Origin of the sequence: Lujinxingia vulgaris (assembly GCF_007997015.1) — a bacterium.
GTDB classification, from domain to species: Bacteria; Myxococcota_A; Bradymonadia; order Bradymonadales; family Bradymonadaceae; genus Lujinxingia; species Lujinxingia vulgaris.
On record NZ_VOSM01000001.1, the window covers coordinates 114806 to 172476 of the forward strand.

General features: G+C 65.5%; 40 protein-coding genes and 1 tRNA gene (2 of these 41 running past the window's edge). 21 read left to right on the forward strand and 20 right to left on the reverse strand.

Annotated elements, in window-relative coordinates:
* Together FRC98_RS00480 and FRC98_RS00485 are read right to left on the reverse strand one after the other, a co-directional pair.
* Window positions 1-214, reverse strand: the 5' portion of a protein-coding gene (locus FRC98_RS00480; RefSeq protein ID WP_146979350.1) for a response regulator. It extends 491 nt beyond the left edge of the window; only the first 214 of its 705 coding nucleotides appear in the window; the start codon lies at window positions 212-214; its stop codon lies beyond the left edge, outside the window.
* A gap of 66 nt (window positions 215-280) precedes the next feature.
* Complete coding sequence (locus FRC98_RS00485) at window positions 281-1711, reverse strand: nicotinate phosphoribosyltransferase (RefSeq protein WP_146979351.1); 1431 nt, start codon at window positions 1709-1711, stop codon at window positions 281-283.
* A 492-nt stretch (window positions 1712-2203) separates the two neighbouring features.
* On the opposite strand from FRC98_RS00485, the gene FRC98_RS00490 reads away from it, so the two are divergent.
* The 11 genes from FRC98_RS00490 (at window position 2204) to FRC98_RS00540 (ending at window position 16557) form a co-directional block, all read left to right on the forward strand.
* Window positions 2204-2818, forward strand: coding sequence for a hypothetical protein (locus FRC98_RS00490; RefSeq protein ID WP_146979352.1), 615 nt, complete (start codon window positions 2204-2206; stop codon window positions 2816-2818).
* Window positions 2819-2987: 169 nt separating this feature from the next.
* Window positions 2988-3452 (forward strand): deoxycytidylate deaminase, encoded by a 465-nt coding sequence (locus tag FRC98_RS00495; protein ID WP_146979353.1) that lies wholly within the window; start codon window positions 2988-2990, stop codon window positions 3450-3452.
* A 78-nt stretch (window positions 3453-3530) separates the two neighbouring features.
* A tRNA-Phe gene (locus FRC98_RS00500) sits at window positions 3531-3603 on the forward strand.
* Between the two features lie 260 nt (window positions 3604-3863).
* The gene (locus FRC98_RS00505) at window positions 3864-5486 is read left to right on the forward strand and encodes a hypothetical protein (protein ID WP_146979354.1); all 1623 of its coding nucleotides are present in this window, start codon (window positions 3864-3866) and stop codon (window positions 5484-5486) included.
* A 56-nt stretch (window positions 5487-5542) separates the two neighbouring features.
* Window positions 5543-6298 (forward strand): outer membrane beta-barrel domain-containing protein, encoded by a 756-nt coding sequence (locus FRC98_RS00510; RefSeq protein ID WP_230467128.1) that lies wholly within the window; start codon window positions 5543-5545, stop codon window positions 6296-6298.
* 74 nt (window positions 6299-6372) lie between these two features.
* Window positions 6373-7119, forward strand: a complete 747-nt coding sequence (locus FRC98_RS00515) for an outer membrane beta-barrel domain-containing protein (protein ID WP_230467129.1) — start codon at window positions 6373-6375, stop codon at window positions 7117-7119.
* Window positions 7120-7190: 71 nt separating this feature from the next.
* Window positions 7191-9173 (forward strand): hypothetical protein, encoded by a 1983-nt coding sequence (locus tag FRC98_RS00520; RefSeq protein WP_146979357.1) that lies wholly within the window; start codon window positions 7191-7193, stop codon window positions 9171-9173.
* A complete protein-coding gene (locus tag FRC98_RS00525; protein ID WP_146979358.1) occupies window positions 9170-12628 on the forward strand; it encodes a tetratricopeptide repeat protein in 3459 nt (1152 codons plus the stop codon). Before FRC98_RS00520 ends, FRC98_RS00525 begins: the two co-directional genes overlap by 4 nt.
* A gap of 55 nt (window positions 12629-12683) precedes the next feature.
* Window positions 12684-13946, forward strand: a complete 1263-nt coding sequence (locus tag FRC98_RS00530; protein ID WP_146979359.1) for a tetratricopeptide repeat protein — start codon at window positions 12684-12686, stop codon at window positions 13944-13946.
* Window positions 13947-14045: 99 nt separating this feature from the next.
* A complete protein-coding gene (locus FRC98_RS00535; RefSeq protein ID WP_115603441.1) occupies window positions 14046-14309 on the forward strand; it encodes a hypothetical protein in 264 nt (87 codons plus the stop codon).
* A gap of 499 nt (window positions 14310-14808) precedes the next feature.
* Window positions 14809-16557: a GYF domain-containing protein gene (locus tag FRC98_RS00540; RefSeq protein ID WP_146979360.1), complete on the forward strand. Its 1749-nt coding sequence runs from the start codon at window positions 14809-14811 to the stop codon at window positions 16555-16557.
* Window positions 16558-16661: 104 nt separating this feature from the next.
* Here the strand turns inward: FRC98_RS00540 and FRC98_RS00545 are convergent, their stop codons facing one another.
* Entirely contained in the window at window positions 16662-18182 is a 1521-nt protein-coding gene (locus FRC98_RS00545) for an Rqc2 family fibronectin-binding protein (protein ID WP_146979361.1), read from the reverse strand.
* Between the two features lie 144 nt (window positions 18183-18326).
* Between FRC98_RS00545 and FRC98_RS00550 the strand changes: the two genes are divergently transcribed.
* Window positions 18327-19073 (forward strand): tetratricopeptide repeat protein, encoded by a 747-nt coding sequence (locus FRC98_RS00550; RefSeq protein WP_230467130.1) that lies wholly within the window; start codon window positions 18327-18329, stop codon window positions 19071-19073.
* 15 nt (window positions 19074-19088) lie between these two features.
* Here the strand turns inward: FRC98_RS00550 and FRC98_RS00555 are convergent, their stop codons facing one another.
* From FRC98_RS00555 to FRC98_RS00565, 3 genes are all read right to left on the reverse strand, one after another.
* Window positions 19089-20114 carry an aldo/keto reductase gene (locus tag FRC98_RS00555; protein ID WP_146979363.1) on the reverse strand — a complete coding sequence of 342 codons (1026 nt, stop codon included), beginning with the start codon at window positions 20112-20114 and terminating at the stop codon, window positions 19089-19091.
* Window positions 20115-20156: 42 nt separating this feature from the next.
* Complete coding sequence (locus tag FRC98_RS00560) at window positions 20157-21905, reverse strand: SDR family oxidoreductase (protein ID WP_146979364.1); 1749 nt, start codon at window positions 21903-21905, stop codon at window positions 20157-20159.
* A gap of 73 nt (window positions 21906-21978) precedes the next feature.
* The gene (locus FRC98_RS00565; protein ID WP_146979365.1) at window positions 21979-22893 is read right to left on the reverse strand and encodes a bile acid:sodium symporter family protein; all 915 of its coding nucleotides are present in this window, start codon (window positions 22891-22893) and stop codon (window positions 21979-21981) included.
* Between the two features lie 261 nt (window positions 22894-23154).
* Here FRC98_RS00565 and FRC98_RS00570 point away from each other — a divergent pair, with 261 nt between their 5' ends.
* Entirely contained in the window at window positions 23155-24573 is a 1419-nt protein-coding gene (locus FRC98_RS00570; RefSeq protein ID WP_146979366.1) for a flavin-containing monooxygenase, read from the forward strand.
* A gap of 15 nt (window positions 24574-24588) precedes the next feature.
* Here the strand turns inward: FRC98_RS00570 and FRC98_RS00575 are convergent, their stop codons facing one another.
* The 4 genes from FRC98_RS00575 to FRC98_RS21180 all read right to left on the reverse strand — a co-directional run bounded on the left by FRC98_RS00575 (window position 24589) and on the right by FRC98_RS21180 (window position 29468).
* Window positions 24589-25197, reverse strand: coding sequence for a TetR/AcrR family transcriptional regulator (locus FRC98_RS00575; protein WP_146979367.1), 609 nt, complete (start codon window positions 25195-25197; stop codon window positions 24589-24591).
* A gap of 36 nt (window positions 25198-25233) precedes the next feature.
* Entirely contained in the window at window positions 25234-25818 is a 585-nt protein-coding gene (locus FRC98_RS00580; RefSeq protein WP_146979368.1) for a YceI family protein, read from the reverse strand.
* Between the two features lie 164 nt (window positions 25819-25982).
* Entirely contained in the window at window positions 25983-27830 is a 1848-nt protein-coding gene (locus tag FRC98_RS00585) for an acetate/propionate family kinase (protein WP_146979369.1), read from the reverse strand.
* 630 nt (window positions 27831-28460) lie between these two features.
* Entirely contained in the window at window positions 28461-29468 is a 1008-nt protein-coding gene (locus FRC98_RS21180) for a hypothetical protein (RefSeq protein WP_230467131.1), read from the reverse strand.
* A gap of 273 nt (window positions 29469-29741) precedes the next feature.
* On the opposite strand from FRC98_RS21180, the gene FRC98_RS00595 reads away from it, so the two are divergent.
* The 4 genes from FRC98_RS00595 (at window position 29742) to FRC98_RS00610 (ending at window position 36497) form a co-directional block, all read left to right on the forward strand.
* Entirely contained in the window at window positions 29742-33005 is a 3264-nt protein-coding gene (locus tag FRC98_RS00595; RefSeq protein WP_146979370.1) for a CehA/McbA family metallohydrolase, read from the forward strand.
* 154 nt (window positions 33006-33159) lie between these two features.
* Complete coding sequence (locus FRC98_RS00600) at window positions 33160-33762, forward strand: LemA family protein (RefSeq protein WP_146979371.1); 603 nt, start codon at window positions 33160-33162, stop codon at window positions 33760-33762.
* Window positions 33763-33829: 67 nt separating this feature from the next.
* Entirely contained in the window at window positions 33830-35959 is a 2130-nt protein-coding gene (locus FRC98_RS00605; RefSeq protein WP_146979372.1) for a M48 family metallopeptidase, read from the forward strand.
* Window positions 35960-36056: 97 nt separating this feature from the next.
* Window positions 36057-36497, forward strand: coding sequence for a ferritin-like domain-containing protein (locus FRC98_RS00610; RefSeq protein ID WP_146979373.1), 441 nt, complete (start codon window positions 36057-36059; stop codon window positions 36495-36497).
* A 124-nt stretch (window positions 36498-36621) separates the two neighbouring features.
* Here the strand turns inward: FRC98_RS00610 and FRC98_RS21185 are convergent, their stop codons facing one another.
* From FRC98_RS21185 to FRC98_RS00645, 5 genes are all read right to left on the reverse strand, one after another.
* On the reverse strand, window positions 36622-38688 hold the full coding sequence (locus tag FRC98_RS21185) for a hypothetical protein (RefSeq protein ID WP_230467132.1): 2067 nt from the start codon (window positions 38686-38688) through the stop codon (window positions 36622-36624).
* Between the two features lie 105 nt (window positions 38689-38793).
* Window positions 38794-39879 (reverse strand): myxosortase MrtP, encoded by a 1086-nt coding sequence (gene mrtP / locus FRC98_RS00630; protein ID WP_146979376.1) that lies wholly within the window; start codon window positions 39877-39879, stop codon window positions 38794-38796.
* Window positions 39872-41137 carry a PLuB system PQQ-binding repeat protein gene (gene plbQ, locus FRC98_RS00635; RefSeq protein ID WP_146979377.1) on the reverse strand — a complete coding sequence of 422 codons (1266 nt, stop codon included), beginning with the start codon at window positions 41135-41137 and terminating at the stop codon, window positions 39872-39874. Before plbQ ends, mrtP begins: the two co-directional genes overlap by 8 nt.
* Entirely contained in the window at window positions 41134-44811 is a 3678-nt protein-coding gene (gene plbH, locus FRC98_RS00640; protein ID WP_230467133.1) for a PLuB system helicase-like protein, read from the reverse strand. Before plbH ends, plbQ begins: the two co-directional genes overlap by 4 nt.
* 108 nt (window positions 44812-44919) lie before the next feature.
* Window positions 44920-45825: a universal stress protein gene (locus FRC98_RS00645; RefSeq protein ID WP_146979379.1), complete on the reverse strand. Its 906-nt coding sequence runs from the start codon at window positions 45823-45825 to the stop codon at window positions 44920-44922.
* A gap of 187 nt (window positions 45826-46012) precedes the next feature.
* On the opposite strand from FRC98_RS00645, the gene FRC98_RS00650 reads away from it, so the two are divergent.
* Entirely contained in the window at window positions 46013-47299 is a 1287-nt protein-coding gene (locus FRC98_RS00650) for a glycosyltransferase family 4 protein (protein WP_146979380.1), read from the forward strand.
* Window positions 47300-47314: 15 nt separating this feature from the next.
* Here FRC98_RS00650 and FRC98_RS00655 read toward each other — a convergent pair whose 3' ends face one another.
* On the reverse strand, window positions 47315-49144 hold the full coding sequence (locus FRC98_RS00655) for a serine/threonine protein kinase (protein ID WP_146979381.1): 1830 nt from the start codon (window positions 49142-49144) through the stop codon (window positions 47315-47317).
* Window positions 49145-49278: 134 nt separating this feature from the next.
* On the opposite strand from FRC98_RS00655, the gene FRC98_RS21975 reads away from it, so the two are divergent.
* A complete protein-coding gene (locus FRC98_RS21975; protein ID WP_146979382.1) occupies window positions 49279-50754 on the forward strand; it encodes a class I SAM-dependent RNA methyltransferase in 1476 nt (491 codons plus the stop codon).
* 91 nt (window positions 50755-50845) lie between these two features.
* Here FRC98_RS21975 and FRC98_RS00665 read toward each other — a convergent pair whose 3' ends face one another.
* The gene (locus tag FRC98_RS00665; protein WP_115603418.1) at window positions 50846-51277 is read right to left on the reverse strand and encodes a hypothetical protein; all 432 of its coding nucleotides are present in this window, start codon (window positions 51275-51277) and stop codon (window positions 50846-50848) included.
* A gap of 374 nt (window positions 51278-51651) precedes the next feature.
* Between FRC98_RS00665 and FRC98_RS00670 the strand changes: the two genes are divergently transcribed.
* Complete coding sequence (locus tag FRC98_RS00670) at window positions 51652-52608, forward strand: DUF4388 domain-containing protein (RefSeq protein ID WP_146979383.1); 957 nt, start codon at window positions 51652-51654, stop codon at window positions 52606-52608.
* On the forward strand, window positions 52571-53488 hold the full coding sequence (locus FRC98_RS00675) for an NAD(P)H-binding protein (RefSeq protein WP_230467134.1): 918 nt from the start codon (window positions 52571-52573) through the stop codon (window positions 53486-53488). The genes FRC98_RS00670 and FRC98_RS00675 overlap by 38 nt, the downstream gene beginning before the upstream one ends.
* A 15-nt stretch (window positions 53489-53503) precedes the next feature.
* Here the strand turns inward: FRC98_RS00675 and FRC98_RS00680 are convergent, their stop codons facing one another.
* From FRC98_RS00680 to FRC98_RS00690, 3 genes are all read right to left on the reverse strand, one after another.
* Complete coding sequence (locus tag FRC98_RS00680; protein WP_230467135.1) at window positions 53504-55507, reverse strand: diguanylate cyclase; 2004 nt, start codon at window positions 55505-55507, stop codon at window positions 53504-53506.
* Window positions 55508-55625: 118 nt separating this feature from the next.
* Window positions 55626-57230, reverse strand: a complete 1605-nt coding sequence (gene phnE, locus FRC98_RS00685; protein WP_146979386.1) for a phosphonate ABC transporter, permease protein PhnE — start codon at window positions 57228-57230, stop codon at window positions 55626-55628.
* Between the two features lie 35 nt (window positions 57231-57265).
* Window positions 57266-57671 carry the 3' portion of a phosphate/phosphite/phosphonate ABC transporter substrate-binding protein gene (locus tag FRC98_RS00690; protein ID WP_230467136.1) on the reverse strand. It continues 545 nt past the right edge of the window, so the window shows 406 of its 951 coding nt (coding positions 546-951); its start codon lies beyond the right edge, outside the window; its stop codon occupies window positions 57266-57268.

Consider the following 57671-nt stretch of genomic DNA (forward strand, 5'->3'; position numbering starts at 1 on the left):
CGGCGCGCACTCGCCGGCAAACTTCAAAGCCGGAGAGGTCGGGGAGCATCAGATCGAGCACGATCAGGTCGGGGAGCGGGCGCTCTTTCAGGCGCGCCAGCGCCTGCTGGCCGCTGAGCGCGGCGTCGGCCTCAAAGCCCTCGCGGCGGAGGTTGTATTCGAGGTTTTCGACCAGATCGGGTTCGTCTTCGACGATGAGAATAAGCTTCGACATCACGTCCACGTCTTTACCAGAGATTGAGCCGACTCGATGTGACAAGCAGGCAACAACGCGGCGGCTCTATTTCTTCGCGCGGATGCGTTCTCGGGCCTGATCCACGGCCTGATCGCGGCGGTCGCGAAGCGCGGTGCTCAGGCCAACTTTGTAGATATGCGGGTTCTCAAAACGACGGTGCTCGGGGGGAAGGGCGGCGAGCTGTTCGCGGGCGTAGGCGCGGGCCTCAAAGGCCGAGGGGAGCTCGGCGATGCGCCGGCCCTTTTGCATCACCGGTTTGAGCAGAGGGGTCTGGTCGAGATGGCCGACCTCCGTCTCTTTATGAGGCTCGTGCGGGTGGTGGATGCGGTCGATGTGGGTCTGCCCCTCGATTGCCACGGCGTCGGCGTAGAGCTGGCCGTGTGTGTCGCGGATGCGGAAGACCTGCTTATTGCCCGGGAAGCTCATCTTGCGCAGGCTGTCGGAGAGCTTGATGCGGGGCTTTTCGTCGAGGGTGGCGAGTTTGTAGACGCCGCCAAGCGCCGGGTCGTCGTAGGCGGTCACAAGCTGGGTGCCCACGCCGAAGATGTCGATGGGGGCATTCTGGTCGGAGAGCAGGCTGCGGATAACATGCTCGTCGAGGTTGTTGGAGGCGGCGATCTTGACCTCGGGAAAGCCAGCCTCATCGAGCATCGCGCGGGCATGGCGCGCGAGGTAGGCCAGGTCGCCGCTGTCCAGGCGGATGGCGCGCAGCGACTGGCCGCGGTCGCGCAGCTCTCGGGCGATGGTGATGGCGTTGGGCACGCCGCTCTTGAGGGTGTCGTAGGTGTCGACGAGCAGGACGCTGGCGTCGCCGTACTGCTCGGCAAAGGCGCGGAAGGCGTCGATCTCGTGCTCAAAGCTCTGGATCCAGGCGTGGGCCTGGGTGCCGGAGAGGGGGATGTCGTAGTGCATCCCGGCCAGCACGTTGGAGGTGGCGTCGAAGCCCCCGACGACCGCCGCGCGGGAGGCGTGCAGACCGCCGAAGCCGTGGGCGCGCCGAAGGCCGAAGTCCACCAGGGCGCGATCGCCGGCGACCTGGCGCATACGCGCGGCCTTGGTGGCGATGAGCGACTGGAAGTTGAGCAGGTTTAAGAGGAGCGTCTCGACGAGCTGCGCTTCAAGCAGCGTGCCGCGCACCTGCAGCGCTGGCGCATACGGAAAGATCAGCTCGCCCTCAGCCGGGGCGCGGACTTCGGCCTCGAAGCGAAAGTTTTTGAGGCGCTCCAGGAAGTCATCTTCAAAGCCCTGGGCGCGCAGAAACTCCAGCGAGTCGTTGTCAAAACGCAGCTCTTCGAGGATCTCCACCAGGGTGGCCAGGCCGCAGAAGACGACGTAGCCTCCGCCGAAGGGTGGCGAGCGGTAGAAATAATCAAAGGTGGCGCGCTGCTCGGACTTGCCCTCCTTGAAGTAGCCCTGAGCCATGGTCAGCTCGTAGAGATCGGTGTAGAGCGCGATGGGTTCGAGCCAGGTCGTCATGAGGCACCTCGTATAAAAGCCGTACAGGAGCGCGCCGGGTGCGCGTCGAAGAGTCCTGATGTTGGCCGGAGGTTAAGCGCGCTCATGCAGGGGGGCAAGAGGGCGGGGGGGGGCGGTTGGTGTTGCGATGTGTACGCCTTCTGGGCGAGGCGTTAATAGGCGGCCGAAGGGCGACCCGGGGGCAAAATGGCGCCGGAGATCGAAGGTTGTGCTTTGAACGCCGGAGATCGAACCTCGACGATCGAGCGCCGACAAATGGATGTGGAAGCTCGAACGCCGAAGATTGCATGAGGCGTTGAATGTCGTAGCGGTGCGATCGAACCTGGAAGCGCAGTCATGGACGATGGAAGGAGGCGTTGGAGGTCGTAGCGGTGCGATCGAACGTGGACGTTCGAACTTCGGAGCCCGGCAGAGGCGTTGGTGCTCAGCAAGGGAATCTGGCGAGGCGATGGATGCCTTGCTGCTAAGTCATTGAGAACACGCGGGATAACGATGGGTGATGACGTGAGCGGGTTGAGAATGATCTGGGCGCTGGAGCGTGAACCGCTGAGTGACGCCGAAGGCGTGCGCGAGCTCTGGGGTGGGGCGTTGCAGGCGTGTGGGGATGAGGCGCTCGACTATGATCTGAATCAGCGGGGGCAGTGGCGTGGGTTTGATGCCGATCGTCTCATTGTCGATACGCTCACCCAGCGCACCCAGCTGGTGATGGTGCGGTTGGGGCGCGGCGGGGTGCTCGCGCTCTCGACGGGAAAACACGGGGAGCGGCCGCGTCTTGTTGCGGAGCTTAAGAAGGCTGCGGGCGAAGCCGCCGGGCGCGTCGAAGCGCTGGTGGAGGTCAGTCGGGAGCTGATGCGCGCACAGCTTGTGTTTGCGCGGGTCGATCGAAGCGATGGGGGCCAGCCGGGCGCGATGACCTGCACGTTTATCGCGACCTCCGGCGACACTCCGCAGCGCCTCACTTCGCTGCACGCCGCGATCCCGACCCTCCAGCTGACATCGACACCCGCAGGATGGCAGGCTAGGGTGAGCGCCGAGGCCCTGGATGAGCCCACACGCTCCGATTGGCAATCCTTCTGCGACGCGATCACCGCCGACGTACTGACCTGAGCTTCTGCGGTACCCCGCGTCGGCTCACAGACTCGGCCGTGGGATTCGCCCGGAAGTCGGCCGTGGTCGCCTTAATGTACGTACCGCAGGCAGCACACCGGGGCTCCCCGCATCGATGTGTGACCGCTCTCTTTTGATCCGAGTTCCCCCGACCTCTGGAGGTTTTTCGATGGATGATCGCGCCAGCTGGGACGACTACTTCATGGCGATCGCCCGACAGGTCGCCACCCGCGCCACCTGCGATCGCAAACATGTGGGCGCGGTCATCGTGCGCGAGCGCACGATCCTCTCCACCGGATATAACGGCAGCGTGCGCGGGCTGGAGCACTGCGATGAGGTCGGCCATATGATGGAGGCCGGCCACTGCGTGCGCACCATCCACGCCGAGGCCAACGCCATCATTCAGGCCGCGCGCAACGGCGTGGCCATCGGCGGGGCCGACATCTACATCACCGCCTCTCCCTGCTGGCAGTGCTTTAAGATGATCGCCAACGCCGGCATCCAGCGCATCATCTTCGGGGAGTTTTATCGCGACGCGCGTATCTACGAGGTCGCAAAGACCCTGGGGATCGAGCTTCTGCAGCTGAAAACCGGCGAAGAACCGTCGATTGAAGAAAAGTTGCCCGCGGAGTGATAAAAGCTCTTGACGCCCGAAAAGGGCAGCCCTATAAGACACATCCTGCCGCTGAGGAACACTCCAAAGCGACACGGCGCGAAGGTAGCTCAGCAGGTAGAGCACGGCCCTGAAAAGGCCGGTGTCGGCGGTTCGAGCCCGCCCCTTCGCACTCAAGATGAGCGACCTTTCAAAAGCCCGCCCTCGACCCGTCGAGGACGGGCTTTTGGCGTTTATTCTGGCGCGATCGCCGCCGGGTCGGCCCGCTTGCAAGCATGCCCCCCTTCGGGTAGAACGGTCCGCCGGAATCATGCGCGCGCCACTTCTACGCCTGCGCTGCGCCCGGCCTTAACCGGCCTTATGACCCGATAATGAGTGCCGGCGACATCGATGGAACAACCCGCAGTAAGGATTGATGCAATGACATACGGCTTGAGTTCGAAGCGCGGCCGGTCCCGGCGCACCAGGCGTCTGAGCTGGGCGACCCTGGTTGGGCTGGCAGGTGTGACGCTTCTGGGTGCGACGGGCTGCGATACCGTCGCCAGAATCAGCTTCTCCGAGCGTCGCTTTAATAACGTGCAGCCGGTGAGCTTTGGCGCCGCCGGCGGCCAATGCGAGGGGTTGACCCAGGGCGGCGAGATTGGCTTCGTGCTCATGGCCAACGATAACACGCCGATCAAGCCCGAAGAGGCCATCTCTCAGGGCATCGTGAACCTGGATCGCAACAGCGTCACCTTCAATGACGGCGCGGTCTACTCGACCCCCGATCGCGTGTGTGGTAGCGCCGATGAATGCCCCGACGGCTTCCTCTGCGGAGTGGGGCAAGAGGGCGCTCAGGATTTCGGCAACCGCTGCTACATCACCTCGACCGTCTCGGCCGCCTCCGATCCGGAATTTGTCGGCCAGGACCAGGCCAGCCACGCCTTTGGTGTGCTGGTCTCGCGCGCGGGCTCCTGGCGCGGATTCCTCCCCTCGGAGGTCGCCGACCTTTATCGCGTCGCCAATGAGATGACCGGTGGCGAGTACCCGGTGATCGCCACGTCCGATACGCCCCCGAGGGGCGGGCGTGCGACGGACGGCAACAACCGCCGCTACAGCGCGCTCAGTGGCCTTGTCTCGAACTGGGGAGACATCTCTACCCTGGTGCGTGAGAGTGGCCGTGAGTCGGTCTTCGGGCTTTGGACCTACGGCGGCTCCAGCGGCACGATCTTCTCGCATGTCAACGCGACCACCGGCGGTGACCTGTGGACCGGCAGCATCCCCGGGGTCGACTCGGCGATGCGCGATATGACCTCGGAGACCATCAGCGAGGGCAATCGTAACTTCCTCTACGGCGCGATCCTCACTGTGCTCGACCAGGGCTTCACCGACACGCGCGTGGCCGACTTTGAGTCGCGCACCCTTGTCGTGCTCACCGACAGCCCGGACGCTTTCCAGTCGACGAGCAACAGCGCTCAGAGCGTGATCACGCGCGCCAATGAGCTCGGCGTCGCGATCATGCTCGTGCATGTCGACCCGGCGCTCGATAACAACCTGCTGCGCGACGACTTCATCTACTACCAGGGTAAGCCCACCTGTGCCTCGGATGATGAGTGTCGCAACTACGAGACCTGCCGCCAGCCGCAGTTCTTCCGCACGCCCAACTCGCCGGCGGACTCGGTGCAGTACCCGTCCGACACCGAGGCGACCTATTGTATGCCGACGCGTGATGAGAACGGGCGCATCGGGCCGGTGGCCGAGTTCCAGGAGATCGCCTGCTCCACGGGCGGCACCTACAGCTATGTGCCTGCCGCAGAGATTCCGCTGATGCGCAACGCACTGGAGCATCTGCCCGCCTATGTCGAGGCCGGCTGGACGGTCGACGTCTCGCTGGGTGCGACCGACACCGACGTGCTCTTCCCCGGGGAGGCTTTCCGCCTTCAGTCGACGATGAGCGTGGATGTCGGCTCGACCAACGACACGTTTAACTTCGCTCCGAAGGGCAGCGTCAGCGGGGCCTCCGGGATCGACCCGTCCGCCGCCGATACGCGCGCGACCTTCTTTACGGCGGAGTGATCGCGCCGCGACCTTGATGCTTTGATCGAATGAACTACGCAGTAGGAGATAGATCGGTGAATGCCAAGCGAATTCAAGTCCCACTGTGGGCTCTGGTGGTAGCGCTGACCCTGGCACTTCTGGCCACCCCGGCCCTGGCGCAGGAGGCTGCCGCCCCCGCCGCTGAGGGTGCCGAGGTCGCCGAGGATGACGGGCTGCCCGAGCTCGACGAAGATGATCCGATGTACTGGGCCGAGATGCGCGAGGTCTACGTGATGCAGCAGCGCGCCTTCCTCAAAGAAGGCCGGTTTGCGCTGACGCTTTACGGCGGGATCATCCCCAACAACATCTTCGAGCAGTACCTCCCGCTGGGGGTTCGCGCGAACTACTTCCTGCTGGAGAACATCGGCCTGGAGCTCGCCGGCTCCTATGCGTTCCGTCGTGACACGCAGCTGCGCGACACCCTGCGCGATGAGTCCGGCGCCGATGCTCAGGAAGTGCTCATCGGTGATGGTCAGGCCTCTCACGTCAACTTCGGTGTGATGTGGAGCCCGGTCTACGGCAAGCTCGCCTACTACAATGACCGCATCATCTACCTGGATATGAACATCTTCGGTGGGGCGGGCATGGTGGTCGCGCAGACTCAGAGCGACTTCAACTCGGGACGCTCCACCACCGCCAAGCCTGAGGGTGTGCTCGGTGCCGGTATCGCGCTCTACCTGGGTGAGCACGCCTCGGTGCGCGCCGACTACCGCCAGTTCATCTTTGCCAAGGTCAACGGCGGAGTGGCCAAGCCCTCTGAGGTCTCGCTGGGCTTTAGCTGGTTCTTCTGAGGGTGCGCGCTGTGCACCGGGAGCTGCCCGCCAGGCGGGCGACGATGATTGACAGGTCTACAGAAGGTTCTTTCATGACGACCGTGAAGTTTAAATGGAGCGCCATCGCGGTGCTTGTTGCAGCCGCCACCGCGCTCAGCGCCTCGCCGGCCGCTGCACAGCAGGCCCTCGATGAGGAGCTTGAGCAGTACTGGACCAGTGAGCGCGATCTTCGGGTGCTGCGCGACCGCCTCTTTAGCCGCGAAGGCCGTATTGGCGCCGGCATCTACACCGGGCTTCTGAGCAGCGAGCCCTTCTATTATTACATCCCCGTCGGTGGCCGGGTGAGCTACCACTTCAGCGACCAGCTGGGCGTGGAGGTAGGTGGCGCGTTTATGGACGCCCAGGGCGTGCTGACCCGCAACACCCAGCTGATGGACTTTCTGGTCAGCGACCGCGGAGAAGGCTTTGATGCGGCCACCGACACCGAAGATCGCTTCCTGTGGCGCGCCAACGCCGTGGTCACCTGGAGCCCCTTCTACGGCAAGCTGGCGCTCTTGCAGCGCAAGCTCTCGCACTTCGACCTTAACGTCGCTGCCGGTCTGGGCGCGTTGAGCGTCGAGCGCCCCGATATCAGCCGGGAAAATGCCTCGACCAAGCTCACCGTCGAGGGTGTGCTCGGTGTGGGCGCGCACTTCTTTGTGACCCCGGATTTGACCGTGCGTCTGGACGGCCGCGGCTACATCTACCGCGGCGCGGAGTTTGACCATAACGAGGGCTCCTTCTTCGGTCAGCTGCGCCTCCCGGTGGAGTTTCTGGTCGGTGCCTCGTACCACTTCTAATGGATGACACCGGAGCTGGGCGCCTGACGCCACCGGTCAATTCGATAAACGCGCAAGCAGGAAGACAGTCTATGCAGGGACTCAATCTCAAGACGCATACACGCCCCGGGGCAGGACGAGGGGCTCGGCAGAGCCGGTGGGTTCAACGCCTGATCGGCGCCCTGATCTGTGTGACGCTGGTGGCCGGGACGGCCTCCACGGCGTTCGCACTCGATAAGAATCAGATCGTGCAGATGACCAAGCTGGGCCTTGATGATCGCGCGATCATGGGCGCGATCGACTCGGCCGGCGACGACATCTCGCTGACCGCCGAGGACGTTGAAGAGCTGCGCGAGCAGGGCGTCAGCGACCAGGTCATCGACCACCTTCGCCGCCGCGGCATGATCGCCGGCGAGACGGCTCCGACCGAAGAGGCCCCGGCCGACGAAGAGCTCGATCCGCTGGCTCCGGCCCCCGCACCGGCTCCGGCCGAGGGCGAGTCGGAGTATGAGCGTGAGGAGCGCGAGCGCCTGGAGGCCGAGCGTCAGGCCGAGATCGAGCGCCGCGCCAATGAGCTCAACGCCCAGCGCGACGCTGAAGCGGAGCGTCAGCGCCAGCTTGAGCGCGCCGCCGCTCAACTTCCCCGCGCCGCGCAGATCGTGCGCGACGGCAACAACATGGAAGGCGCCCGCATGTACCTGGAGTTCCTCTCCTATGAGCCGGAGCAGGGCTCGGAGAACTGGTATGAGGCGACCTTCGGCCTGGCCAAGGCGCTCTACCAGGAGGGCATCCTCTCCGGGGCGTCGACGCCGCTGCTTGAGGTGCTGATGGCCGGCGCCGACAAGCCGCACTTTGTCGAAGCCTTCCGCATGCTCGAAGAGCTCAGCTCGCGCATCGGCTACAACCCGCCCATCCTCGAGGAGCTGACCCGCTTCTACGTGGGCGACAAGAACGAGGCCTTCCAGGCGGAGTTCAACTACTACATGGGCAAATTCTTCTACGATTATAATCGTATGGACCTGGCTCTTGAGTACCTCGACCAGGTGCCGGAGAGTGCCCCCGATTACCCCGAGTCGCGCTACCTGGCCGGTGTCGCTCGCCTGGATCCGGCGGTCAACGACATCCCCGGCGCCCTGCGTAACTTCGAGGCGGCGATTCTCGCGGCGGAAGCCGAGCCCGGTGGTAACGAAGACATCCTGCAGCTGGGCTACCTGGCGCTCGCACGCGTCTTCTTTGAGGTGGGCTTCTTTGACGTCGCGCTCTTCTACTACCAGAAGATCCCCTCGGAGAGCTCCCGTCACGCCGACGCGGTGTTTGAATCGGCGTGGAGCTACTTCATGAAGAACGACTTCAAGCGCGCGCTGGGGACTTTCCACACCCTGCAGAGCCCTTACTACTCGCAGCGCTACTACCCGGATCTCTACATCCTGGAGTCGACCGTCTATCTCAACCAGTGCATGTTCCCCAAGAGCCAGCGCGCGCTTGCCGAGTTCAAGAGCCGCTACCTCGATCAGCGCCCGCTTCTGCAGTCTTATCTGGAGAACACGTTTGAGCCGGAAGCCTACTGGCAGATGATGGAAGACGCGTACAAGCCCGGTGAGAGCGCGCCGATCCCGCGTCTCTTCACCAACGCGGTGCTTGAGAGCCTTCCCTTCTACAATGTGCACCGCGTGGTGCGTGCGCTGCAGGCTGAGCGCGCCGCCCTTAACGCCAACATCTCGGCGCTTGGTGACTTCGGTCAGCAGGTGCTCGAGCGGGTCGAAGAGCAGCTTGAGCTCAAGGTCCAGGAAGGGGGCATTATCGTCCAGCAGCGGCTCACCGCTGTGGACCAGGAGTTGGAGAACTGGGAATTGCGCTCGCTGCAGATCGAGTTTGATATCGATAGCGAGGAGCGCCAGCAGCTCCAGCAGCGTCTTCAGAACCCGAACTACGAGGCTCCTGAAGCCGCCGAAGCCGGTACTACGCTGATGGTCGTCGCCGACGACTGGCAGCCCTGGCCCTTTGAGGGCGAGTACTGGCTCGATGAGGTCGCGAGTTACCGCAGTCAGATGCGCACGGAGTGCATTGAACAATGAAAAACCGTCATACAACCCGCACGATCTTCGGAGCGCTGATGGTGGCGCTTCTCGCCAGCCCCACCGCTGAGGTCTGGGCGCAGGATATCAGCGCTCAGGAACGCGAGCGCGCCACCACCGACGACATCCTCGACTCGGCTTCGCGGCGCCTCGATGAGCAGGCAGCCGCTGAGTCCGAGCGCGAGGTCGAGTCCGACCTTGAGGCCGAGACCAACGTCACCCTCGACCAGGTCGAGGATGAGCAGCGCACCATGTCGGTCGAAGAGATCGAGGCGCTTAAGCGTCGCCTCGAAGCTCAGAACCGTCGCATGATCACGCAGCTCGACGAGATCATCGCGCGCTCTCCCTACGCGGCCCAGAAGCCCGACTGGATGTTCCAGAAGGCCGAGCTTCTCTGGGAGCTGCGCAACATGGAGTACGTGCGGGCGCGTACCGAGTACAACGCCTGTCTGGACGCGGTTTATGAGGGCACCCTCGATGAGAGCGAGTGCCCCGAGCCGATGCCCGACTACAGCGAGGCGCAGGCGATCTACGAAGATATCCTGCGGGAGTACCCGGACTACAACCGCCTCGACGAGGTCATCTTCCGTCTGGGGAGCGGGCTGATCGAGGCCAACCAGGGTGCGCAGGCTGTGGGTTACCTGCAGCGTCTGGTGACCAACTACCCGAACTCGCGTTACCTGCCCGACGCCTACCTGGCGCTGGGTGAGTTCTTCTTCGACCAGCAGCAGGCCGGCGTGGCGAAGATGAACTACGAGAAGGTGCTCGGCTACGAGGAGTACCGCAACTACGACTACGCCCTCTACAAGCTGGCCTGGTCGCACTTCAACAACGGTGAGCACCGCGAGAGCGCCGATACCTTCAAGCGTGTTATCGCGCGAGCAGACTCGGCGGCCTGGAACTTCCTTCAGACCCAGGCCAGCAATGACCTGATGCTGGCGCTGGCCGAGATCGACAACGGCTGGATTGAGGCGCGGGACTACTTCACCGAGATCCGCGACATCGAGTACACCTACGAGCAGATCGACCGCATGGCCGGTTATCTTGAGCTCCAGGGTAAAGATGCCGACGCGCTGGCCGCCTACGAGTGGTTCCTCGAAGAGCGCCCCAACGATCCCTCGGTGCCGGACTGGATGGACGCCATCGTGCGCTCGTTGCGCCGCACCAACTTCGAGGCTTACGAAGAGCGCGTGCAGCGTTACGTGGCCTACCTCAACCCGGAGGGCACCTGGTTCCGCAACAACACCGAAGAGGAGCGGGCGATCAGCAACGCCAACCTCCTGGTGGAGGGCAACCTGGCGCGCCTGGCCAACCACTACCACCGTCAGGCTCAGCGCGGCGGCACGCGTGAAGATTATGTGACCGCGGCTGACTACTACCAGCAGTTCATCGACCGATTCCCGGAGCATCCGGCCTCGTTCGATATGACCTTCTTCCTGGGTGAGATTTACCTCTACAACCTGGAAGACTACGAGCGCGCCGCTCAGCAGTACCAGCTGGTGGTCGACCTTTATAAGAACGACAACGTTCCGGAAGAGGCCAAGCCCGAGGAAGTTGAGGCGCTGGTGCGCGACGCGGCCTACGCCGTGGTCAGCTCGTACAACGAGCTTGTGAAGCAGCATCACCCCGACTCCATTCTCGTGGAGATGGCCGCACGCGCCGGGGAGAACCCCGAGCCGACCTCGCAGCGGATGGACTCGGCGGCCAACGCCGGTGAGACCCCGCCGATCCCGCGTACCGATCTTCTGAAGTATGAAGAGGGCTTTGTGCAGGCCAGCGACCAGTTCTCGGAGATGTACCCCACCGAGGATGTGACCCCCACGGTCGACTACGTGGCCGCCGAGGTCTACAAGAGCCGCGGGCAGTACGATAAGTGCGTGCCTCGTTATGAGAGCATCATTGAGAACGCCCCGCGTCACACCTACGCCAGCTATGCCGGTAACAGCCTTCTGGAGGCGAACTACCGTCTGCAGCGCTGGGATGAGGTGGAGAAGTGGGCCCGCCACCTGCTCGAGAACGAGATCTTTGACGTCACCCCGCGTGATAGCCTCACTCAGGCCATCGCCTACGCCATCAACGAGAAGGCCATCGACCTTAAGGAAGAAGACAAGGTTGATGAGGCCGCCACTGAGATGTTGCGTCTGGCCGGCGAGTTCCCCGACTCGGAGTTTGCGCCGGGTGCGGTGTTCAACGCCGCGGCGATCTACGAGGGGGGCAATGAGGTCAACCGCGCTGTTGAGCTTTACCAGCGCGTGATCGACACCTACCCGGAGTCGGAGCAGGCCCCCAACGCGCTTTACGTGCTCGGGCTTATCTTCGAATCCCGCGCCGACCTCTCGCAGGCCGCGACCTACTTCGCTCGCCTGGGCGAAGAGAACTACCGCAGCTACGAGAAGGCCGGTGACGCGGTTTACAACGCCGCGGTGCTGCGCACGGCGATGGAGCAGTGGGACGAGGCGATCTCGACCTACGAATCCTACCTGGAGTACTTCGGCGAAGAGATCGACGACGAGGAGGAGAACACCATCGAGCTTGAGATGGCCTTCCTCGAGAAGAACCGCGAGAACTGGGAAGCCGCCCGTACCCGCTTTGAGGAGTTCCTCAAGAAGGACACCATCAAGGGCGCCGAACGCGTTGAGGTGAACCTGGAGCTCGGTCTGCTCGCTGAGCGTATGCAGCCCCGAAACTGGGAGGAAGTTGCCGACGGGTACTTCACCGATGCGGTCAGCACCTGGAAGGAGCTCGACGAAGAGGGCCAGAACGCCAGCCGGCAGTTCGCCGCTCAGGCGCGCTTCCACCAGGGTGAGGCCATCTTCCGTAAGTTCAAGGCAGTTGAGCTCTCCTTCCCGGTGCGGACCCTGACGCGTACCGCGCAGGAAAAGGGTCAGTACCAGCTCGACGCTGAAGAGATCTTTGCGGAGGTCATCCAGATGAAGAGCCCGCGCTGGGTGGCCGCAGCCGCCTACCGCATCGGTCAGGCTTATAAGGACTTCGCCGAGGGCCTCTTCAACCTGCCGCTTCCCGAAGGTCTGACGCCCGACCAGGAGTTCGAGTACCAGCTCTCGGTTGAAGATCTGGCCTTCCCCCTTCAGGAACGTGCGCTCACGGCGTTTAACCGCGCCCTGGAGCTTGCGCTGGAGTACGAGGCCTACAACGAGTGGAGCCGCCTCTCCGCCCAGGAGATCAGCCAGCTCGAGCGTGGTGCCTACCCGATCACCGGGCAGGAAGGCGTGACGGTGGAACATAACCGAACCGAGTTCTTCGCGCCGGATCCGGTGACGGATTGGTCGGTGGTGGCTGAGCGTGGTGCGGCGCGCTTTGAGCGTCGTCCCAAGCCGGAGCCCGCCCCCGCGCTCGACGAGAACGGTCAGCCCATGGAGGCTGCGCCCGAAGGTGCGACGCCGGCCGAGGGTGAGGGTACGCCGTCGGCTGAGAGTGAAACCCCGGCCTCCTGAGTTAGGACGATCATCGACGACACACACGCTTTATGCGTGGTGCGAGGATAGCATTATGAAGAACACACTCACGAACCTGACTCGCCGCCCCCTGATGGGGGTAATGGCTGGTGCGCTCGCGGTGACGCTGAGCGCGGGTTGCTCCAGCGCCCCGAAGACCGTCGATGAGGCGCCGGTGGTAGTCCCGGAGAAGTCGGAGCAGGAGAAGATCTCCGAATCGACCGGGATCCCGCTCGAAGCGCTTGAGGCGTTTGAAGAGGCGATGGTGGCCATTGAAGCCGGTGCCACTGAGCGTCAGACGGCCATTGAGGCTCTGGAGCGCGCCATCGAGATTGAGCCCACCTTTGCGGAGGCCCATTATAACCTGGGGCTTCTCTACGGTGAGATCGATCGCAACGATGATGCGGTCGAGCGCATTCAGACCGCGCGTGAGCTCGATCCGGATGTCTTCGATTACACCGTGGCGCTGGCCAAAGCTTACGCCGAGAACGAGCAGTACGACGACGCGCAGACCCTCTTCTCGGAGGTTGTGGCGCGTGATCCGAACAACCTGGTCGCCAAGAATAACATGGCCGTCATCGCGCTTCGTCGCGGTGAAGAAGACCAGGCGTTGCGCTATGTTGAAGAGATTCTGCGCGAAGACAACGTCAACGTCGGGGCGCTCAACACCCTGGGGTTGGTCTACATGGAGCGCGAGAACTACTCGCTGGCGAAGTACTCGCTGCGTAAGGCGCTCAAGCAAGATGAAGATAACGTCGACGTGCTCAACAACCTGGGGCTTGTTTACATCCAGGAAGATAACGTGCCGCTGGCGGTCGACTCCTTCTCCAAGGCGATTGAGGCCGATGAGGACTACCTGGAGAGCCGCCTGAACCTGGCGTCGATCCTGCTTGAGTACCTCGATTACGAGCGTGCTGACGCCCACTTCACCCATGCTGTGCGCATCGCGCCGCATCACTGCGTGGCGAACCTGGGTAAGGGCGCCTCGGCCTTCGCGGTCGGTGAGCATGAAGAGGCCGATGAGCGCTACCGCTACTACATCGACGAGTGCGACAGCGATCATCTCTCCAGCCTGGAGCGCCTGGCGCAGCTCAACGAGACGCACCTGCAGCGCCCGGAAGAGGCGATCGCCTACTACGAGCGCCTGGTGGAGCTTGAAGACGACGTCAACAAGGTGGCCAACTATGAGGCCTCGATTAACTTCATGCGCTCGCAGCTTGAGCAGCAGGAGCAGCAGCCCGAGCCCGAAGCGGCGCCGGAGGTTGAAGAGGCTCCCGAAGCTGAAGAAAGCGCTGAGGGCGGCGAAGCTGCGGAGTGATCGCGGGAGCCCCCGGGCGTCTTTGACGTCAGGGTGTTCGGGCGTTACACTTGGAGAGCATGACGCGCGATCAGGCGCGAAGAATTGAGGAGAAAGACGATGAAGAAAGCAATCTTTTGTCTGGTGCTTGCGGCGACGACGGTATTCGGTGCTCAGGCCTTCGCGCAGGACGCCGAAGAGGGCGAGACCCGCTCGCGCTTCTACGACTTCGAAAATATGCTCGTCGAAGGTGAGTTTCGCTCGCCGGACCTCATGAATATGGAAGGTCGCGGTCAGGCGCAGTTCCAGCGTCTGCTGGATCTGAAGACGAGCTTCCTGCCCAAGATTCAGGAGAGCACCGAAGAGGCCGCGCTGCAGCAGTGAGCGTCTCTTGAGTGAGTTTCCAGGCAAACGCCCCGCCATCGTTCAGGATGGCGGGGCGTTTGCGTTGGAGGCGGGCTCGCGGGGTGTGATGAGCGGGGAGAGGGCGCCCTAACGTAAAAGGTTGTGTCGGTGGGCGGGGGATCGGGCCATCGGGGCGCTATCAGCGGGGCTCTGGAGAGGATCACAGCGGTGGGGTGGGGGTGACAACTGATTGACGCTTCATTAAACGCTTTGCTACGTTGGACGCCGCTGACCGGCACGCTTCCTCATTGATGTACGCCCGGGAGAGAGCACCCTCACTCTGGGAGGGCAACGTCTCTTCTCGGGGCTCGCCAGACGAGCAGGGACGAGGCGTTGGACGCCGGTTGGAAAGAATGCGCAGCGAGAGGTTGCGAAAGAGAGGTGACGGTCGAGGGTGATCGTCACAGAGCAGGTCGAATCCACGCCGGCCGCCCGAAGAGGCGGCGCTTTAGAGGCAACGCGAAGGAGCGGTTCCCCGATGAAGATCGTTTGCGACAACTGCGGCGCGAAATATTCCATCGCGGACGACAAGGTCCAGGGCAAGGTCTTTAAGATCCGGTGTAAAAAGTGCAGCGAGGTCATCGTGGTCAAAGGGACCGCAGAAGGCAGTGAAGAAGGGGGCGGGGAGTTCGGCTCGGCCTACGGCAACACCGGCGGCGCGTCGGAGTGGTACGTGGTGATCGATGGCGATCGCGTCGGCCCGATCACGCCGGAAGAGGTGGAGGCGTACTTCACCGCCGGTCAGGTGCACCCGGATACCTTCGCCTGGCGCGACGGGCTGGATGACTGGGTGATGGTGAGCACGCTCAGCGAGTTTGCGCATCTGATGCAGGATGCCGCCGGCCCCAATGACGCGACGATGATCGCCTCGGCGCATAATCCTCAGCCGGACGCCGACCTCGACGAGACCGCGGCGATGAGCTCCGGGGGCTTTGATAGCCTGGAGGGCTACAGCGATAACAGCGCCTCGGTGGAGAGCGGAAGCTATGATCAGCAGCCCTCGATCGAGAGCTACGCCGACAGCGGTTACGGCGGCGGTGGCTACGATGATGGCTATGATGCCGGTGGGTATGACGACGGCTTTGGCGGGGCGGAAGGCGGCATGTTTGCCGCGTTTGATTCGACGCCTCCCGAAGATGATTACGTCGGTGGTTACGGGGCCGATGAGCCCGAGCCGGCCGCGACGCCGTCGGGTAGCGATATGGTGGGGGCGCGCAACGAGAACAGCGTGCTCTTCAGCCTGAGCAGCGTCGACCAGGTCAAGGCGGTGAGCAAGCCGGCCGAGGGCGCCGCGCAGGGCAACGATAAGTCGGGTCTGATCGATATTCAGGCGCTTGCCAGCACGCATGCGTCGATGAAGGGCGATTCCAGCTCGGACGATGATTTTGCCCCGGGCACCATGAGCATGCCGGCGCTGATGCCGATGGGCAGCCACCGCAAGCAGAACAAGGGGTTGATGATCGGCGTTATCGCCGGTGTGGCGATCCTGGTGCTGGCGCTTGTTGCGGTCGTGGTGGTGGTGCTCGGCAAGGATAATGGCGAGCAGCCGGCGCAGCCGGCTGTGGCCGCCGCGCCTGCGGCTGCCCCGGCAGCTGCGGAGGCGGCGCCGACTGCCGAAGAGCAGAAAGAAGCCGAGGAGGCCAAAGCGGCCGCCGAGGCTGCGATGGCCGCCGCCAACGACGAAGGCTCGGAGGAGGCTGAAGAAGAGGCCGCCGCCGAGGAAGAAGAAGAGAAAGAAGAGGCTCGCGCCGAGGCGCCGGCCAAAAAGCGGGAGAGCTCGCGTACGCGCACCCGTCGCAGTGAGCCTGAGCCCGAGCCGACGCGGACTGCGTCGCGCAACACCGGATCTTCGGGCAGCGGCGTGGACTCGATCATCGGTCAGCTGGATCGCTCCGGAAGCTCGTCGAGTGGCTCGGGTGGGAGCGCGCCGGCGCCGGCGAAAAATGTGCCGGATAGCCTGTCGCGCTCTCAGGTGGCGGGCACGATTCGCAAGTACAACTCGCAGATCGCGGGTTGTGCGCGGGACTCGAACTCCGGTGGTCTCAGCGGGACGGCGCGGGTGCGCTTTGCGGTGCAGCCGGCCGGTAACGTGACCGGTGCCAGCGTACAGGGCGGGCCGATGGCCGGCACTGACCTTGGCGGGTGTATTGAGCGTGTCGTGAACTCGATGCGTTTCCCCGAGTCGAAGAGCGAGCTTCCGATCACCTACCCCTTCGTGATTCGCTGAGGGGAGATGTTCGGCTGCTAAGGCATCATTAAAAAGCCCGCGAGCGAGCGCTCGCGGGCTTTTTTGTGTGTCGGTCAGGGGCCGGCTGAAGGTTGTGCGCAGCGTCAGTCGGCGTCTTCGTCGACTTCGCTGGCGAGCAGGCGCTTAAGGCGTTCTTCGTCGATGGTGACGGCGATGGTGGAGCCGGCGGCGATGGTGACCAGGCCGGGTGCGGCGCCGCGAGGTTTTCGCACGTGGCGCGCGTCGGTGTAGGTGACGTCGATCAGCGAGTCTTCGCGACCTCGGGAGAAGTAGGCGGCGAGGGTGGCGGCGTCGAGGAGGGTCTCGCTATCGGTGTCTTCGCCGCGATCGCGGCGGACCACAACGTGGGCGCCGGCCCAGTCGCGGGCGTGCAGCCAGAGATCGCGTCCGCGGGCGATGCGGGTGGTGAGCGCGTCGTTGTGGCGCGCGCCGCGGCCGACCAGGATGACGTCGTCGCGGCGGGAGCGAAACTCGCGGTAGGGGGGCCTGGGCGCCAGCGCTTTGCGCGCGGCGCGCTGGCGGTGGGTGGTCTTGAGGAGGCCCTGGTTGCGAAGCTCTTGCTTGAAGCCTATCAGGGTATCGAAGTCGGCGCCGGCGAGCTCCTGGAGGCGCTGGCGAGCCTCCGTGAGGGCTTCGAGGGTATCGGCCGACTCCAGGTAGCGGGTTTCCACGTCGTCGCGGGCTTCTTTGTAGCGGCGGTACTGGTGGAAGTAGCGGTCGATGTTCCACTGAAGATCATGGGCGGGGTCGAGCGTGATGGTGATCTCGGGCATGCCCTCGACGTAGTAGTCGGGCACACGAACCTCCGACGCCCCGCGCTCCACCCGGCCATACGCGCTCTGCAGGAGCTCGCCGAACTTCTTGAAGTCGGCGGCCTCGTCGATGCGTTGGAGGTCTTCTTCGATGTGTTTGACGCGGCGGCGCAGGCTTTTGGCGCGGGAGCGAAGGTCGCGGGAGAGGGTGGAGAAGAGGCTCTCGCGGGCTTCCTGCGCGAGGGTGGCGCGGGTGTGGCGGTCGATGTAGGCGGAGCGGCTGCCGTCGGCCGGGAGGTTTTGGAGCTCGGGGGTGGGCGGGGGGCCGAGCTCGGGGGGGGGGGGGGGGGGGAGGTAGGGCGTGGAGGGGCGTAGCTGGCGATCGCCTAAGGTGCGGGCGTGGGCGAGGCCCAGGACCTGGTCGTCTTCGACGAGCACGATGTTGGGGTGATGGCCGACCAGCTCGGCGATGAGGCGCAGGGCGCGGCGAGGGGCTTTGTCGTCTTCGGGCTGGGGCTCCCAGTCGGGGTCGACCGCGGAGAGCTGGAAGGTGAGGACGCGGTCGGCCGGGTCGAGGTCGATGGCCTCGATCCAGGCGCCGTGGAGCCATTTGCGAAGCTGCATCACAAAGGCGTCGGGGCGGCCCTCGACCCGGGGGCGTTCTTCGACGAGGTGCGCGCGGGCGTCGCCGGGGGCGGCGCTCAAGAAGATGTGGTGGGTATGGCCGGGGACGCGCACCTGAAGGGTGAGGCGTCGCGCGCCGGCGGGAAAGACTTTCTGAATAACGCCGGGGATGGCCCGTGTGGCGAGCTCTTCGACGAGCAGGGAGAGGTCGGCGTGGGAGAGGGTCATGAGGGCACGTGGGGTGGGGAGAGGAAAATTTGGGGGTGTGCTGCGCTCGTGTTAGCGTCGGCAGGTCTGAGAGGGCGCCGATGGGGCGCCATGAAGCAGGTGTGAGACCAGACCTTGAGGGTAGCAGGTATGTGGCGAAGAGCGATGCTTGTCGTGATGTTGGTCGGGGCGCTGCTGGGCAGCGCGTGCGCGACCGGGGGACCGTCGGAGGAAGAGCAGCTCGAGAAGAGCGCGCAGTTCCATTACGATATGGGTGCCGGCTACTTTGAGTCCAACGAGGTGACCCACGCCATTCGGGAGCTGACCCGGGCGCTGGAGATTAATCCGGACCACGCGCAGGCGCACTACTTGATGGGGATCATTTATATGGGGCGGCGCGACTACCGGCGCTCGGTGAACCATTTTGAGGAGGTGCTGCGCGTGGAGCCGAGCTTCCACTTTGCGCGCAATAACCTGGGGTCGGTGTATCTGGCGATGGAGCGCTGGGAGGATGCGGAGCAGGAGTTTTTGATCCTCATCGACGAGACGCTCTACACCACGCCGGAGCTCGCCCATAACAACCTGGGGTGGGCCTACTACAACCAGCGACGCTTCGCCGAAGCTCTGGAGCATTTCCGCATGGCCGCCTTCCTCGCCCCACAAATGTGTTTAGCGGATAATAATCAGGGGTTGGTCTACGAGGCGATGGGCAATGAGACTGAGGCGGCGCGCTACTACCGGCTGGCGATTGAGAAATGCCCGGAGAACTACCAGGAGCCGCACTTCAACCTCGGGAAGTTGATGCAGGCACGCGGCGACGGACGCGCTGTGGAGCACTTCCGTCGCTGCGTGCAGATTCAGCCGCGCAATGATCTGGCGGAGCGCTGCCGCCAGTATCTGAGCGTGAACTGAGGCAGCGCGGCTACGTCACTGGCGGGGGCGGCCGCGCAGCGGGAAGACGTCCTGGTCGGGGATCTGGCGGCCGGCGTGGGTGCCGGGCGGGCAGAGGGCGTCGATGGCTTCTTCGAGCTCGGTGTCCCATTCGACTGCGGCGCTCATCAGGGCGTCTTCGGTCTGAGCCAGGGTGCGGGGACCGATGATCACGGAGTCGACCAGGGGGTTGGCGAGTGTCCAGGCGGTGGCGAGCTGGCTTAAGGGGATGTTGCGAGCGTCGGCCAGGGGGCGGAGCTCTTCGACGACCTGGAGGGATTCTTCGCGCCACTCGGCCTGACGCATGCGCACGTCGCCGCGGGCCAGGCGAGAGCCTTCGGGGGCGGGGGCGTCCCAGCGGTATTTGCCGGTGAGCACGCCGCGGGCCAGCGAGGAGTAGGTGACCACGCCCATGCCGTAGTTCTGGGCCATGGGGATGAGCTCGCGCTCGATGTCGCGGTTGAGGATGTTGTAGAGGGGCTGGACGACGTCGACGGGTTGCCAGCCGTGGGAGCGGGCGATGCCGACGCGGTCGGCGACCTCCCAGGCCTGGTGGTTGGAGACGCCGCTGTAGCGGATTTTGCCGCTGCGGGTGAGGTCTTCGAGCGCGCGCAGGGTCTCTTCGGGGCGGGTGTTAGGGTCGGTGAAGTGGAGGTAGAAGATGTCGATGTAGTCGGTGTTGAGCCGCCGCAGAGAGTCTTCGCAGGCTTTGATGAGGTGGCGCGCGGAGAGGCCGCGGTCGTTGGGGCGCTCGCTCATGGGGCGGCAGGCTTTGGTGGCGAGCACGATCTGGTCGCGGCGGCCGGCCATCAGCTGGCCGACCATCGTCTCGGAGGCGCCGCGGCTGTACATGTCGGCGGTGTCCCAGAAGAAGACGCCGCGCTCCAGGCAGAGGTCGGCGATGTTGCGGGCCTCATTAAGATCGGTGCGGTCGGCGAACATCATCGTGCCCAGGCAGATGCGGGAGACGTTGAGGCCGGTTTTTCCAAGGCGGCGATGGGGGATGGTAGGGGTGTTGCTCATAGCGTTTTGAAGCTCGTTTTGGGGGAAGGTTTACAGAGGGAATCAGGTGGGGAACTCGTCTTTGACGCTGCGTCGCATCAGGCGCTCGAAAAGGGTTGGGGCGAGCTTGTGGAGCCAGTAGGCCTGGCGCGCGGTGGCACCGATGAGGGCGATGCGGCGGCGGTTGAGGGTGGCGTCGATGATGGCGTCTGCGACCTCGGAGGGGTTGAGTTCGGAGGCGTTGTCGCGGGCGTCTTTGCGAAAAGCGGTCTTGATGTAGGCGGGGCAGGCCAGGGTGATGGAGACGCCCTGGTCGACGAGCTCGGTGCGCAGCGAGTCGAAGAAGCCGTGCAGCGCGTGTTTGCTGGCGGCGTAGGCGGTGCGGCCGGTGAGCGGGGCGAAGCCTGCGACGCTGGAGATGGCGCAGATGCGGCCTCTGGAGCGCGTGAGCCAGGGCAGCGCGGCCTCGGTGATGCGTACCGCACCCATGAGGTTGACGTCGATGACCTCTTCGATGCGGGCGCTTGTGGTGTTGGAGAAGAGATCGCGGGAGGGGATGGCGGCGTTGTTGTAGAGGATGTCGATGGCGCCGAAGGTCTGGGTGGTTTGAGCGACGGCGCGCTGGCAATCGTCAGGGTTGCGCAGGTCGGCGTTGATGGCGATGGCCTTTGCGCCGAGCGCGCGGGCCATCATGAAGGTGCGCTCCAGGGCTGTGGGGTTGTGTTCCAGCAGCGCGAGACGGTCGCCGCGGCGGGCGTGGGCGCGGGCGAGCTCAAAGCCCAGCCCGCCGCCGGCGCCGGTGATGAGCACGGTGGCCGGACCGCTGAGGGTGCGGGCTTTTCGGTAGCGCTCGAAGGCTTCTTCGGTGGTGAGGGAGGGGGTGAAGCCGAAGTCGCGTTTGAGCGCGGTGTTGTCGAGGACGGGGCGGTGTTTGATAAAGAGGACCTGCTCGGGCCCGTAGGGCCCGATGCCGCGGCTGGAGAGGGCGGCCAGGGCCGTGCGGACGATGGATTCGGGCAGGGGGAGGTAGCGGTTGTTCATGCGGCGGGCGATCTCTTCGAGGGAGAGGACGCCGTCGCCGGTGAGGTTGTAGATGCCCGTTTTGCCGGTGGTGATGCCGTGGCGGATGGCGTCGACGACGTCGAAGTCGGCGACAATGCAGAAGGGGGAGTCGGCGCCGCGGATGCCCGGGACGACGGGCTGTTCGAAGAGGCCTGTGATCTGGTTGTCGGTCCGGGGGCCGAGCACGGTGGAGACTCGGAAGATGAGCTGGCCCAGGTGGGGGAAGTCTTTTCGGGCGCGCTCGAGATCTTCTTCGACCATGCGCTTGTGGTGGGCGTAGGCGAAGACCTCGTTGCCGCGGACCGGGTCGCTCTCTTTGAGCCAGGCGGGGTTGTCGGGGTGGTAGCCGTAGGCTGCGCCGCTGGAGGTGTAGATCAGCTGTTTGACGCCGTGCTTTGCGCAGGCCTGGACGACGTTGCGGGTGCCCAGGACGTCGACCTCGTATTGGAGTTTGCGGGTGTCGCCGGGGGGCGGGGTGACGATGGCGGCCAGGTGCACGACGACGTCGGGTTTATGCTCGGCGATGAGGTCGTTGACGGCGTCAGCGTCGCGGATGTCGAGGTTGCCGCGAACCAGGCGGCGGTCGTCGGCGATGTCATCGGCCAGGGGGCGGATGTCGGTGGCGATGATGGACGCGAAGCCGGAAGGCTCATCGAGCAGCGAACGCAGCAGCGCGTCGCCGACGAAGCCGGCGGCGCCGGTGATGAGGATGGTGGCGTTGTCGCGGGAGTTTTTCTTGGGTTTTGCCATAGGAACAACCATCTCAACGTCGTGAAAGGGGGAAGTCGGCGGGATTGCGGTGGAAGATGAGGGTGAGGTCGGGTCAGTCGGCGGGTCGGGTGGCTGGCGTTCGAGACCAGAGGGCGGCCATGAAGAGTCCGGCGATAATATGCCAGATGCCCCACCAGCCGGCGATGACGGCCATGCCGCCCAGGCCGTCGAAGAAGGCGAAGATGAGGACGAGGCCCAGGCCGGAGTTCTGGATGGCGACTTCGATGGCCAGAGCGCGGGTGTCTTCTAAGGGGAGGCCGGCTGTGCGGCCGGCGGTGTAGCCCACGATCCAGGCCAGCGCGTTATGCAGGGCGACCGGAACGAAGATGATGCCGATGACGGCGATAAACGCGCTCATGTTGGAGCGGAAGGCCACGATGATGAGCAGGGCGAAGAGGACGATCGAGAGGATCTTAAAGGGGCGCTCGGCTTTGAGCGCGAGGCCGGGCGCGAAATGACGCAGCAGCATGCCCAGGGCCAGGGGGAGGCCCAGGAGGATGAGGACATTGAGGAGCATGTCCAGGGGTTGGAGGCTGAAGTCGGTGAGGATGGCGCGGGTGTCGGCGGAGCGCGAGCCCCAGAAGGCGACGTTGAGGGGGGTGAAGATCATCGCGGCGGTGGTGGAGAGGGCGGTCACCGAGACGGAGAGGGCGGTGTTGGCGCGGGAGAGGTGAGCGATGAAGTTGGAGATGTTTCCGCCCGGGCAGGATGCGACAAGGATCATGCCCAGCGCGATGCTGGGGGGAAGATCGAGCAGGCGCGTGAGGCCCCAGGTGGCGGCGGGGAGCAGTCCGAACTGGGCGACCAGGCCGACCAGGGGGGCGCGGGGATGCTTGAGGACGTAGCGGAAGTCGTCGACGCGCAGGGAGAGCGCGATGCCGAACATGATCAGCCCCAGGATGACGTTGAGGGCCATCAGGCTGGAGGGATCGAAGTGTAGCTCGATCGCGTCGATGCTCTCGCGCATGGTAAAGGTTGCCTCGGTGGGGGATTTTTACGCCGTGAGCCACTATGGACGCGATGTCTGCTGCATTGAGAGGCCCCTTAAGCTGCGTTGCACCTCCTCGACGCGCTAAAAAGCCGCGCCCGCGCTTTGCTCAGGTCACTCTCAACCTCGCCGCCAAAGGCGTCACCCTTGCCTCGCGGCGTCATAGGGGCTTGACGTATCTGACCGTTCGGTTAGTGTTTTATCCAAATGATGCGAAATCCGTCAACGTGAGGAATGATCATGAGTGAGCCGGGCACGAAGGTAAAGAGCGTCGTGGAAGCCAACGCGGTAAGCGATGCGGCGATCGCCGCGGGGTTGCCCCGCGGCAAGAAGGGGGAGGTCGTCGACCGAAGCGAGCGGGTGTGTGTGATCGGGGCGGGCCCGGCGGGGCTGGCGACGGCGAGGGCGCTGGCGCGAAACGGGGTGCTCTACGATCAGTTTGAGCGTTCTGAGGATGTGGGCGGGGTGTGGGACATCGACTCGGAGTACAGCAATATGTACGAGTCGGCGCACCTGATCTCGTCGAAGAAGTCGACGCAGTTTGACGACTTTCCGCTGGGGGAGGAGGTGGCGGATTACCCGTGTCATCGCACGATTCTGAAGTATTTTCGGGATTTTGCGCGGGAGTTCGGGCTCTATGAGCGGATTCGCTTCGGGGCGAGCGTTGAGGAGGTGGAGCGCCAGGGAGAAGGCTGGCGAGTGACGCTGGATACGGGGGAGGCTTTTCTGTACGACGCGGTGTGCATCGCCAACGGGCACCTCAACGATCCGAACTGGCCGCAGTTTGAGGGGGAGTTTGAGGGAGAGATCTTTCACTCCTGCGATTATCGCAGCGCGGATGTGTTTAAAGGAAAGCGGGTGCTGATTGTGGGGGCGGGCAACAGCGGGTGCGATATCGCGATCGACGCGGTGCACCAGGCGGTGTCGGTGGATCTGTCGATGCGGCGGGGCTATCACATCGTGCCGAAGTATATTCTGGGGGTGCCGGCGGCGGATTTCGGGGCGGGCAGCGGCAAAGTGAAGATGCCGATGTGGTTGAAGCAGCGTGTGGACACGTTGTTGTTGCGTCGGATTGCGCCCGACCCGCGCAAGTACGGGATCCCGGAGCCGGATCATAAGTTGTATGAGAGCCACCCCATTGTGAACTCGCAGCTGCTCTACCACCTGGGGCATGGGGACGTGAAAGTGCGCAGCAACGTCTCGCGTTTTGAGGGCAAGACGGTGCATTTTGTGGATGGGAGCCAGGGGGAGTACGACGTGGTGGTGATGGCCACCGGGTACAAGCTGACGTTTCCCTTCCTGGATACGAAGTATCTGCCCTGGCGCGGGGGTAAGGCGCCGCAGCTCTATCTCAACATCTTCCACCCGGAGGAGGATGATATCTTTGTGATGGGGCTGATTGAGAGCGATGGCGGGGGCTGGCAGATCCGCGACTGGCAGGCGGAGGCGGTGGCGCGTTTCCTGGTGGCCAGGCGCGAAGATCCGCGGCGGGCCGAGGCATTCCGCAAGCTCAAGCGGGGTCCGGGGCCGGATACCAGCGGCGGGGTGGACTTCTCAAAGTTCGAGCGGATGGCCTACTACGTGCGCAACGCGGTGTACCGGGAGCGGATGCAGGAGCTCATCGGCTGGTTTGAGAGGCCGCTGGGGCGGCGCGACTGAAGCATGAGGGGGGGCTTAGAGGTGGGCGCGGGTTTCGACGGCGTCGAGGAGGACGTCGACGAGCCAGTGCAGGTGAGCGCGGCGCTCCGCGAGGTGGCGCTCGGCCAGGGGCTCGTTCTCCCACATGCTGGCGAGTACGGGGGCGTAGGTGAAGTGATGGAGTACGGCGCCTGCGACCGTCTCGAAAAGGTTGCGCACTGAGATCGGTCCCTCATCCGGTGCGATCTCTCCGAAGGTCTCATTGGCCCAGGCGATCATGGGGTTGAGGCCACGCTGGACGGTGGGGATGTGTTCGCTGTGTTCGGTGGCGGCGACGTGCTGGACGAGCTTGGGCCAGGCGCGGTGTTCGACGATGAAGTCGACGTAGGCGTCGATCATGTTGTGGACGCGCTCGCGCAGGGAGCCGGTGGCCGACCAGGCCTCGCGGAGGGCGTCGGTGTGGCTCTCGAAATAGTGGAGGAGCACGGTTTCGAAGAGCTCATCTTTGCTGTTGAAGTGGTAGAAGATCAGAGCCTTGTTGACCTCGGCGCGCTCGGCGATGTCGCGCACGCTGATGCGGTCGAAGCCGTAGGTGCCAAAGAGGTCTTCGGCGGCTTTGAGGATTCTATCGCGTCCTTCAGACATAAAGACTCCACCAGGGGAGGGCGCGCCCTTTGAGGATCAGGGCGCGGGGTTGATGTCGGCGTCGAGTTCGACGACGAAGGTCAGTTCCGGGCGGTTTTGCAGGGCGCCCAGGGGAGCGCGGTAGGGGGTAAGGCCGAGGTCGGCGTGGGAGAGCTGGACCTGGCCGCGGGCGCGGATGTGATTCGGATCTACGTGAAGATCGAGGGGGAAGTCGAAGTTGAAGCGTGTGGTGCGCACGGTGAGGCTGGCCTGCATGTGCGCGTTGGGGCCGGTTGTGATGCCGTGGCAGGCAAAGCGCAGCTCGGGGTGACGTGCGGCGTCGAGCTGGTTTTTCGCGAGCATGTTGTCGGCGGTGGCGTTGCGGTCTTTGAGACTGACGGTGCCCGGGAGGCCTACGCGGGGGCGGTCTTCGTCGGCGTCGACGACCAGCTCGCGGGCCGGGAAGGTGAGCTCAAAGGAGATGGAGGCGATGGTTTCGGCGTCGATCGCGATGCGGCGTTGGGCGGGGATGGCGCGCACGACGTGGTCGTGACCCATACGCGAGAGCATGCGGCTGTCGTCGTTGCGGACGATGACAGCGGCGAAGAAGGTCGAGGGGTTGAACTCGATGTAGCCGGGCATGGGGCACTCACGAGGTCGGTCGCCGAAGGACAAATCCGTGGTACATCAACCTACAGATCGGGGCAAAGGCGATTTGTGGGTACTTACTAACGAGGGGGCGGGGGAGGGGGCGCTGCGCGGAGGCGCAGCGCCCGATCGCCTGGAGGTGGCGAGGGTGGAGGGGCTTATTCAGCGGCCGGGTTCACGGCATCGTAGCGGGTGTTGCGGCGACGAAGTTGGGCGCGGCCTTCGGTGGAGATGAGGGTGCCGGTGGCGCCGCGGCCGAGGTTTGCGGCGTTGCCCTCGTCGGTGTCGATGTGCATCTCCAGGCGGTACTTCTCGGAGACGCGGACGAGCACGTCGCCGAAGACGAGGTCGCGATCGCCGCTGGCGACGGCGACTTCGACGACGTCGCGGTCTTTGACGCCGAAGTGCTCGGCGTCATCCGGGGTCATGTGGATGTGGCGCCAGGCGCAGATGACGCCCTGCTCAAGTTTGAGTTGTCCGGCCGGGCCAACCAGGAGGATCCCGGGGCTGTTGGCGACATCGCCGGAGGCACGCACCGGCGCGTCGATGCCCAGGGTGAACTCGTCGGTGCGGGAGATCTCGAGCTGGTTGAGCGAGCGTGTGGGGCCGAGGATGCGCACGGCGGGAAACTCGTTTTTGGGGCCGACGACTTTTACGGTCTCCTCGGCGGCGAACTGGCCGGGTTGGGAGAGGTCGTTGCGGGGTGTGAGCTGGTAGCCGGGGCCGAAGAGGGTCTCGACGGCCTCCTGGGTGAGGTGGATATGGCGAGCGGAGACGGCTACGGGGATGGGGCGCTGGTCGAGGGTGAGTTCGTCGGACTTGAGGATGAGTTTGGAGACGGCCTCGGCGATGGCGCGGCTCTCGTCGGTGCGTGCAACGAGGAGGCGCGTACGGGAGTGAGGGGTGGAGAACATCTGGACGGGCTGCAGGCTTGCGAGTTGGAGCTCGCGGTTGCGGTCCTCATCGAGGCGGGCACCGAGGAAGTCGAGGCGCTGGGCGATGCGATGACGCATCAGGGCGCTGTTTTCGCCGATACCTCCGGCAAAAACGATGGCGTCGACGCCGCCCATGATGGCGGCGTAGGCGCCGATGTATTTGCGCACGCGGTGGGCGAAGACCTGGATGGCGAGTCGGCAGTGGTCGTCGCCGTCGGCGGCGCGGGCCTCGATGTCACGCAGGTCGTTGCCGACTCCAGAGAGGCCGGCCAGGCCGCTTTCGCGGTTGAGGAGCTCATCGAGCTTATCGGCGGTGTAGCCATGCTCGCGCATCAGGTGAATGAGCAGGCCGGGGTCGATGTCGCCGGTGCGGGTGCCCATCACCAGGCCTTCCAGGGGGGTGAGACCCATGGAGGTTTCGATGGAGCGGCCGAACTCCACGGCGCAGAGGCTGGCGCCGTTTCCGAGATGGCAGGTGATCAGCCGCAGGTCACGCACGTCGGCGTCGAGGAACTCGGCGGCGCGCTGAGCGACGTAGGCGTGGCTGATGCCGTGAAAGCCAAAGCGGCGCAGACCCGGGTCGTTGGCCATTTCATAGGGCAGGGCGTAGGTGCGAGCGCGGCGAGGAAGTGTGGCGTGGAAGGCGGTGTCGAAGACGGCGACGTGGTCGACGTCGGGGAGAAGTTTGCGTGCGGCGCGGATGCCGGCCAGGTTGGCGGGGTTATGCAGGGGGGCCAGGCTGGCGAGCTCGTCGATGGCTTCTTCGACCTCGGAGGTGATGCGAACCGGGTGGGTGAAGCGGGCGCCGCCGTGGACGACGCGGTGTCCGACGCCGGCGATGGCGCCGGGGTCATCGAGGCGTTTGAGGAGCAGGTCGATGGTTTTTTTGAGGGCCTGTTCGTGATCGACCTGGCCGAGATCGGTGGTTGAATCTTCGCCGTCAAAGCGCAGCGTGGCGTTGGGTTGACCGATGCGCTCGATGTCCATGCGGGCGACGAAGGCGCCGGTGGCGTGTTCGCGAACGTCGGCTTTGATCGAAGAGCTGCCGCAGTTGATGACGAGGATCTTCATCGGTGTCTCCTGGAGGCGAAGGGGTGGGGCCGCGCTGGCGAGTGGATCGCCGGGGGCCGGGAGGGTTGAGCGTTGACTGCGCGCAGCATTTCATAGCGTGGCGGGGGGATGCAACCCGGACGGGGGGGAAGGACTTCGGTGAAGCGGGGGGAAGAAGAGGTGAGGCTGGCGGGTCCGAAGTCAATGCGGGGTAAGGGGCGATGAGGCGCCGGTGAAGGCGCAAGGTGAGGTTGTGGTGGAGGTGAGGCGATGAGCGAAGCCGGCTGGCGAGGATGTGGAGGGGTTGAGCGCCTCGAAAACCTCGGTCGACGAGAGATCCGAGGGGTTGAGTGACTCAAAAGTCTCGGTGACCGAGACATTCGGGGTCACTTGACCTCACGAAAACCTCGGTCATCGAGAGATTTGAGGGGTTGAGCGACTCAAAACTCTCGGTGACCGAGAGATTCGGGGTCACTTGACCCCACCAAAGTCTCGGTGACCGAGGTTTCTGAGGGGTAATTCATCCTAAAAGGGTAGAAGGGTGAGGTCGGGGAGGGGTAATTCATCCTAAAAGGGTAGGTCTGTGGCGTTTTCGAGGCGTCTATCATCTCGAAAGAGCGAGTGGGTGGGGTTTTTGAGGGGGGAATGCTCTTAACGGGGCAGTGTCGTGAGGAGGAGCGAGCGTGTGGCGGCGGCCAGCGCCTGGAGGGCGCGTGTGCGGGTGGTGGAGGCGGGGGGCGCGGGTGGCGCGTGGGAGAGGGCGGTGAACCAGCGCTCGGGGTTGGGGTCGCGGAGGATGCCTTCGAGGCAGAAGATGGCGACATCGTGGACGCCGGCGTGGAGGGTGGCGCCGAGGTCGAGCGCGAGATCGGTGGGGGAGGTGTAGGCGGGCTCATCGCCCAGCACGCCGGTGCCGGTGAGGCCAATGGAGGCGTGGGCGCGCGAGCCGAAGTGGCGGTAAAGGTGACGGAGCAGGCGCCAGTGGATGTAGCGGGCGTCGGCCGGGGAGAGGAGGCCACGGGAGTAGCCGGAGAGCATGGAGCCGTAGGTCATGATGCCGGCCAGCTGCCAGTCGACGTGCATCCAGGGGGTGCGGGCGATGCGTTGCCAGAGGTTCTGGCCGTCGCGCAGGTCGTGGGCGGCGGTGGGCAGGGTGATGCCCAGGGTGGGGATGTTAAGGCGGTGGAGCTCCGCGGTGAGTTCGTTGAGGAGGGTGCGCGCGGCGAGAAGGTCTGGGGCCGGACGCGGGTGCGGTGCGTCTGGCGAGGGAGGTATTGGGACGAAGGGGCGGAGCACGCGCTCGTGGAGGCGTTTGAGGGTGTCGAGGGGAGGTTCAAGGTCGATGGCGACGAGGGCAGGGAGGGCGTCGCGGGCCTGGAGTTCGGTGATAAGGTCGCGGGTGTAGGGCGCGAAGGTGGGGAGGGTGGAGGCGTTGGGCCAGTAGCCCTGCTCGGGGCTAAGCAGGGGCCAGATGCCGGGCTGCAGCTCCAGCGCGCGGGCGCGTTGGATGTATGTGGCGGCCAGGTGGAGGTCGGCGTCGGGGCGTAGCGCGGCGATGGGGTGGATGCGGTGTCTGGCGAGCAGGCCGAGCAGGGGAGGGCTTGCGAGCTCGGCCAGGGGGAGGTGTTCGGACCAGATGCGCAGGGTGGGGGAGGGCATGATGGCGAGGTGGGGTGAGGGGTGGAAGGAGGATTGTGGGCGAAAGGCGTGGGGACTCGGCAGGGAGGGTGACATTGCGTTACAATGCGGTGACGATTTGGTGGGTGGTGTCCGGTCTGGCAGGGCGTTTCGGCGTGCGGGCCGGGATCGAGAAGGCGAAAGGGTAGCGCGTTGCGATCACGCTCCGGTGTGGCTCGGAGGTGCGGGGCGTTTGACGATAGGACCATAGCTCTGGCGCGTATGCGAGGGGCTGATGAGCGAAAAGGCAAAGCGATGGGTATGTGGAAGGTGTCGGGGATGGGTGGGGCGTTGGTAGGGCTGGCGTTGACGGCGGCGCTGACGGTGGGGTGCAGCGATCCGGAGGTGATTGATGGGGAGGGGGAGCCTGACGCCACGGTCGGGGAGCCGGATGCGGGAGACGTGGGCGGGGGAGGCGATGTGGATGCCGGTGGGGAGGGGCTGGAGCGGGCGGAGATCGACGTTGATGCGCTGCTGGAGGCGCCGGGGGAGGGCTTTGTGCGGGCGGTTCAGGTGCAGAGCCCGGAGAAGAGCATTGACGGGGAGGTTGCCCAGGGGTTGGTGGGGGACTGGATCCTGGAGAACGCTTTTGGGCGCTACCAGATAGGCTTTGGGGAGCGGGTGGTCGGGCCTTGCTCCTGGGATGGGAACCCGATTGCGGTGAGTGGTGCGGAAGAGGGGGCGGAGAGCGTACTGGGGGAGATCTGCTTTTTGCTGAACATCGGGCAGACCTTTCGGCCGGAGCTTGTGGAGGTGTTGGAAGATGGGGCGGAGGGGCGAGCTGTGGTGGCGGTGACGGGGAGGCCTGTGCCGCTGGACTTTTTGAACGTGAGCTCGATGGTCGATGAGTTTGCGCCGGGGTTGCTCGACGCGTTGGATTTCGATCCGGTGCGGGAGCTGCCGTTGACGGTGACGGTGTATTACGCGTTGACGCCTGAGAGTCGGTCGTTGCGGGTGCTTACGGCGATGCGCAATGAGGGGGCGGCGGCGGAGTACGTGGTGGCGGCGCATCTGGTGTTGTCGGGGTCGACGGGAAGCTACTTCAATCCGTTGGGCGGGCCGAAGGGGTGGGGGTATCGCTCACTGGGGAGCGATAGTCTGAGCGCGGACCCGGTGAGTTACCTGGGGTATTTTAATCGCCGGGGCGGGTACGCGGTGGTTCCCGACGCCTGGGAGTATATGGAGCGTGAGGGGATGCCGGTGGGCGCGGGAATGCTTGCGGTGAGCGGGGCGGCGGGGCTTCTCCACGGGGCGACCGACGTGTTGCAGACGCTGGCGGCGCCGCGATCGCGCTGGCCTGAGACGCGGGGCTATCAGGCGATTGAGCCCGGGGCGGTGACGACGGTGGGGTACCGGCTCTACCCGGGCGATGGGCAGGTGAGTTCGGCGACCGACGTCATTTTTGAGGCTATGGCGCTGAGCACTTCCAGGGTGGGCGGGCGAGTGGTGGACGCTCAGGGGGAGGGGGTGGAAGGCGTGAAGGTGAGTGCGCTGCGCGAGGGGGAGCGTACCTTTGTGGCAGGGTGGACCGACGCCGATGGGGCGTTCGGGTTTGATGTGCCGCAGGGGAGCTGGGAGCTGCGCTTTCGGGAGGAGGGTGTGCTCACCCGCGTGACGGACGTGGAGGTGGGCAGTGAGGATGTGGCCCTGGGGGATGTGGCGTTGACCGAGCCGGGTGTGATGTCGGTTCAGGTGAGGGACGCCGCCGGGGAGCCTGTGCCGGCGCGCGTGGTGATCGCGTGTGTGAATGGCTGTGGTGATAAGCGCGAAGACAGCCGGGAGCGCGACGCGGGCCTTGCTCCGCCTTACGGGTGGTTGCGCATTGAGGAGCTGGGCGTGAGCGGGGAGGCGACGTTGAAGATGGCGCCGGGCGACTACCGGGTGAGCGTGAATCGGGGGATGACCTGGTCGGTGTGGCCGCCGGATGCGACGTTAACGGGGGGGGAGGTTGTGAGCGTGAGCGCTGGCGAGGAGGTTATGGTGGAGGCGGAGATCGCCGAGGTCATCGACACCACCGGTGCGCTGAGCGCGGATTTTCATATTCACGCGATGTATTCGCCGGACTCCAATGTTTCGGAGGAGCAGCGGGTGTTGGACTTTATGTCGGGGGGGCTCGACGTGATGGTGAGCAGTGATCACGACGCGATCAGTGACTTTGGCGCGGCGATTGTGAGGTTGGGGGCGCAGGCGCAGATCGCGAGCGTGGTGGGAAGCGAGATCACCACGTCGAACCTGGGGCATATCAACGCGTTTCCGCTGCGGCGCGACGCGGGGGCGCGGCGGGGCGGGCCGCTGGACTGGAGTAATGATGGTGGGCTGCATCTGACGCTGCAGGAGGTCGTGGATCGCACGAGGGAGCATCCTGGAGAGCAGGTCATTCAGCTCAACCACCCGAGAAAGCCGATGGGGGCGATCGGCCTTTTGGAGGCGGACGTGATCACCGGGCAGAGTTTTGCGGACCCGGCGGCTCGACGAATGACCGATGCCTTTGTGGATGAGGTCAGCGGAGACACCGGGCTGTGGACCGATGACTTTGATGCGATCGAGGTGCTCAACGGGTTTAGTGAAGGTGACTTCTGGAGCTCGATGCGCTGGTGGCTGGCCATGGTCGGGCGCGGGTTTTCACCTACGGCGACGGCGGTGAGTGATACCCACGGGGTGTACGGGAGCCTGGCGGCCAGCCCGCGCAGCTTTGTGATGGTGGATGAGGGGAAGGATAACGCGCAGACGATGGTGATCGACCACCTGGTAGAGCGCATCAAAGATGGGGCGGTGGTGGGGACGACCGGTCCCTTTATGAAGGTGGAGATTGTGAGTGCGGATCAGGAGGTCGCGGGGCCGGGCGATGTGCTGGATGCCACGTCCGGGGAAGTGACGCTGAAGGTGGACCTGCAGCTGACCGACTGGATCGATGTGGATCGGCTGGATCTTTATATCAATGTGCCGGGAGAGGGGCTGGTGGGAGAGCCCGGGGAGGCGGTGGAGGAGGTGCTGGCGCCGACGCAGCAGGTGGATGTGGTGTGGGATGAGGGTGCGCATCGGGAGTTGGTGGCGCAGGGGACTCAGGCGCATTATCGCTGGCGGCAGGTCGTGGAGGTTGAACTGGAGGTTGCGCAAGACAGCTATGTGGTGGTGGTTGCGCGCGGGGTGAACGGGCGATCGATGGTGCCGGTGCTGGCGAGTTCGGTGAAGCCGATGGCGTTTTCCAACCCGGTGTTCCTGGATGCCGATGGGGGCGGCTATGATAACCCTCCGTTGGAGGCGTATCGTCAGGCGCTGCTGGAAGCGCGGGTCAGCGGGGAGGACGTGAGCCAGCGGCGCTCGGGGTTGAGGGAGCCTGTGATTCGGCCTGGCGAGGCGCTACGCGCGGAGCATCTTTCGGGGCTGATCGAAGCGTTGAGTTGCAGCCACGGCGGGGAGGAGGCGGCGCATGTGCACGGGCATCATCACGAGCACGGGCATGCCCACAAGGCGGGTCATGACCATCACCACGATGGTGAGGGGGGGCATGCGCATTGAGAGGGTTCGCCAGGGGGATTCGTTGACATCTGGCGGGCCTCGGCGCTAGTTTCGAGCGCATCATCGTTTGGAAATGATGGCGAAAAGGTGGGCCTATCCGCAGTGCGGACGCCCGTGATCATAGACTCGTGCTCAAGGCACGTTGGAGGTTGAGATGGCCGCAGTGTTGACGGTAGTGGGCGTAATCTTTCTGGGACTCGTCGTTCTGGTGGTCTTCGGGGTGGGGATTTACAACAAGCTGGTGACGCTGCGGAATCGCTTTCGCAATGCGTTCTCGCAGATCGATGTGCAGCTGAAGCGTCGCTACGACCTGATTCCCAACCTGGTGGAGACGGCGAAGTCCTTTATGGCGCATGAGCGCGAGACGTTGGAGGCGGTGATTCAGGCGCGTAATGCGGCGCAGTCGGCCAACCAGCGCGCCGCACAGAACCCGGGTGATGCGCAGGCGATTCAGGGGTTGATGGGAGCCGAGGCGGCGTTGACCGGGTCGCTGGGTAAGCTCTTTGCGCTCTCGGAGGCGTATCCGGAGCTTAAAAGCGACAAGACGATGAGCGGGTTGATGGAGGAGTTGACCTCGACGGAGAACCGGATCGCGTTTGCGCGTCAGGCGTTTAACGACGCGGTGACGACGTATAACACGGCGCGGGAGAGTTTTCCGGCGGTGCTCTTTGCGCCGACGCTGGGCTTTCAGCCGGCAATGCTCTTTGAGATTCAGAATCCGACGGAGCGTGAGGCGGTGCGCGTCAGCTTTGGCTGAGTGAGGCCGGGGGGAGGTTGATGACGTGAGATGCAGGCGATGACGGACGCGGTGCGGGTGGTCAACGATGGACTTTTTTGAGCAGCAGGATTCGGCCCGGCGCAACACGACCTATTTGATCGTGCTCTTTGCGATGGCCGTCATCGCGTTGACGGCAGTGATGTATCTGCCGGTCTACCTGGTGGATTTTCATATCACGGGGGGGCGCTTTGAGACCGAGATGGTGATGGTCGACGGGCGTTATGTGGCCACCGACGTGCTGGATTATTTTCAGTGGCGGCTGGTGGGGTTTGCGTTTTTGGTGACGGCGTTGGTGGTGGGGCTGGGGAGTTATTATAAGGTCTCGCAGCTGGGTGCGGGCGGGAGCAGCGTGGCGTTGGAGCTGGGCGGGGTGGAGGTGGACGCACGCAGCGAGGACCCGCTGCGTCGGCGGCTTTATAATGTGGTCGAGGAGATGTCGCTGGCCTCGGGGCTTGCGGTACCGCTGGTCTATGTGCTGCCGGATGAGGTGGGGATCAACGCGTTTGCGGCCGGCTACACGATCAACGACGCGGCGGTGGCCGTGACGCAGGGGGCGCTGGAGGCGTTGACGCGCGATGAGTTGCAGGCGGTGATTGCGCACGAGTTTTCGCACATTCTCAACGGGGATATGCGGCTGAACATCCGGCTGATCGGCGTGGTGCACGGGATTTTGCTGATCTCGATCGCGGGGCGAGGCATGCTGGAGATGATCTGGCGGGGGGGAAATCGGCGAAGCAGTAAGAATGGAGGAGGAGCGATTCTGCTCATCGGTGGGGTGGGGCTGGTGCTGGCGATCGGAGGTTGGCTGGGGGTGATGTTCGGGCGGTTGATCAAGAGTGCGGTGTCGCGCCAGCGGGAGTATCTGGCGGATGCGGCGGCGGTGCAGTTTACGCGCAACCCGGCGGGGCTTGCGGGGGCGTTGAAGAAGATCGCGGCGCACCAGGCGGGCTCGGGGCTTTTCTCTCCGCATGCCGAAGAGGTCAGCCATATGTGCTTTGGGCCGGTGAGCAAGCGGTTTACGATGACGATGACCGGGTGGTTTGAGTCGCACCCGCCGCTGGAGGAGCGGATTCGGAAGTGGGATCCGGGATATGATGCGTCGCAGCTGGAGGCGATCCAGGCGCAGCTGGAGCGCGGGCAGGCCCGGGCGGGCCTTGCGATGGCGGGTGGCGGATCAGGGGGGGCGGCGAGTGCTGCTGCGTCGAGCGGAGCGATGATGATGGCGGCGGCGTGGGCCGGGGAGTCCTCGGCGGTGTCTGGCGCAAGCCTGGGGACGCAGTCGCAGGGCTCGGGCGGGGGCAACGACTGGAGCGGGCAGTCGCGTGATCTGAACTACTCGGTTGGGGCCGAGGAGATCGTGGATCTTATCGGCAACCCCAGCCCGGAGCGGCTGGTGTACTGCTCATCACTGCTGGGGGAGTTGCCGCGTGCGATCATGGAGGCGCGAAGTGACGTGATGGGGGCGAGTGCGCTGGTGTTTGCGCTCTTGATGGACGATCGCGAAGAGGGACGGCGCCCGCAGATCGAGCTTCTTCACGCCCAGACCTCTGAGGCGATGCTTCGGGAGGTGCGCAGACTCTGGGAGCATGTGAAAGGGCTGGATGCGGAGTTTCGGCTGCCGCTGGTGGACCTGTTGTTTCCGACGTTGAGGCGGATGACGCCGGCGCAGTACGGGACGTTTAGGGAGCTGGTCGGCGGGCTTATTTATGCCGACGACCGGGTGAGCCTGTTTGAGTTTGTGGTGCAGAAGGTGTTGATGCATCGCCTGGAGGTGGCGCTGGGGCGTCCGGGGCGGCGCTCGACGCAGTTTGTGGCGATGCGGGCGATGTTGCCGGAGTTGCAGCTCTTGCTGAGTGCGCTGGCGATCATGGGCCATGAGCATTTGAGTGAGGCGCGGGCTGCGTTTGATGCGGGACGCTCGGCGTTGCCGCCGGCGTTTATGGGAGACGTGCAGTTCATCGAGAGGCCGGTGAATCTGCAGCAGGTGGGCGCGGTGCTCGACCGCTTTGCGCAGGCGTCGCTGCAGATCAAGCGGCATGTGATCAACGCCGCGGCGTTTTGCGTGCTGGGGGATGGGCGCGTGACGGTGGAGGAGGTGGAGATGTTGCGGGCGGTCTGCGACGTGCTCGACCTGCCCTTGCCGCCGCTGGTTCCGGAGGCGACGCGACGCGTGTGAGGCGTCGGTGTGGTGAGTGGGTTGATTTGTGGAACTTGCTGCTTAGGTTCGCGCTTGTCCGTTTGATTCGTACACACAAGAACACCAGGGAGTTGTTATGAGCGAGACCATTGATAAAGCCACGATTCTGGAAGGACTCAACGAAGACCTGGCCCATGAGTATCAGGCCATCATCATGTACAACACGTATGCGGCGGCGGTGAGCGGTATTCACCGCAAAGAGCTGCAGGCCTTTTTTTTAGAAGAGGTCGCCGATGAGCTCGAGCACGCGAAGTTTCTGGCCGATAAGATCACCGCGCTGGGCGGTACTCCGGTGACGCGACCGTCGGAGGTGAAGTACACCACCGACCCGCGCGAGATGCTGGAGAATGTGGTCAAGGCCGAGACCGAGACGGTCAAGCGCTACGTCAAGCGCATGAAGCAGGCTGAGGCGTACGGGGATTACGGTCTGGCGTCGACGCTCGACGGGATGATCGCCGATGAGACGCGCCACAAAGAAGAGACCGAGAAGATCCTGCGCGGTCAGTGGGGCGAGTGAGCCGGACGTGAGTGTCGCGCGCGAAGGCGTGCGAGGCTAAGATCAAAGAAGCGCCGCCGGCTAAAATGCCGGCGGCGCTTTTTTTGATGGCGGTGTGTATGTGCCGGGAGATGAAGCCGGAGAATCAGGAGGCCGCGGAGGTCTGCGGGCGATGCTCGAGCAGCGTTGTGTGAATGGCGTCGAACTCGGCCGGGGGAAGTTGCCAGGCGTCATCGGGGCATTCGATGCGGGGGACGCGGGAGGCGCGCCAGACCTCGGGCTCCGGGTCGAAGGTCATCAGGTGGACCGGAGCGTGGTAGGGCGGGTCGATGGTGAGAACCCAGCCCAGGGTGAGATCTTCGGGGGACTCCCAGCGGTTGAGCTCCACGTTGCGCAGGTCGGTGATGGGCCAGGAGGTGCGGTCGAGGATGAGGCGCGCGTCGGTGGCGCGGAGGTCGGCCTCTTCCTCAACTTCGCCGCGGGCGATGATTCGCAAGCGCGCGCCGTGCCACATCGGGCGCCAGCGGCGGACCAGGGGCAGAAGTGCCATGAGCCCCAGGGCGGCGAAGGCGGCGGGCTGGGCCCAGGGGTGGACGTGCAGCGGGTTTTCGGTGAGGTCAAAGATGGCGAGGACGCAGAGGATGGCGAGCCCGCCGACGAAGATGCCGGGGGGGCCAAGGGTGGCGGCGATTTCTGAGCCGGTGAGGATCTGCCAGCCCTCGCGGATGCGGTAGCAGCGCACGCGCACGCGATCTTCGGGGGGGCGGCTGGGGGCGGCGGAGTCTTCGAAGATGGAGGGGGACTCTTCAATCTCGGGGGATTCTTCGGGGTCTTCGGTGGCGTCGGGTTCGTCGGTGGCGTCAGGTTCGTCGGTGGCGTCAAGTTCTTCGGTGGCGTCGGGTTCCGGGGCTTGCGGGGGGGCGTCGTCGACGGCGGTGGGTGTGGCGAGGTCGACCGGTGTCGCGTCATCGTCGTGGGAGAGCAGTTGGGTGACGACCTCGTCGATCATGGGGGCGGTGGGGCCGGGGAGATCGATCTTGTGCTCGTTCTCGGTCTCGATCTCGGGCTCGATCTCGATCTGGTTCTCGATCTCGGTCTCGGGCTCGATCTGGTTCTCGATCTCGGGCTCGATCCCGATCTGGTTCTCGATCTCGATCTCGTGTTGGTGCTGGTCCTCGTGCTGGTACTGGTCCTCGTGCTCGTCCTCGTGCTGGTACTGGTCCTCGTGCTGGTGCTGGTCCTCGTCCTCGTGCTCGATCTCGTGCTCGTGCTCGTGCTGGTACTGGTCCTCGTGCTGGTGCTGGTCCTCGTCCTCGTGCTGGTCCTCGTCCTCGTGCTGGTACTGGTCCTCGTGCTGGTACTCGTGCTCGTGCTCGTGCTCGATCTCGTGCTCGTGTTGGTCCTCGTGCTCGTCCTCGTCCTCGTGTTGGGGGTCGGGGGTGGGAGGGGCGTTGTGAGTCTCTTGTTGGGGCGAGGGAGAGGTGGCGTCGTTTAGGAGGCCGGCGCCGATGAGGCCCTCGCGGGCGCGGGCGCAGAGGTCGTTGAGTTCGGTGAGGCCGGCGAGGGTGCTGTCGATGCCTTCGCGGTGCAGGATGAGGAGATCGTCCCAGACGCTCTGGAGTTCGTTGACGCGGCGGCGTTGATCTTCCCAGAGTTCGGCGATCTCGGCCTGGGCGGCGCGTCCGCGGTCGATGTCGCCTTCGGAGATCATGGATTCGAGGGCTTCGACGTCGGCTTCGCGGCGGCTCTCGAGGTCGAAGACGATGGCTTCGAGGAGGCGCTCGAGAGCCAGGGGACCTTCGTCGGCCAGGGCGTGGGTGGCCTGGCGGGCGTTGGCGATGAGGTCATTGAGGCTGGCGAGGGTCTCGGCGATGTGCTCGGGGACGTGGCTGGCGAGATCGCCGGCCTGATCGGGGAACCAGGTGTGGATGAAGTTTTCGATCTCGGCGGCGGTCACGGCGGTGGCGCGGGGGCCGATCAGGGTGCCGGTCAGCGCGTCGGGGCTGGCGAGCTTAAAGGGGGCGCGCAGCTCGGCGGCAGGCAGCGCGAGCCAGAGGGGGATGTGGCGGCAGGTGCGGGAGAGGCGCCCCTCGAAGTCTGCGAGGGCGTCGGCCAGCTCGGCGCGAAGATCGTCGAGGTCGTCGTCGAGGCCCATGCGCGTGCGTCGCAGAATGTCGAGGCGTCGGTGAGCGTCTTCGGTCAGTTGAGCCATACCAGCGCGGGGAGAGAGGAGGTTGATTGTGGCGCTACCATCGAGGTGGGCGGGAGTGTGCCACCAAGGTCAAAGCGCGCGCAAGGTGGCCTGCGCGCGGCGGTGTCAGAAGTAATGGACTGAGACGATGAGGACCATCATGTTGGCGCAGGCGTGGAAGATGGTGGGGGCGATGATCGAGCCGGAGCGCTCGCGCATCCAGCCGAAGATGAGCGAGGGAAAAAAGACCGCAGCGCGCGAGGCGATAATGGCGCCGCCGACGGGGACGAGCAGGTGGCCCAGGGCGAAGAGGGCGCTGGTGAGCCAGTTGGCCAGAGAGAGGCCTAAGAACTGGCGAGGCTGGTCGTGTTCATCGCGCAGGCGTTGGGCCAGGCGAGTCTGGAGGTAGCCGCGGTAGAAGACTTCTTCGGGGAGGGCGACGAGGAGGAGGTGGGTGAGGGCCCAGAGCAGAAGCCAGCTTAAGCCGCGTTTGAGTCTGAGGGGCTGGCCGGCGTCGACGTTTTGGAGCGCGGAGGTGATGGGGGCGCCGTTGAGGGAGAGTTCTATGGAAGTGAGGGTTTGCGGGCGGGCGTGTGGGTCGAGGGGGGGAAGGGAGAAGCGGGAGAGCGGGGCTGTGGGGGTGAGCTCCCAGGTGTGGCGATCATCGTCGGTGGGGCGGAGGCTGCCGGAGCCGACGGTCTGCCAGTGGGTGGGGTGGTCGGCCCGTGCGATCAGCGTGGGAGGTGAGGTGTCCGGGGTGAGGTGGGCGACTTCCACAAAGAGGGTGCGGCGCTGGAGCCAGACGCGGGCGCCGTCTTGCTGAAGTTCGGGGGGGCGAAGCTCCAGGGAGGGTGACCACTGGCGCAGGTTATGAAGGGAGGGGTGGAAGTCGCGCTCGAGCGCGTGGCGCTCCCAGAGGTGGTTTCCCAGGGCGAAGAGGGGAAAGACGATGGCGCTGACGCCCAGGCCGAAGAGGATCTGGCGCCGGGGGAGGCGATCGAGATCGATGCCGAAGTCGGCCGGGGATGCGCCGATGCGGCGAATTGCGAGATGCGCAAGAGCGAAGAAGACGAGGCCGACGATGGCCACGAGGTTCTGCGCCAGTAGGGGGACAAGGGGGCTGAGGAGGCTCAGCGCGATGATCGCGCCGAGCGCCAGAGCAAAGACGCCCAGCGGCTCGCGCCAGCGAGGTTTTCCGCCGGGCTCAGTCATCGGTGCCGGCCTGGGGGGCGGGTTTCTTGAGGGTGATCTCGCGCAGGGCGCGCACGCTCCGGGTGAAGATGCGCGAGCCGTCGGTGCCTACGTCCAGGGCGCCGCGTGGGGCGAGTGCGGACCAGGTGGCGACGCCCTCCCGGGGGTTGAGGGCGGTGAGGAGCGGCGGGGCGTCGCTGCGGCGCAGGAGTACCAGCAGCGCGTCGTCGGTGGTGGCCAGGGAGGGGTTGTCGACGCCGACGTTCAGGGCAAACTTTTGTGCGCCGTCGGCGGTGTTGAGGGCGTAGAGGGTGTCGTCGATCTTAAAGATAAGAAGTCCGAGCGCGGGGAAGGTCTGGCCGGAGTTGGACTGAGGCTTGCCCGGGAGCTGGAGCTGCCAGTCGACCTCCAGCGTCTCTAGATTCCACGCGCTCAAGACCGGTTCGCCGTCGGCCGGCACGAAGAAGACGTGGGTGGGGCTGGAGGCGTAGAAGGCGGTGCGACCGCCGCGCTGGCCGAAGGCGCGGTGGCGCATCTCCACGCCGGTGAAGGGGTAGCGCAGCGTCAGGCCGTTGATGTCGGCGCCGACAAGGGCGGGGCCCACACCGACCAGATCGATGCCCGACCAGAAGTTCATGGTGCCGTCGAAGATGACTTCGCCGGAGTCCTGGCGGGCGCAGAGGGCCTGGGTGCCGCCCTGCCAGCGGGTGCCGGCGCAGATGAATTGCTGGTCGACGCGGGTCAGAAAGGAGCCGCGGAAGTTGGCAGTGAAGTTGTCGCCCTGGTGCTGGCGGTCGATGCGCTGGTGCCAGAGAAGTTCGCCGGCCTCATCGTAGGCGACCAGGCGAAGATCGGTGGCGCGGGAGTCTGCGGGGCGCGGGAGGCTGTAGGCGACCAGGCGCAGCGCAGGTTCGTTCAGCGTCAGCGAGGCTTCGGGCTCACAGCCGAAGAGGGTGGCGTCGGCCTCGTCGTGGTCGAGGGGCCAGGCGCGCGGGGAACCCTCAGGCTCAAAGAGCTCGTGGCAGCGGGGGTAGAGGGTGGGCTGGCCGACGTCGGTGGCGTGCATGGGCAGCGCGTCGGGATCCTGGAGGTCGATGGGCTCGGGGGGCGCCCAGGTGATCTGTGGGATCCGGGGTTCGGCGCTCGTTTCGGACGTGGCCGACTTTGGCTGCGTATCGGTCGGGGCGTCGCAGGCCAGGAGGGTCAGCGCGGCGCTCAGGCTCAGTATGAGCGTGCGAGCGGCCCGGGGGTGTGGCGAAGAGCGGGTGGTGGGGCTCATGGACGGGTCCAGGTGTGCCAGGTGGTGTGGGGGTGCTCAAGCCAGGGGCGAAAGAGGGGATCCTGGATGAGGCAGCCGGAGTGCCCGACGATGATCAGCTTGCGGCGCGCGCGGGTCAACGTGACGTTGAGGCGACGCGGGTCGCTCAAAAAGTCGCCGGGGCGATCGCTTTTGACGAGGCTGGCGATGATGACGTCGCGCTCGCTGCCCTGGAAGCGCTCGACGGTGTCGATGTCGATGGAGGTGTCTTCGGGCAGGGAAAGTTCTTCGGCGACGAGGGTGCGCAGAAGGTGGACCTGGGCGCGGAAGGGGGAGATCACGCCGACGGAGAGGGTGGGGGCGCCGCGGAGGAGATCGCCGAGAAGTTCAAGCACAGCGCGGGCCTCCTCGAGGTTGGTGCGGGCGTCTTCGGTGCCGCGCACGTCGAGGAAGGCCACGGGCTCGTTGCTGGCCAGGGCGGGGTGGTTGAGGTCGGCCTCGGGGAGGCGTCGGTCTTCGACCTGGGGGGCGGCCTGGAGTCTGTCGTCGTAGAAGGTCTCGGCGGGGAAGCTCATGATGGGGCGGTTCATGCGGTACTGAACCTGGAGCATGTGTACCGGGAGGCCGACCGAGGCCAGGCGCTCAAAGAGGCTGCGGTCGAGGCCGGCCAGCCCGGCGTTGAGCAGGTCGTCGCCCAGGTTAAAGGGGCTGTGATCGGCGGTGATGAAGGCCGAGAGGGCGCGCTCGCTGGAGACGATGGGCGGGAGCTGGGCGTGGTCGCCCACCAGCACGAAGCGGCGGGCCAGGGAGATGGGGCCGAGCGCCAGAGGTTCGGTGAGTTGGCTGGCCTCGTCGACGATGGCGACGTCGAAGGCGGGGCGGGCGCGGTGGCGCTCGATAAAAGCGATGAGCGGCGAGCGAAGGGCGCTGTGAGTGGTGGTGGCGATGATGCTGGCGTGGGAGACGGCTTCGCCCAGGCGGTTGAGGCTGGCGTGGGCGTGGGCCAGATCGTCGGCGAAGTAGTCTGCGGGGTTGAGGCCGCGGGCCTCAAGCGCGCGGGCCACGCGGGGGCTTTTGGCCGCGGAGCCGATGCGCAGAAAGCGGGGGTGATGTCCGCGCTGGTCGCCGGCTTCGAGCAGCTTGATGAGCATCGTGTCGACGGCGGTGTGGGTGAGCGCGGCGAGGAGGACGCGCTGGTCGCGGTCGGCAGCTTCGAGGGTGAGGTGGGCGATGACGGTGGTCTTGCCGGTGCCCGGGGGGCCCTGGATGAGGGCGCCGGTGGGGGCTGTGAGGGCGTGGGCGATGGCGTCGCGCTGGGGAGGGTTGAGGGCGTCGAAGGTGGCCGGGTGGAGGTTGGGCGTAGAGCCCTGGCCGCGCATCGCAGCTTGAGCGGCGGGCGTGGTGGGGCGGACCAGGACCTCGAGAAGATCGCGTCGTTGCTCGCGGAGCACGCGGTAGAGGGCCTGGTGGGCGCTGCGGTAGCCGAGGCGCGCGGGGGGAAGATCGGCGATGTAGCCCGGGCCGCTGAGGGCGTCGGGGAAGTGCGCCGCGCGCAGGCGAAGCTCCAGGGTGTCGTCGTCGACCGAGAGGCAGCGGCCGCGCAGAATATGGGAGGCGTTGACGTCGCCGCGGTGGATGAGCAGGGCATCGCCCGGGGAGAAGATCTGCAGGTTTTTGCCACGCAGGCGGGCGCGGTCGGGGTGGTCTTCGACCGGCTCCAGGTAAAGCTCGGCCGAGGCCAGGCCGGCCTCAACGCGCTCGGAGAGGCGCTGGGGCTCGAAGATGGCGCCCAGGGCGGCGTGGTCGCTCCAGCGCTCCATGGCCACAAGGCGGCTCATGTGGGCGTGGTAGGCGCGGGCCTGGCGTACGAGTTCGGGGTCGGTGGAGGGCCAGGCAAACACGCCGTAGTCGGGCTGGGGAGCGAGGCCCAGCAGCTCAGACTGGGCTTTGCAGCGGTCGCGGCGGAAGCGGCAGGCGCCCTGGCGGCAGAGCGCAGGCTCCTCCATGTAGTAGGGCGCGCGGTAGGTGAAGGCCGGGTCGACCTGGGCTCTGTAATGGGCCACGAGGTCGTTGCGGGCGTGGAGGATGCGGCGCTCGCGATCGATGTCGTCGAGGGCGGCCTGGCGCATGGTGCCGTCGCGCGAGTAGAGGAGATGGCCGGTCATCGGGAGGTTCTCGGCGCGGGCCAGCTCCTCCCAGAGCAGGGCGTAGCTGCGGACCTGGCCGATGTGATCGTCCCAGGGTTTGCCGCTTTTCAGCTCGATGATCTGCACGCCTTCGTCGGGGTTTTCGACGACGAGATCGATGCGACCCTCCAGGCCGTAGCGCGAGGAGAAGCGTGTGGCCTCAACATGGCGGCCGCTCCAGCCGACGCGGGCGGCGCCGGGACCTGAGGCGCTGCGGGTGCGCGGGGCGGTGAGCCGGCGCATATGATCAAAGTGGGTGCGGGCCTGAACTTCGAGCGAGGCCAGGGTGGCGTCGTCGACGCCGGCGGCCAGCAGGTCGAGACGAAGATCTGGGAGGCGGCTCTCCAGAGATTTTTCGAAGCTCAGAGGTTCAGGCGCGGTGAGGTCTTCGAGCATCCCGTGGATGAGGTTACCGAAGGCCAGGTGGTGGGTAAGCTCGCCGGGATCGCGCGCGTCGACGAGCACGCGCTGGGGGCAGCCCTGGGCTTTGAGCACGTCGCTGACCGAGACGGGCCAGGAGGGCTCGACGATCGGTAGCGTGTTGGCGCCGGCGGTCAGGAAGGTGCGGCCGCGGGAGTCGTGCAGTGGCGAGGCGTCGATGAGGTTGAGGCGCGCGCCCTCCCAGAGGTTGCGGGCGCTGTTGTACACCTCGCTGTGATGGCGGGCGTAGAAGAAGACGCCGACGGAACCCTCTTCGCCGTGGTCGAGCGTAAAGCGCAGGCCGGGGCCCTGGCGGGGATGTTCAAAGTGGTCGAGGTCGCGGACCACCCCGCCGATGATGGTGACGGGGCTGTCGTCGGCGTCGCTTGCCTGAGGCAGCGCGTCAAAGCCCTCGGAGGTGCGAAAGCGAAGCCCGGCCAAAAACTCGTCGATGGTCTGGGGACGGCGCGCCGAATCGGGGCTTATCGCGCGCTCGAGCGCACCGATGGCAAAGGAGGGGATTGTCTCGAAGTTGGGGCGCGCCGCCTTCGCCTCGTCATGAGGCAAGGTTAAGAAGAGGAGCACGCGCGCCAGGCCCTCAATGTCGGTGAGTGGGGAGGGGGATGCGACGCTCTCGGGCAGCGCGGCCCATTCGCCCAGGCCCACCGCAGAGATGCGGCCGGTGGCCGCGTCATAAAAGATGCGCTCGGGGCCGAGCGCGCCGTGCACGATGCTGCGGCGGTGGGCGGATTTAAGCGCGAGGGCCAGCGGCGTGATCGCATCCACAGCGGCCGAGAAGGTCTGGCGCTCCAGCGCTGCGCACGCCAGAGGTTCTCCGCCCGGGTAAGGGGCGCAGAGGTAGAGAGAGTTGTCGTGGAGCCACCACTGCTGAGGGGCGTTGAGCCTGGGGTGGTGGGCCGCGGCGGCGTGGCGCAACGCGACGGAGACTTTCAGCAATCCTCCCGCCGCCGCATGACGCCAGACCACGCACTCGCCACCCTCCTCGCCCGGGTTGATAAGCCACATCGGGCCATCGGGGAGCTCCCATCGGGGAGGTTGGTCGAGGAGGGTCGCGGGAAACTCGTGCATCTGCCACATCGCTTGCATCGGGGGCCAAAAGTGCGGGCTCATCGGCGGGCCACTCTACTGATGGGGTAGAGGGGCAGCAAGGCAGATGCGAGCGATGTGGGGCCAGGCTCAGTCTTCGGTGTCGACGGCCGGGTGCAGCACAAGGGTGCCGGGGGCGTGGCGGACCACCCCTCGGGCTACGCCACCGAGAAACCACTCGGCGACGCGGGAGCGCCCGGTGCACCCCAGGAAGATGATGTTGGCGTTGTGTTCTTTGGCCACCGCCAGAACTTCGTGGGAGGGGTAGCCGGGGCGAACCTCAGTGGTGAGTTGAGCGCCGAGGTCGAGCGCGTCGGCCAGGCGGTCGAGCTGGGCACGGGCGGCCTTCTGGGTCTCTTCGAGGTGGGTGACCAGGGCGGCCGGGTAGGCGCTGGGCTCCACGAGCGAGGGGGTGGAGCGGGGGAGCTCAATGACGTGCAAGACGTTGAGATGGCCGCCCTGATTGCGCACCATGTCGGCAGCGAGCTCGACGGCGCCGGTGGCCGAGGGGCTGAAGTCGGTGGGGGCGAGTGCGCGGGCGTCGCCCTCCCAGGCGAAGCCGTCGGGGTGCACGATCGCCAGCGGGCAGGGGGGGCGGTGGGCCAGGCGCTCAGCGGTGGAGCCCATGATCAGGCGCGAGAGCTGGCCACGCCCGGAGATGCCGACGACCAGCCAGTCGGCCTTGTTGAGTTGAGCGGCGTGCACCAGCGCGCCTGCCGGCGCGCCGACCTGGATGGAGATCTCCAAGGTGATGTCGAAGGTTTCAATCTGGTTCATCCACTCTCGGAACTCCTCGCGGAGGGTCTCGGTGGCGTCTTTGTCGCCGCCTCCGGAAGCTACGCGCAGAAGCGAGAGCTCTTCGGGGCTGATGGCGTGCACGCCCACCAGGCGCACCGGGCGGCCGTCTTGCTGGTGCAGACGCGCCAGGCGCGCGGCCCAACGGGCGGCGGGGATGCAATGTTCGGAGAGATCGCTGCCAAAGAGGATCGTGGTCATTCAAAACTCCAGTATGTCGCCACTTAACGAAAGGTCGGGGCATCAAAGCCTCATAATAGTGGTAATGAGGCTCGCCAAAGCAAGGGGCGATGCGCAATCGGCGGGCGGGGAGCGGTTTGGCTTTACAGCGGCCGCGGGCCGTCGGTAGCGTCTGGCGGCGACCACCCGTCCACCCCATCGAGGCATCATGATTCACGAGAGTATGTTCTCCCGACAGCAGGTTTACCCGGCGCTTTTTATAGGGCGAAGCTCCGCGGAGCTCGCGCGGCGTTACAGCCGGCGATTCAAACTTCTGGCCGACGCCGGCTTTGAGATCCATGTGCTGGCCGGCGATGACGGAGGTTTTGATGCGCTGCGGCGCCAGGGGGTGCAGTGCAAGGCGATCCCGGTGGCCAGCCCGCGAAATGCCGCGGCGCTGATGGGGGCGTACTTTATTGTGCAGGGGGTGATGCTGGAGCTGCGCCCGGTGCTGGTGCACATCTTCTCGCACAGGCTGGCCTGGTTGGGGGCCTTTGCGGCGCGTCAGGCGGAGGTACCGGCGGTGTTTGTGACCATGGAGTATCACTGGCTCGAAGAGGAGCCGGTGCATCTTCCGCTGGGGCCGATGGCGCTCTTTACCTCCAGCGAAGGGGTGCGGGCGGCCGAGGAGCGCATCAACGCGGTGGTGGGTTACCCCTGGCGCAGGGTGATGTTGCAGGCGTACGAGCGCCTTGGCGAGCAGGTCGACCGATATGTGGTGACGACCGAGTTCGATTTTCGACTGCTGCAAGATCTGGGAATTGTGGCGCCCTCGCGTCTGGAGGTGGCGCTGGGCGGGGCGGGCGTCGATGTGACGCGGTATCGGCCGGCCAGCGGCAATGGCGATGAGGCTCGCGAGCAGGCGCGTGAGGCGTTGGGGCTTCCGACGCACTGGCGCCAGGTGGTGGGCTGGGTGGGGCCTGTGACCCGGCGCCACGGGGCCGACGATCTGGTGGCGACGGTCAAGGCGCTGCGCCGCACCCACCCCTCTCTGGGCTGGGTCATTGCTCCTCGCGCGCGTCTGGCCGACGGGCAGGCCCGCCGCCTGCGGCGGCTTGCGGATCGCGGCTGGGTGCGCCTGGTCGACGGGGAGAAAAAGACCGACGCGGCGTTCTATCAGGCGCTCGATGTGATGGCGTGTTTTGGCACCGCGTCCACGCCGATCGATGCGGTGCTGGAAGCCGGTGCCTGCGGCGTGGCCACGGTTGCGTACGATACGCCGGCGACGCGCTCGCTGATCGTCTCGGGGAGCACCGGCGAGCTTGTGCTGGAGGGGGATCAGCCCACGCTGACCAGCGTGCTCGGCGCGCGTCTTCGCACCCCGGAGTTGTTACGATCCCAGGGGGCGAAGATGCGTGAGCGGGTCGAGACGCTTTTTAGTCGTGAGAGCAGCGACGAGCAGATGTTGAATCTTTATGATGCGGTGCTCGGCGCGAAACTCACCGCCGAGCGCTGAGCCGATTTCAAAGTATCAGGGGGTCTCGAACTCAAAATGAAGCTCGGAGGTGGGAGCTTCCAGGGTGCGAGTCTGCTCGTTGTTGGCGTTGAGGCGCGCGCCAACTTTGACGGGGAACTGCGAGTCTTTGAGCTTGAGGTCAACCGGGCTAAAGCCCTGAGATTTGCCGTCGAGGAGCACCCGGAGCGCGGGCGGCGAGGTGGTTATGCGCACCACGTGGGTCGCCTCGGTGGGAGCCTCTTCGAGCGCCTCGGCCTGCGCGCTCTGCGGCGCCTCGGTGGGCGACATCAGCAAAAAGGCCGCCGCGCCGGCAAGGGCCAGAGCGATGAGGCCAAGCCCCAGCAGCGGGGGGCCGGACTTCGGGGCACCCGGGGTCGGGGTGTGCGGTGCGCGCTGGCGCGTGGGTCGGGGCTGGATCGGTCCCGGAGAGGGGTAGGCGGGGCGGTGCTGTGCAGAGGTGGCGCTCGTTACGGCCGGCTCGGGCGCAACCTCCACCGCGTCGGGGATGTCGTTGTAGGCCTCCGAGGGAAGCTCATCGAGCCCCTCGGGGATGGGCTCCTCAATGGAGATGCTGGCCGAGCGCGAGGGGTCGCCGGAAGCGGGCTTCGCGTCTTCGTCGTCCTGGCCGAAGTTGAGCTCGGAGGCGAAGAGGTCGTCGACGTTGGCGTCGTCCGAGAGGAAGTCGAGCGGGGACTGGGTGTCCATGCCCAGATCGCGTCCGTCACTGAGCGAGCGCAGACCACTTTGCTCCGAGAGGAAGAGCTCGTCGACGTCGCCCTGCTCGTCGGCCCGGGCGGGCTGGACCGGGGCCTGGTCGGGGAGGGCGTCGTGCTCGAAAACCTCGCTCTCGGGCGCAACCATGAAAGGATCGGAGGGGGCGTCGAGGCCGGGGACCTCGACCGATGCCTCGCCGTCTTCGACCTCGGAGCTGACGGCCACCGAGGAGGGGACCGGCTCGGGTTCAATCGCCGGCGGCTCCTGAATAAAGCGCTCACCCTGCTGATCGAGGATGTCGCTGGCCACGGCCGCTGTTTGAAGACGCGCGCCGCTATCCTTGGTCACCAGCATCGACAAAAAGGAGCGGAAGCCCTCGCCGGCGTCCACAAAGTAGGGGAGATCGGGGGGCTCCGGCGCGAGCTGTCGGGCGATGAGCGCGATGCGGTGATCTTCGGGGTAGGCCGGGGTGCCGGTGAGCATCTCAATGGCGAGGAGTCCCACCGTATAAAGGTCGGCGGCCGGGGTGATGGTGCGATCGCTTAAAATTTCCGGAGCCATGTAGCGCACCAGCCGCCGCGAGAGGTGGGCCTCATCAAAGGCCTCATCGCCGCTGGAGAGCTCGTAGAGCCTCCAGATCTGGAAGTCGACGACCGAGAGCGCCGGGGGACCGCTGGGCCGGGGCGTCACCATGATCTTGGCCGGCCGCAGGATGCCGTGGGTCAGGTTGACCTGGTGGGCGTTATCGAGCGCATAGAGGAGCTGCTGCAGCAGCGGCAGCGTGACTTTAAGGGAGAGCAGCCCCTGCTTCTTGAGGTAGGTGTCCAGGGGCATGCCGCGGGCCCACTGGGTCACAATGTAGGGAAATCCCTGGACGGTGCCGTGGGCGTAAGGTGTTGCGATCGTTTCGCTTTTGAGCGCGCGAAGCTCCGCAGCCTGCCGGGCAAAGCCGGTCGGGTCCGCCGGTCCATCTTCGCCGCGGGGGAAGATGCGGATGGCCACGGGGCGATCCCCCAGCTCCAGGTCGCTGGCGCGAAAGACAAGCCCCCAGCGTCCCTCATGGATCAGGGTTTCGAGGCGATAACGATCATCGATGAGCTCGCCAATCTTAACGCGAGGTTGAACTACCATAGAGCTTCCGGCAACGTCGGGGGTGGGAGGGCTGTCGGGCGAAGATTAACAAGGGTTTACACCCCCGACAAGAATACTCACTTTTCGCCGGGTGCCACTTCGGTGCCGGACCTTGCACGAGATGTCATCGCATCATGAATCAGTCAGCAGAAACGCCGGCCGGGGACTCCCCTTCGCTTGAAGAGGTGCGCGAACTTCAGGAGTTGGAGGTCCGCATCGACGATTTTGGGTTTACTGGCGAGGGGTATGTTCGTCTGCACGACGGCTGGCTCTCGGTGCCCGGCGCGCTCCCCGGCGAGCTTGTGCGGGTGCGCCTGCAACCCGGCCAGCGCGAGGGGGCTCGCCGACTTTACGCCGACGTGGTTGAGGTGGTGGAGCGCTCCCCCGAGCGGCGCGACCCGCTCTGTGAGCGCGACGCGATCTGCCGGGGATGTCAGCTGCGCCATATCAGCGTGGACGGTGAGCTGCGCTTTAAGGCGCGGGGCATTACCGAGGTGGTCGAGAAGTTCGCGGGACTGGCCGAGGCCGAGCAGCCGCCGGTGGAGATCCTCACCCCGCAGCCTACTGCGCGTGGCGATGCGTTTCGCTACCGGACCTCGTTGAGCTACCGGCGAGTCGGGGATCGGGTGGAGCTCGGTCTTTATAGCCCGGCCAGCGAGGGGCTTGTGGCGATGTCGAGCTGTCCGGCGCTGACGGTGCAGACCCAGCGTGTGGTGGGGGTGATTGAGCGATCGTTGCAGGGACAAAACGCGCTTCCCTGGGATGGTGAGATGGCCCGGGAGGTCGCCGCGCAGGTGGAGGGGTTTGAGGTGGCGCCGGGGGTGGAGCAGATCCGCGTGGCGGTGCCCAACCACGGGGTGGGGCTTGTGGAGGTGCGCCTGACGGAGGCGCGCGATGAGGCGCAGTTTGAGGTCTTCTGTACTTCGCAGCCGCTGGCCAGCTGGCTGGGACGGCTGGTCGAGGCGCTGCCGGCCCAGGTGGGGCTGGCGGTCGGGAGCGGCCCCTATCGCCGCCAGCTCAAAGAGCCGCATCGGGTGCGCATCCCCATCGGGAGGTTGCAAATGGAGGTGGGCTACGACGACTGGATTCACGCCACGCTGGCGCCCGCCGAGGTGCTCTATGAGGCGGTGGGGCAGTGGTTGGAGCCGGAGCCCGAGGAGCGTTTTCTGGATGTGGGTTGTGGCATTGGCACCATCGCTTTGCTGATGGCGCCGCGGGTTGGCGAGGCGGTGGGGCTCGATCAGAACCAGGCCTCGATCGAGTCGGCCGAGATCAACGCGGTGGGCCACGGCATCGCCAACGCGCGCTTTGTCGCCGGCGGCTGGGAGACCGGGCTCAGGAGGCTTGCGGCTTCGGGGGAGCGGTTTGAGCTGGCCACGATCAACCCGATGCGCGAGCCGCTGGGGCGTCGCGCGCTGGCCTACCTCAACATGCTGGGCGTGCAACGCCTGGTGTACCTTGGGCCCTCGCCGGCGGCCGCTGCCCGCGACCTGGGCGCGCTGCGCGAGATGGGCTGGGAGATCGACCGGCTGGCCGCGGCCAATCTGCATCCGGCCACCTACCATACGATGCTGGTGGCGCGGGTTCGCCGCGCGTCTTCCGAGGAGTGAGCTTTTTGTCAGGATGCCCCGGGGGCGACGCATAAAAAAACCGCCGCGCAGATGCGCGGCGGTTTTTTTAAAGATGATGCTTCAGGATCGCTCAGTCTTCGAGGTGCGGGCGGTAGTACTGCTCGCGGATCGTCTCGACGGCGAAGTGCAAGAACTTGTCGATGGCGTCCTCGGGCACATCTTCGATGGCGCCTTCGATCTGGCCGTAGTGGTTGATCGGGGCATTTTTGATCTGGACGCCTTCCAGGCCGCTGACGAAGTTGTTGGCGCGGTCGCGCAGCTCGTCGGAGAGGTCCTTGTTGGGGTGGGGCTTGATGTGGAGGAAGACCTCACCCTTGGTGTTCAGATCCATCACGGCATACTTGAGCGAGCCGTAGCGGATGTTGAAGCCACCGACTTTTCCGCCGCCGGGGGTCGCGTCGCAGCCGAGCTGGCGCGCTTTGATGATGGTCTTCATCATGGCCTCGCGGCGTTCGTCGCCACCGAGTTCCTGGGCTTTGGAGAGAATTTCGAGCGTATCCAAGTGTCCTCCTCAACTGCTGTGGGCCCGGACGATCCAGGCACCGGCGGGCGGTGACGCGGAGAGCATCGCGGGGAAACCTTACAAAGATAAAGGCGCCGGGCGAGTAAAAAAGGGAGAGCCGGGGCGCCGAAAAAATGTGTGCGATGTCGGTCCCATCCGTCACCGGACATACCGTAAAAACGCCGCGAAACGATCCCCTATTTCTGCCGGATGATCAAGGATGGAGTTTTTTTGGGGGCGCGAGGCGCTGTGCGAGGTGGCCGGGGTGCTTAAGCTCAGCACGGACGCGTTGAAGGGAGGTTGTGAGGGGAAGCCAGGGCGCGGTGAAGGATGAAGGACGAGGGGATCACGAACTGTCAGGGCAGGGGGAGCGTATGGGAGTGACGGGGGGCAGCGTTGTGTCGGTGGGGTTGATCGGCACCAGGGGGCGAACGGTGGAGTCGCTGGCGGCGATGCTGGAGGTCGGCGGCTATGAGGTCCGCGGCGCGCCGCGCGGCGATGTCTGCGAGGCGCTGGGGACGCTCCAGGAGCAGTGCCAGGCGGTGGTGGTCGAGGCGATCGCCTCCTCGGGGCTCAGTGAGGCGCTGGAGGGGCTGGCCCGTCGGGGGCAGGGCACAGGCATTGTGGCGGTGACCGACGCGCGTGAGGTGGGGTTGCGGGTGCGCCTTGTGGAGGCGGGCGTGGGCGATGTGGTGGCACGTCCACTGGCCGGCGCGGAGCTTCTGGCGCGCGTGGCGCGGCTCTGCGCGATGACCTCACCCGGCCTTCGCGGCGATCTGCAGGTGGCTGGATTGAGCGAGGTGCTGATGCTCCTGCATCAACAACGCGCCACCGGCGAGCTCAAGGTTCGCACCGATCGTTTCTCGGCGCGGGTGTGGCTTGCGCGAGGAACGCTTCTGGGCGCGCGCGCAAGCCAGGGGCTCTGGGGCGAGAAGGCGCTCTTTCGAGTGCTGCGCAGGGTGGAAGAGGCTGCGGGCACTTTTGAGTTTTATGAGGGCGCGCCGGACCCCTCCGACCTGGGAGCGGCGAGTTTTGATCCGCTCCCGACCTTGATCCTGCGAGCGGCGCAGCATGCCGATGAGTTTCGCGCGATCTACGCGCTGCTTCCGGCCGGGCCATTGAGGCTGGCCTCCTCCCTGACCTATAATGAGCGCTGCGCGGAGGTGTATCGCCTTCTTCAGCGCATCCCCACCCGAAGCTGGAGCGTCGATGCGCTCATCGACGCCAGCCCCATGCTCGATCTGGAGGTCGCCCGGCAGCTGCACGAGGCGCTCACCCATCACGAGGTTTGCTGTGACCCACCCGCTCGCCACGACCCTGCAGGATGTTGATATGCGCACCCAGCGCTGCCTGGTGCTCGGCGCTGGCGGAAGGCTGGGAGGGCATCTTGTGGCCGAGCTCAGCCGGCGCGGGTGGCCGACGCGGGCGCTGCGTCGGTGGCAGTCGGCTCCTCCCGCCGCGCGACTTGGCGGGGTCGAGGATGCCGTCGGCGACATCTTCGATGCCGTGTCGTTGACTCAGGCGCTGGCCGGGGTCAACCACGTCTTTTATTGCGTGGCTCCCGAGCCCGAGAGTCCCGGTGGATCAAAGATGGGTCGGGCGGTGGAGGGGATCCGAAGAACCCTGGAGGCCGCGCGTGGCGCGGGCGTCGACCGCATCGTTGTGGTCAGCTGCGCCAGCACGCTTGCGCGGGTTCCTCCCGGCAAACTCGCCGATGAGCGCGGACATTACCTTCCCGGCTCCGGCGATGATCTGGACCTGGAGTGTAAGTATGCCGTCGAGCAGGAGTGCTACCGCTACTTCGCTGACGGCATGGACATCGTGATGGTGTTGCCCACCCTGATGGTGGGGCCGGGCGTCGACCTCACGCCCTTCGCCGCCCTCGATGTTCCGGATGAGCAGCCCCTCAACATCGTCGATGTGCGCCAGGTGGCGTTTGCGACCGCCCAGGCCCTGACGCTCGCGCGTAGCGGAGAGCGCTACATCATCGGCGGCAAAAACGCGGTCGCCGCCGATGTTTTTCAAGGGTGGTCCCCCGCCTCACCGCGGTGGTTGCGCCGCGATGCGCTCCCCCGTGATCGGGCGATTGTCCAGCGAGGCCAGTGGGTTAGCAGCGCAAAGGCGCATCACGACCTGGACCTGGGCGCGCATACGGCTCCCGCCGAAGACGCTAACGAGGGTGTGCTCCATGGCGAGGCCGTGGAGCGTTGAGGAGGGAGCGGGCGCCTACACGGAACGGTAGTTTCGCCCGGGTTCAATGCGACAGCGGCCTTCGCGTTTTGCGCGTAAGAGGCGGGCGTCAGCCACGCTGAGCAGCGCCTCGGTGTCCTGACCATCCTGCGGGAAACAGGCCAGCCCCGCGCTGAAACTCACCGAGAAACGCTCCCCATCCCCACCCTCAAAGCGCATCGCATAAAACTCATCAAGGACCCGCCGCAGCGCCAGCGTGGAGGTCTCCAGGCCCTCGTCGACCAGAACGATGACAAACTCCTCCCCGCCCCAGCGCGCCCGAAGATCTTCGATGCGAAAGCGATCTTGCAGCAGCCGCCCCAGCGTGGCGAGTACCCGGTCGCCCACCAGGTGGCCGTGGCGGTCGTTGACCTCTTTAAAATGATCCACATCGAGGATCGCGAAGACCAGGCGTCGCCGTCGTCGGGTCACCTCGGACATGCGCGCGGCCAGCTGCTCGAGAAAGGGACGCCGGGTCAGCAGGCCGGTGAGCAGATCGCGATCGGATCGCTCCTGAGCCTGACGGGCGCGCTCCAGGCGCACGCTCAGGCGCACGACCAGCTCGTGAGGGGAGATCGCCACATCGATGAAGTCATCGGCGCCGGCCTGGTAGGCCGCGATGCGGGCCTCGGGCGTGCTCTCGGCCGCAAAAATGACGATGGGCACCTCTCGCCAGCTCGCGACCGCGCGCAGCGATCGGCAAAGATCGGTCGTGGCGACCTCCGCAAGCTCGGTGCTCAAAAGCACAAGGTCAGGGCGATGATGTTCCAGCGCCTCGAAGATCGTGCGCGCGTCGGGCAGGTAATGAATCGCCATATCGCGCTCGCCAAGCTGCTGCGCAACGCGTGTGGCAAACACCCCCTGAGGGTCGACCACCATCACGCTCGCCAGCAGTGCGCGCCGGCTTGTGGCCAGGCGTCTGGCGATCTGCGAGAAACTCACCGCGCTCACCGGACGTGTCGCGATATGCGACGCGCCGGCCCACAGCCCCTGGACGCGATCCAGGGTGTCCGGGACATCGCTGACCAGCGCCAGCGGCAGGTGCGCCAGATGTGAGGCGCGCTGCAGGGCCGTCATGCTCTCGGTGAGCTCTTTGCGGGAGATGCCTTCCTGGATCGTGAGCACGACGCCGGCCAGAAGAGGTGTCTGCACCTTGTTGATCGCCTCGTCGACAGAAGTTGCGGTGCGAACGCGGATCATAAACTGTTCGGCAAAACGCTCGATCTGACGCAGGTAATTCGGATCGTCGTCGATCACCACCACGGTCAGCGCGCGCCCCAGGCTCTCGGTGGTGAGCATCGTCTCGGGATCGTCGAGCTGAGCGGCGCGCACGCGGGCTCGCAGGGTCTCGAAGAGCGCGGCGGCAGCCTGCTGGAAGTGCGCGTCTGGCGAAGCGGATGCGGTGGCCTCGGCCAGGGACTCCAACTCTTCGAGGGGACGGGCAACGTCGTTGAGCTGGTGGTGGCGCGCGGCGGCTCGCACCGGACCTGTGGCCTGCGCGAGCGTCCGCGCAGAGAGCGCTCCTCGCGCCACATCTTCGGCCAGCTGACTGAGGTGGGCGATCTCTTCATCGAGGCGCTCGATGAACTCATGGCGTTTGCTGCTCTCTTCGAGCATCGCCACGGAGTCTTCATGCAGCGAGCCACCGGGCTCGGGGAGCGCCTGAAGTTGCACTCGCCGGTGCTTGAGCGCATCGACGATCACGTCGATCGAGGCATCGGCAGGCACCCACGCATCGGCGTGTTCAGATTCCCCCAGGGTGAGGATCGTGAACGGGAGGTGGTGCGCTTTGATGTGTGCGAGCGCCTCGAGAATCGCGGGCGTAAGGAGCGCGGCCTCAATGATCACGACCGACGCGTCTTCGGGCAGCCCCTCCGTCAGCTCCGAGGCTGCGAGATGGGTCAGCGCGATCGCTTCTCTGGCGAGCGCTTCGCGGAGCTCCGCAAGCCGCGGATCCCCCTTCTGACTCACCATCACCACGTGTCGCATCTCAGCCTTCATGCATCCGATCATTTACCATTGGAGGGCAGCTCGCATACGACGCACCGAGGCGTCGCAGCGTCCATCGGGTGAAGTTAAACGGTCGCGACGCCTATTCCACCCTCTTTGTAAGTTCGTGTTAGCCGGCCAGTCGCGCGCGCAGGCGAGAACTCGCCGCGTCGAGCACGGTGACCACCGCCAGCAGAAAGAGCAGGGCAGTGGCCGCCCGGTCGTACTGGAAGTTGTTGATGTAGGTGTAGAGGTAAAACCCGATGCCGCCTGCGCCGACCACCCCCAGGATGGAGGCCGCCCGCACATTGTACTCCAGCATGTAGAGCGTGTAGCCCAGCATCAGCGGCAGCACCTGCGGGAAGACCCCGAATCGAAAGCGCTGCAAGGGGGTTGCGCCCACGGTTCGCAGCGCCTGAAGAGGCCGAGGATCGATGGACTCGATGCCCTCGTAGTAGAATTTGCCCAGGTAGCCGGCCGCGTAAAAGGTCAGCGCCAGGATCCCGGGAAAGGGCCCCAGCCCCACAATCGCCACAAAGAAAAGTCCCCAGATGATGCTGGGGATGGTGCGAAGCAGGTTGAGGATCAGGCGGGCCACGACCTGAAAGGGGCGCGCCGAGATGTTGCGCGCGGCCAGCGTGGCGATGGGCAGTGAGACGATCGCAGCCAGCGTGGTGCCGATGAGCGCCATCTGGACCGTCTCCAGAAGGCTCTTGCCGACGTTCGCGCTCACCGAGAAGTCCGGCGGGAGCATGCGCGAGAGGAAATTGGCGGCGTGATCGGCATTTCCGAAGATGCGCGCCACCGAGAAGTCCACGCCCATCGCCGACCAGATGTAGAGGCCGGCGATCAGCAGCATGAGCACAACGTAGAAAGAGGTCTTCCCCCAGAGCCCGTCGATAGGAAGGGGGGCAGGCGCGCTGGCGTCGCTCGGCGCGGTGGCATCGGCGGCCGCCTCGTTCACCGCGATCTCAACCTCGCCATCGGTGGCGTCGCGGCTCTCGAGCTCTTCGAGCAGGCGGCAGCCCTGATCGGGGTCGCCGTCAAAGAGAATCTCACCGTGGTGCAGCACAATGACCCGCGTGGCAAACTGGCGGGCCATATTCAGGTCGTGCATCACCATGATCAGCGCGCGCTCCGCGCTCTGCGGGCCGCCGCCGGCAAGGCGCTCAATGGCCATGCGGGCCCAGTGCACATCGAGGCTGGCGATGGGCTCGTCGAGCAGCATCACCCGCGGGTTCTGGTGAAGCAGTCGGGCGATGGCCACGCGTTGTTGTTCTCCGCCGCTCAGGCGTGAGCTGCGCGTGTGAAGCCGCTCCCCGAGGCCGAGCTCTTCGAGCAGGGCGCGGGCCTGGTCGCGATCTTCGCCGGGAAAATGCAGCAGGCTGGACGCCGAGCGCTGGTGAAGAAGTCGGCCGCAGAGCACATTTTGAAGGGCGCTGAGCTGGGGCACCAACCCGTAGTTTTGAAAGACCAGCCCCACCTGCTCGTACATCGCCCGGGGGGGCAGCCGGCCGGCCTCCATACGGAAGCCGGCCGCCTCGACGGTGCCCGCGCTCGGGCTGAGAAGTCCGCTGAGGACGCGCATCAGCGAGGACTTGCCCCCGCCGCTGCGACCAATGATCGCCACCCGCTCACCGGCGTTGACGTCAAAGGAGATGCCGCGCAGCGCTTCCACGCGCTGCGCGTCGCGCTCATAGTTCAGCTGGAGATGTTCAACCCGTACAACGCTCAAGGGGTGTGTCCTGCGGTGATGTGAGAGGGGATGCGTTAGAAGCGCGCTTCAAAACCGACCAGGTCGCGCATGCGCTTCAACTCGCCGACATGCTCTTCGTGGCCACGCGCGATGATGCTCTCGGCGCCGTAGACGCTCTTGAGCAGCTCGGCGTTCTCCGGCTCATTGAGCGCCAGGAGGGCGTCGCGCACCTTGTCTTTGACCTCCTGGGGGAGGTCGCCGCGAATGGCGATACCATGGGTAGGCACCGGGCCCTGGCGTTCAATCACTTTGACTTTGGCGCGCTGCTCCTCATCGAGGTACTGCTCCAGCGCGTAGTCGGAGGCGGCCGCCGCGTCAACCTGGCCATTAACCAGGGCGAGCAGCGCCTGCTGATAGCCGCCGGCGTAGGTGACGTTGCCGAAGAACTCGGTCGGGTCCTGGTCGGCCGTCAGGTGACCC

What these genes read in the sequence shown, in the direction of transcription:
- FRC98_RS21185 (WP_230467132.1), bottom strand. Translation starts at nt 38,688, where the DNA reads ATGGCTCAACTGACCGAAGACGCTCACCGACGCCTCGACATTCTGCGA.
- FRC98_RS00520 (WP_146979357.1), top strand. Translation starts at nt 7,191, where the DNA reads ATGCAGGGACTCAATCTCAAGACGCATACACGCCCCGGGGCAGGACGA.
- mrtP (WP_146979376.1), bottom strand. Translation starts at nt 39,879, where the DNA reads ATGACTGAGCCCGGCGGAAAACCTCGCTGGCGCGAGCCGCTGGGCGTC.
- FRC98_RS00540 (WP_146979360.1), top strand. Translation starts at nt 14,809, where the DNA reads ATGAAGATCGTTTGCGACAACTGCGGCGCGAAATATTCCATCGCGGAC.
- plbH (WP_230467133.1), bottom strand. Translation starts at nt 44,811, where the DNA reads ATGCACGAGTTTCCCGCGACCCTCCTCGACCAACCTCCCCGATGGGAG.
- FRC98_RS00595 (WP_146979370.1), top strand. Translation starts at nt 29,742, where the DNA reads ATGGGTATGTGGAAGGTGTCGGGGATGGGTGGGGCGTTGGTAGGGCTG.
- FRC98_RS00495 (WP_146979353.1), top strand. Translation starts at nt 2,988, where the DNA reads ATGGATGATCGCGCCAGCTGGGACGACTACTTCATGGCGATCGCCCGA.
- FRC98_RS00570 (WP_146979366.1), top strand. Translation starts at nt 23,155, where the DNA reads ATGAGTGAGCCGGGCACGAAGGTAAAGAGCGTCGTGGAAGCCAACGCG.
- FRC98_RS00565 (WP_146979365.1), bottom strand. Translation starts at nt 22,893, where the DNA reads ATGCGCGAGAGCATCGACGCGATCGAGCTACACTTCGATCCCTCCAGC.
- FRC98_RS00560 (WP_146979364.1), bottom strand. Translation starts at nt 21,905, where the DNA reads ATGGCAAAACCCAAGAAAAACTCCCGCGACAACGCCACCATCCTCATC.
- FRC98_RS00605 (WP_146979372.1), top strand. Translation starts at nt 33,830, where the DNA reads ATGGACTTTTTTGAGCAGCAGGATTCGGCCCGGCGCAACACGACCTAT.
- FRC98_RS00550 (WP_230467130.1), top strand. Translation starts at nt 18,327, where the DNA reads ATGCTTGTCGTGATGTTGGTCGGGGCGCTGCTGGGCAGCGCGTGCGCG.
- FRC98_RS00670 (WP_146979383.1), top strand. Translation starts at nt 51,652, where the DNA reads ATGGGAGTGACGGGGGGCAGCGTTGTGTCGGTGGGGTTGATCGGCACC.
- FRC98_RS00580 (WP_146979368.1), bottom strand. Translation starts at nt 25,818, where the DNA reads ATGCCCGGCTACATCGAGTTCAACCCCTCGACCTTCTTCGCCGCTGTC.
- FRC98_RS00585 (WP_146979369.1), bottom strand. Translation starts at nt 27,830, where the DNA reads ATGAAGATCCTCGTCATCAACTGCGGCAGCTCTTCGATCAAAGCCGAC.
- FRC98_RS00485 (WP_146979351.1), bottom strand. Translation starts at nt 1,711, where the DNA reads ATGACGACCTGGCTCGAACCCATCGCGCTCTACACCGATCTCTACGAG.
- FRC98_RS21975 (WP_146979382.1), top strand. Translation starts at nt 49,279, where the DNA reads ATGAATCAGTCAGCAGAAACGCCGGCCGGGGACTCCCCTTCGCTTGAA.
- FRC98_RS00650 (WP_146979380.1), top strand. Translation starts at nt 46,013, where the DNA reads ATGATTCACGAGAGTATGTTCTCCCGACAGCAGGTTTACCCGGCGCTT.
- FRC98_RS00575 (WP_146979367.1), bottom strand. Translation starts at nt 25,197, where the DNA reads ATGTCTGAAGGACGCGATAGAATCCTCAAAGCCGCCGAAGACCTCTTT.
- FRC98_RS00680 (WP_230467135.1), bottom strand. Translation starts at nt 55,507, where the DNA reads ATGAAGGCTGAGATGCGACACGTGGTGATGGTGAGTCAGAAGGGGGAT.
- FRC98_RS00610 (WP_146979373.1), top strand. Translation starts at nt 36,057, where the DNA reads ATGAGCGAGACCATTGATAAAGCCACGATTCTGGAAGGACTCAACGAA.
- FRC98_RS21180 (WP_230467131.1), bottom strand. Translation starts at nt 29,468, where the DNA reads ATGCCCTCCCCCACCCTGCGCATCTGGTCCGAACACCTCCCCCTGGCC.
- FRC98_RS00525 (WP_146979358.1), top strand. Translation starts at nt 9,170, where the DNA reads ATGAAAAACCGTCATACAACCCGCACGATCTTCGGAGCGCTGATGGTG.
- FRC98_RS00530 (WP_146979359.1), top strand. Translation starts at nt 12,684, where the DNA reads ATGAAGAACACACTCACGAACCTGACTCGCCGCCCCCTGATGGGGGTA.
- FRC98_RS00515 (WP_230467129.1), top strand. Translation starts at nt 6,373, where the DNA reads ATGACGACCGTGAAGTTTAAATGGAGCGCCATCGCGGTGCTTGTTGCA.
- FRC98_RS00655 (WP_146979381.1), bottom strand. Translation starts at nt 49,144, where the DNA reads ATGGTAGTTCAACCTCGCGTTAAGATTGGCGAGCTCATCGATGATCGT.
- FRC98_RS00545 (WP_146979361.1), bottom strand. Translation starts at nt 18,182, where the DNA reads ATGACCCTCTCCCACGCCGACCTCTCCCTGCTCGTCGAAGAGCTCGCC.
- FRC98_RS00555 (WP_146979363.1), bottom strand. Translation starts at nt 20,114, where the DNA reads ATGAGCAACACCCCTACCATCCCCCATCGCCGCCTTGGAAAAACCGGC.
- FRC98_RS00645 (WP_146979379.1), bottom strand. Translation starts at nt 45,825, where the DNA reads ATGACCACGATCCTCTTTGGCAGCGATCTCTCCGAACATTGCATCCCC.
- FRC98_RS00600 (WP_146979371.1), top strand. Translation starts at nt 33,160, where the DNA reads ATGGCCGCAGTGTTGACGGTAGTGGGCGTAATCTTTCTGGGACTCGTC.
- FRC98_RS00535 (WP_115603441.1), top strand. Translation starts at nt 14,046, where the DNA reads ATGAAGAAAGCAATCTTTTGTCTGGTGCTTGCGGCGACGACGGTATTC.
- FRC98_RS00490 (WP_146979352.1), top strand. Translation starts at nt 2,204, where the DNA reads ATGGGTGATGACGTGAGCGGGTTGAGAATGATCTGGGCGCTGGAGCGT.
- plbQ (WP_146979377.1), bottom strand. Translation starts at nt 41,137, where the DNA reads ATGAGCCCCACCACCCGCTCTTCGCCACACCCCCGGGCCGCTCGCACG.